This is a genomic window from Sphingobacterium chuzhouense, from assembly GCF_014692525.1.
Lineage (GTDB): Bacteria > Bacteroidota > Bacteroidia > Sphingobacteriales > Sphingobacteriaceae > Sphingobacterium > Sphingobacterium chuzhouense.
On sequence record NZ_JACNYL010000005.1, the window covers coordinates 1 to 57,671 of the forward strand.

General features: G+C 41.3%; 46 protein-coding genes and 1 tRNA gene (1 of these 47 running past the window's edge). 11 read left to right on the forward strand and 36 right to left on the reverse strand.

Features of this window, described 5'->3' with window-relative positions:
• Window positions 1–159 precede the first annotated feature (159 nt).
• Genes H8B21_RS17760 through spt form a run of 5 tightly spaced genes read right to left on the reverse strand, consistent with a single transcriptional unit; the run spans window position 160 to window position 4,589 of the window.
• Entirely contained in the window at window positions 160–570 is a 411-nt protein-coding gene (locus tag H8B21_RS17760; RefSeq protein WP_190315206.1) for a GtrA family protein, read from the reverse strand.
• Window positions 554–1,252 (reverse strand): CDP-alcohol phosphatidyltransferase family protein, encoded by a 699-nt coding sequence (locus tag H8B21_RS17765; RefSeq protein WP_190315207.1) that lies wholly within the window; start codon window positions 1,250–1,252, stop codon window positions 554–556. Before H8B21_RS17765 ends, H8B21_RS17760 begins: the two co-directional genes overlap by 17 nt.
• Before the next feature lie 10 nt (window positions 1,253–1,262).
• Entirely contained in the window at window positions 1,263–2,258 is a 996-nt protein-coding gene (locus tag H8B21_RS17770; protein ID WP_190315208.1) for an NAD-dependent epimerase/dehydratase family protein, read from the reverse strand.
• A complete protein-coding gene (locus tag H8B21_RS17775; RefSeq protein WP_190315209.1) occupies window positions 2,255–3,376 on the reverse strand; it encodes a hypothetical protein in 1,122 nt (373 codons plus the stop codon). The genes H8B21_RS17770 and H8B21_RS17775 overlap by 4 nt, the downstream gene beginning before the upstream one ends.
• 4 nt (window positions 3,377–3,380) lie before the next feature.
• Window positions 3,381–4,589, reverse strand: a complete 1,209-nt coding sequence (spt, locus tag H8B21_RS17780) for a serine palmitoyltransferase (protein WP_190315210.1) — start codon at window positions 4,587–4,589, stop codon at window positions 3,381–3,383.
• 356 nt (window positions 4,590–4,945) lie between these two features.
• Between spt and smpB the strand changes: the two genes are divergently transcribed.
• Window positions 4,946–5,401 carry an SsrA-binding protein SmpB gene (gene smpB, locus H8B21_RS17785; RefSeq protein ID WP_190315211.1) on the forward strand — a complete coding sequence of 152 codons (456 nt, stop codon included), beginning with the start codon at window positions 4,946–4,948 and terminating at the stop codon, window positions 5,399–5,401.
• A gap of 13 nt (window positions 5,402–5,414) precedes the next feature.
• On the opposite strand, the gene H8B21_RS17790 is transcribed toward smpB, so the two are convergent.
• Window positions 5,415–6,320, reverse strand: a complete 906-nt coding sequence (locus H8B21_RS17790; RefSeq protein ID WP_190315212.1) for an AraC family transcriptional regulator — start codon at window positions 6,318–6,320, stop codon at window positions 5,415–5,417.
• A gap of 373 nt (window positions 6,321–6,693) precedes the next feature.
• On the opposite strand from H8B21_RS17790, the gene H8B21_RS17795 reads away from it, so the two are divergent.
• The gene (locus tag H8B21_RS17795) at window positions 6,694–8,196 is read left to right on the forward strand and encodes an aldehyde dehydrogenase family protein (RefSeq protein ID WP_190315213.1); all 1,503 of its coding nucleotides are present in this window, start codon (window positions 6,694–6,696) and stop codon (window positions 8,194–8,196) included.
• A 126-nt stretch (window positions 8,197–8,322) separates the two neighbouring features.
• Window positions 8,323–8,697: a DUF779 domain-containing protein gene (locus H8B21_RS17800; protein ID WP_190315214.1), complete on the forward strand. Its 375-nt coding sequence runs from the start codon at window positions 8,323–8,325 to the stop codon at window positions 8,695–8,697.
• 29 nt (window positions 8,698–8,726) lie between these two features.
• On the opposite strand, the gene H8B21_RS17805 is transcribed toward H8B21_RS17800, so the two are convergent.
• From H8B21_RS17805 to H8B21_RS17815, 3 genes are read right to left on the reverse strand one after another with little or no spacing between them, the layout of a single operon-like run.
• Complete coding sequence (locus tag H8B21_RS17805; protein WP_190315417.1) at window positions 8,727–9,128, reverse strand: acyl-CoA thioesterase; 402 nt, start codon at window positions 9,126–9,128, stop codon at window positions 8,727–8,729.
• Window positions 9,129–9,147: 19 nt separating this feature from the next.
• Window positions 9,148–10,953 (reverse strand): MutS-related protein, encoded by a 1,806-nt coding sequence (locus H8B21_RS17810; RefSeq protein ID WP_190315215.1) that lies wholly within the window; start codon window positions 10,951–10,953, stop codon window positions 9,148–9,150.
• Window positions 10,954–10,976: 23 nt separating this feature from the next.
• Complete coding sequence (locus H8B21_RS17815) at window positions 10,977–11,633, reverse strand: protein-L-isoaspartate(D-aspartate) O-methyltransferase (RefSeq protein ID WP_190315216.1); 657 nt, start codon at window positions 11,631–11,633, stop codon at window positions 10,977–10,979.
• A 159-nt stretch (window positions 11,634–11,792) separates the two neighbouring features.
• Here H8B21_RS17815 and H8B21_RS17820 point away from each other — a divergent pair, with 159 nt between their 5' ends.
• Window positions 11,793–12,644 carry a DUF4886 domain-containing protein gene (locus H8B21_RS17820; protein ID WP_190315217.1) on the forward strand — a complete coding sequence of 284 codons (852 nt, stop codon included), beginning with the start codon at window positions 11,793–11,795 and terminating at the stop codon, window positions 12,642–12,644.
• A gap of 52 nt (window positions 12,645–12,696) precedes the next feature.
• Here H8B21_RS17820 and H8B21_RS17825 read toward each other — a convergent pair whose 3' ends face one another.
• The 8 genes from H8B21_RS17825 to H8B21_RS17855 all read right to left on the reverse strand — a co-directional run bounded on the left by H8B21_RS17825 (window position 12,697) and on the right by H8B21_RS17855 (window position 23,014).
• Window positions 12,697–14,886 carry a DUF4954 family protein gene (locus H8B21_RS17825; RefSeq protein WP_190315218.1) on the reverse strand — a complete coding sequence of 730 codons (2,190 nt, stop codon included), beginning with the start codon at window positions 14,884–14,886 and terminating at the stop codon, window positions 12,697–12,699.
• A gap of 5 nt (window positions 14,887–14,891) precedes the next feature.
• Window positions 14,892–16,733, reverse strand: coding sequence for a glutamine--fructose-6-phosphate transaminase (isomerizing) (gene glmS, locus H8B21_RS17830; RefSeq protein WP_190315219.1), 1,842 nt, complete (start codon window positions 16,731–16,733; stop codon window positions 14,892–14,894).
• 151 nt (window positions 16,734–16,884) lie between these two features.
• Window positions 16,885–17,322 carry a hypothetical protein gene (locus tag H8B21_RS17835; protein ID WP_190315220.1) on the reverse strand — a complete coding sequence of 146 codons (438 nt, stop codon included), beginning with the start codon at window positions 17,320–17,322 and terminating at the stop codon, window positions 16,885–16,887.
• A gap of 90 nt (window positions 17,323–17,412) precedes the next feature.
• The gene (locus tag H8B21_RS17840) at window positions 17,413–18,678 is read right to left on the reverse strand and encodes a DUF1501 domain-containing protein (RefSeq protein WP_190315221.1); all 1,266 of its coding nucleotides are present in this window, start codon (window positions 18,676–18,678) and stop codon (window positions 17,413–17,415) included.
• Window positions 18,679–18,680: 2 nt separating this feature from the next.
• Window positions 18,681–20,036 carry a DUF1800 domain-containing protein gene (locus H8B21_RS17845; RefSeq protein ID WP_223815124.1) on the reverse strand — a complete coding sequence of 452 codons (1,356 nt, stop codon included), beginning with the start codon at window positions 20,034–20,036 and terminating at the stop codon, window positions 18,681–18,683.
• Window positions 19,931–20,455, reverse strand: coding sequence for a hypothetical protein (locus H8B21_RS20685; protein ID WP_223815125.1), 525 nt, complete (start codon window positions 20,453–20,455; stop codon window positions 19,931–19,933). Before H8B21_RS20685 ends, H8B21_RS17845 begins: the two co-directional genes overlap by 106 nt.
• 114 nt (window positions 20,456–20,569) lie before the next feature.
• Window positions 20,570–22,267, reverse strand: a complete 1,698-nt coding sequence (locus tag H8B21_RS17850; RefSeq protein WP_190315222.1) for an amino acid permease — start codon at window positions 22,265–22,267, stop codon at window positions 20,570–20,572.
• A gap of 72 nt (window positions 22,268–22,339) precedes the next feature.
• Complete coding sequence (locus tag H8B21_RS17855; protein WP_190315223.1) at window positions 22,340–23,014, reverse strand: ACP phosphodiesterase; 675 nt, start codon at window positions 23,012–23,014, stop codon at window positions 22,340–22,342.
• Window positions 23,015–23,102: 88 nt separating this feature from the next.
• Between H8B21_RS17855 and tyrS the strand changes: the two genes are divergently transcribed.
• The 4 genes from tyrS to H8B21_RS17875 all read left to right on the forward strand — a co-directional run bounded on the left by tyrS (window position 23,103) and on the right by H8B21_RS17875 (window position 28,715).
• Window positions 23,103–24,386, forward strand: coding sequence for a tyrosine--tRNA ligase (gene tyrS / locus H8B21_RS17860; RefSeq protein WP_190315224.1), 1,284 nt, complete (start codon window positions 23,103–23,105; stop codon window positions 24,384–24,386).
• A gap of 62 nt (window positions 24,387–24,448) precedes the next feature.
• Window positions 24,449–27,037 (forward strand): FtsK/SpoIIIE family DNA translocase, encoded by a 2,589-nt coding sequence (locus tag H8B21_RS17865; RefSeq protein WP_190315225.1) that lies wholly within the window; start codon window positions 24,449–24,451, stop codon window positions 27,035–27,037.
• A 1-nt stretch (window position 27,038) separates the two neighbouring features.
• A complete protein-coding gene (locus H8B21_RS17870) occupies window positions 27,039–27,683 on the forward strand; it encodes a LolA family protein (RefSeq protein WP_190315226.1) in 645 nt (214 codons plus the stop codon).
• 6 nt (window positions 27,684–27,689) lie between these two features.
• Window positions 27,690–28,715 carry a LacI family DNA-binding transcriptional regulator gene (locus tag H8B21_RS17875; RefSeq protein WP_190315227.1) on the forward strand — a complete coding sequence of 342 codons (1,026 nt, stop codon included), beginning with the start codon at window positions 27,690–27,692 and terminating at the stop codon, window positions 28,713–28,715.
• 8 nt (window positions 28,716–28,723) lie between these two features.
• On the opposite strand, the gene uxuA is transcribed toward H8B21_RS17875, so the two are convergent.
• Both uxuA and H8B21_RS17885 read right to left on the reverse strand, forming a co-directional pair.
• Window positions 28,724–29,893: a mannonate dehydratase gene (uxuA, locus tag H8B21_RS17880; RefSeq protein WP_190315228.1), complete on the reverse strand. Its 1,170-nt coding sequence runs from the start codon at window positions 29,891–29,893 to the stop codon at window positions 28,724–28,726.
• Window positions 29,894–29,903: 10 nt separating this feature from the next.
• Complete coding sequence (locus tag H8B21_RS17885) at window positions 29,904–30,725, reverse strand: SDR family oxidoreductase (protein WP_190315229.1); 822 nt, start codon at window positions 30,723–30,725, stop codon at window positions 29,904–29,906.
• A 140-nt stretch (window positions 30,726–30,865) separates the two neighbouring features.
• On the opposite strand from H8B21_RS17885, the gene H8B21_RS17890 reads away from it, so the two are divergent.
• On the forward strand, window positions 30,866–31,210 hold the full coding sequence (locus H8B21_RS17890) for a cupin domain-containing protein (protein WP_190315230.1): 345 nt from the start codon (window positions 30,866–30,868) through the stop codon (window positions 31,208–31,210).
• 127 nt (window positions 31,211–31,337) lie between these two features.
• On the opposite strand, the gene H8B21_RS17895 is transcribed toward H8B21_RS17890, so the two are convergent.
• From H8B21_RS17895 to H8B21_RS17920, 6 genes are all read right to left on the reverse strand, one after another.
• Window positions 31,338–33,110 carry a BACON domain-containing protein gene (locus H8B21_RS17895; protein ID WP_190315231.1) on the reverse strand — a complete coding sequence of 591 codons (1,773 nt, stop codon included), beginning with the start codon at window positions 33,108–33,110 and terminating at the stop codon, window positions 31,338–31,340.
• 22 nt (window positions 33,111–33,132) lie between these two features.
• On the reverse strand, window positions 33,133–34,068 hold the full coding sequence (locus tag H8B21_RS17900) for a phosphodiester glycosidase family protein (RefSeq protein WP_190315232.1): 936 nt from the start codon (window positions 34,066–34,068) through the stop codon (window positions 33,133–33,135).
• 43 nt (window positions 34,069–34,111) lie between these two features.
• Window positions 34,112–35,377, reverse strand: coding sequence for a RagB/SusD family nutrient uptake outer membrane protein (locus tag H8B21_RS17905; protein ID WP_190315233.1), 1,266 nt, complete (start codon window positions 35,375–35,377; stop codon window positions 34,112–34,114).
• Between the two features lie 11 nt (window positions 35,378–35,388).
• Window positions 35,389–38,454 carry a SusC/RagA family TonB-linked outer membrane protein gene (locus H8B21_RS17910; protein ID WP_223815126.1) on the reverse strand — a complete coding sequence of 1,022 codons (3,066 nt, stop codon included), beginning with the start codon at window positions 38,452–38,454 and terminating at the stop codon, window positions 35,389–35,391.
• A gap of 123 nt (window positions 38,455–38,577) precedes the next feature.
• Window positions 38,578–39,657, reverse strand: a complete 1,080-nt coding sequence (locus H8B21_RS17915) for a FecR family protein (protein WP_190315235.1) — start codon at window positions 39,655–39,657, stop codon at window positions 38,578–38,580.
• A 132-nt stretch (window positions 39,658–39,789) separates the two neighbouring features.
• Window positions 39,790–40,395, reverse strand: a complete 606-nt coding sequence (locus H8B21_RS17920) for an RNA polymerase sigma factor (RefSeq protein ID WP_190315236.1) — start codon at window positions 40,393–40,395, stop codon at window positions 39,790–39,792.
• Between the two features lie 215 nt (window positions 40,396–40,610).
• Between H8B21_RS17920 and H8B21_RS17925 the strand changes: the two genes are divergently transcribed.
• Entirely contained in the window at window positions 40,611–41,603 is a 993-nt protein-coding gene (locus H8B21_RS17925) for a sugar kinase (RefSeq protein ID WP_190315237.1), read from the forward strand.
• A gap of 2 nt (window positions 41,604–41,605) precedes the next feature.
• Here H8B21_RS17925 and H8B21_RS17930 read toward each other — a convergent pair whose 3' ends face one another.
• From H8B21_RS17930 to rplK, 7 genes are all read right to left on the reverse strand, one after another.
• On the reverse strand, window positions 41,606–42,841 hold the full coding sequence (locus tag H8B21_RS17930) for a dicarboxylate/amino acid:cation symporter (RefSeq protein ID WP_190315238.1): 1,236 nt from the start codon (window positions 42,839–42,841) through the stop codon (window positions 41,606–41,608).
• Window positions 42,842–42,930: 89 nt separating this feature from the next.
• Window positions 42,931–47,208: a DNA-directed RNA polymerase subunit beta' gene (gene rpoC / locus H8B21_RS17935; RefSeq protein ID WP_190315239.1), complete on the reverse strand. Its 4,278-nt coding sequence runs from the start codon at window positions 47,206–47,208 to the stop codon at window positions 42,931–42,933.
• Window positions 47,209–47,239: 31 nt separating this feature from the next.
• A complete protein-coding gene (gene rpoB, locus H8B21_RS17940; RefSeq protein WP_190315240.1) occupies window positions 47,240–51,049 on the reverse strand; it encodes a DNA-directed RNA polymerase subunit beta in 3,810 nt (1,269 codons plus the stop codon).
• Window positions 51,050–51,212: 163 nt separating this feature from the next.
• Window positions 51,213–51,590 (reverse strand): 50S ribosomal protein L7/L12, encoded by a 378-nt coding sequence (rplL, locus tag H8B21_RS17945; RefSeq protein WP_148919277.1) that lies wholly within the window; start codon window positions 51,588–51,590, stop codon window positions 51,213–51,215.
• 76 nt (window positions 51,591–51,666) lie between these two features.
• A complete protein-coding gene (rplJ, locus tag H8B21_RS17950; protein WP_190315241.1) occupies window positions 51,667–52,185 on the reverse strand; it encodes a 50S ribosomal protein L10 in 519 nt (172 codons plus the stop codon).
• 2 nt (window positions 52,186–52,187) lie between these two features.
• Entirely contained in the window at window positions 52,188–52,886 is a 699-nt protein-coding gene (gene rplA / locus H8B21_RS17955; RefSeq protein ID WP_165295477.1) for a 50S ribosomal protein L1, read from the reverse strand.
• A 22-nt stretch (window positions 52,887–52,908) separates the two neighbouring features.
• On the reverse strand, window positions 52,909–53,352 hold the full coding sequence (gene rplK, locus H8B21_RS17960; RefSeq protein WP_130143185.1) for a 50S ribosomal protein L11: 444 nt from the start codon (window positions 53,350–53,352) through the stop codon (window positions 52,909–52,911).
• Window positions 53,353–53,625: 273 nt separating this feature from the next.
• Between rplK and katG the strand changes: the two genes are divergently transcribed.
• Window positions 53,626–55,923 (forward strand): catalase/peroxidase HPI, encoded by a 2,298-nt coding sequence (katG, locus tag H8B21_RS17965; protein ID WP_190315242.1) that lies wholly within the window; start codon window positions 53,626–53,628, stop codon window positions 55,921–55,923.
• A gap of 61 nt (window positions 55,924–55,984) precedes the next feature.
• Here the strand turns inward: katG and nusG are convergent, their stop codons facing one another.
• From nusG to tuf, 4 genes are all read right to left on the reverse strand, one after another.
• Complete coding sequence (nusG, locus tag H8B21_RS17970) at window positions 55,985–56,530, reverse strand: transcription termination/antitermination protein NusG (protein ID WP_190315243.1); 546 nt, start codon at window positions 56,528–56,530, stop codon at window positions 55,985–55,987.
• Window positions 56,531–56,549: 19 nt separating this feature from the next.
• Window positions 56,550–56,744: a preprotein translocase subunit SecE gene (gene secE / locus H8B21_RS17975; RefSeq protein ID WP_165295474.1), complete on the reverse strand. Its 195-nt coding sequence runs from the start codon at window positions 56,742–56,744 to the stop codon at window positions 56,550–56,552.
• A 26-nt stretch (window positions 56,745–56,770) separates the two neighbouring features.
• Window positions 56,771–56,842, reverse strand: a tRNA-Trp gene (locus tag H8B21_RS17980).
• A 162-nt stretch (window positions 56,843–57,004) separates the two neighbouring features.
• Window positions 57,005–57,671, reverse strand: the 3' portion of a protein-coding gene (gene tuf, locus H8B21_RS17985; protein WP_190315244.1) for an elongation factor Tu. The gene runs 521 nt beyond the window's last position; only the last 667 of its 1,188 coding nucleotides appear in the window; its start codon lies off the right edge, out of view; the stop codon is at window positions 57,005–57,007.

The window sequence follows — 57,671 nt, forward strand, 5'->3', positions numbered from 1 at the left end:
ACCGGGTTACCGTGCCCTCCCTCGCGGAGTGGTGCAAAGGTAGAAACTTTAACCTTACACTCCAACAGTTTTCTCCCTTTTTCCACCAAACAGAACGCAAAACACTGGAAACCTGAATGATATTTTTCACCTTCTTTAAACCTTTGGAAGATTGATAACCTATTTTTTAAACACCCAGTATTTCTGCATTAAAAAATTAAAACCAAGTGAAACAAGAATTTCGACTATAATTTTCGAATAATACGGATTCACTGAAAGATGATCGACCAAAAAGAATATACCTATTGATTTTAAAAATATGCTGCCTATAACAACCACAACAAATTTCCCCAATTGCTGACCAACAGGGGCGCTCGTGCTGTCAAAGGTCCAATACCGATTAATCGTAAAATTAACAACGGCTCCCAATGAGCCACTTATGATGTTTGATATATAGGCCGTAAAACCGAAGATCTGTATGCCAATGGTATAGATGGCGAAATCAAATAGTCCGCCTAGAAAAGCAGACACCTGCGCTTTCCCGAAGGAAAGAAAAAAGTCACGTATTTTTGCTTTACGCTTCTTTTTCATTTGTCACAATCTCTTTGTTTTTCTTTTCCTCCGAGTCTCTCTCATCTCCCATATCCAATAATTTCTTCGTATCCACGCAATTGATAACGAACAAAGAAATGCAAATAATAATTACAAGATAGTTAATGCTTCCGGCAAAAATGACTTCACATAGCAGTACTGCACATATAATCACCCGAATCTCCGTTGGACCCAATAGGCCTGCATCAATTGTATATTTATCCGTTATTCGGTAGCGTAATTGTGAAATAATCATCGCCCAACCGTACAACGCGACTAACGCAAAACCTGAATATTTAAAATCGCCCGTCGCATAAAACACATACCCCAACCCTATCATCACGGTACTGATCCAGTCCATGACAATATCCAATGCAAAGCCATACCATTTACGCGATTTATTACGATAATAAGCAATACGTCCATCTAATGAATCCCCAAACCATTGCACAAAAAAGCCCACAATCCCTAACAACAGCCAAGGCCGCGCTACATATTCGGCTAAGAGAAAACTTCCCAGTATCATAAATGACCCCAATAATCCGATAGCTGTCAAACCATCAGACGAAATCCAGTTAGGGATGCGTGGTACTAGATAAGAAATTAATTTTTGTTCTGAAGAACTTAACATATTTGTCCTCTTCCGGTCTTGGAAAAGCTTTTTATTTATTTTTTGACTCATAATACAGTCTTTAAAACCAATTGTTTTTTTTATACCAAAGTAGGCTATCCGCCAATCCACTATTTAAATCATATTGCGGATGGTATCCTAGCACTTGCTCAGCATATCTAATATCACAGCCCCAGTTCTCCGCAGTCAACTCCCCTAAACGCTCAGGATAAATCACAGGGGTTTTGGAAGAATTGCGATATAACCATTGCGAAATCTGCGCTACTGTTTTAACTATCGTATAGGGCACATGTACGCGAATAAGCTTTTTACGGAATGTTTTTTTAAAAATTTCTGCCATTTCGTATCGGGAATAAACACGACCGTCTGATATATTAAAAACAGCTAATCCCTTTTGTGGAGAAATACATGCCCGTAGTAAAACATCCACTAAATCCTTTACATATACAAAGGAAAGCTTTTGGGGAGCTTTTCCCACATACGCATCAAGTCCTTTATTCATCGTGTTAAATAGAATAAAAAGGTCTTTCTCGCGCGGACCGTACACCGCTGTGGGCCTGATAATGGTAATAGGCCTTTCAGCAAATTTAACACGGATCATCTTTTCGGCTTCCCGTTTACTACGTCCATACATAGTCACGGGTTTATAAGGTGTACGTTCCGTTATTGGCTCGTCGAGATAACCCACCGGCCCAACAGCAGCCAAGCTGCTTACAAATATAAAACGCACGGGCGGTTGCGACGCCTGAAAAGCAGCTTCCAACAATCGTTGTGTCATTCCCACATTCACCTCTATCATTTCCATTTCCGATTTTGCTTTTGTCATCGCTGCCGCATGTATAACATAATCGTAATTTTCGGAAGAGAATAATGCAGTTAATGAACTTGCCTGATTAAAGTCCGGATAAACAAATTTTTCGATAAACGGTTCGATATCGGCAACCTGACTGGATCGACGTATCGCGGCATGCACTTCGTAACCAGCTTCAAACGCCGCAGAAACTAAATGAAAGCCTACAAAACCACTCGCACCAGTTATTAAAATCTTTCTCTTCATATCGCTTTCTCGTACAGACGATAGCGCTTATAGAACTCGGCATTAATCTGTTCAATGGCGTGGTTCATCATATAGTTGTCGTCCAACATCCAGGAACATTCTGCGCCCTCAATCCCAGATGGAATTGCATTTTTTATAATACGGCCATAAAGGCAGGCCTCTATACCCAATTTTCGATATCCCTCTAATACTCCCAACATCAAAACCCGAATCATTTTGATCTTTTTCAAACCAAAAAGCAATTTGAATATACCAAACGGTAGTAATCTACCCTTTTTTATATGAATCAAAATTTCATTAATATTCGGAATCCCCAAAGCGAAACCGACGATCTCCTCTCCCCGCTCTGCTACAATACAGTATTTGGGATCTACAATCATCTTTAACTCTTTAGCGGTATAATCGAATTCTTCATCCGTCATCGGAACAAAGCCTAGATTTTTGTCCCAAGCTTTATTGTATACCGCTTTTATTTTCTTTGCTTCGCTCGCAAAATCTTTTAAATTAATCTGACGCAGGACGATGCCCGACCTCCGCAATCTTTCCTCTAATTTTTCTAATAAAAGTACTGAACGCTGATTAGCTGTTTCCGTGGTAACGAGATAGGCGCGTAAATCTACTTTTTTGCTATAGCCGGCGCACTCAATTAGGTCTATATAGTAGCGAGGGTTATAAGGCATCATCACCATGGGCGGTTTATCAAAGCCATCCACCAGAAGCCCACAGGTATCATTTGTGGTAAGATTAACAGGTCCTACGACGCGAGTCCCTCCTTTGGATTTCACCCATTCAGCAGCGGTATCAAGCAATTTATTCGCTACCGTCTGATCATTAATGGATTCAAAGAAACCGAACTGCCCTTCAGATACTTTATTAAAAGCATTGTGGTTTGTGTTCCATATCGCTAAAATACGCCCCACGATGTTCCCATCCTTATACGCAAGAAAAGGTTGTGCTGAGGAATGCTTGTAGAACGGATGTTTATGAGGAGAGAGTAAGTCCTGTTGTCCTAAAAACAATTCGGGCACATAATTTGGATCTTTGGCATACAAACCATGTGGCAAATCGATAAATTGAGCGATTTGCTTCTTTGTTTGAACAGGAATTATCTCTATCATTTCCTTAACTTATGAAAGATTCCACTTCCAATGTTTTGAACACTTTCGACATTTTGTCTACAGCTTCATCTATTTGTTCAAAGGTATGCGTTGCCATCAATGAAAAGCGTATAAGCGATTCTTCGGCAGGCACTGCCGGAGCAACAACAGGATTGACGAAAACACCGTTATCTTGAAGCATTTTCGTAACATAATATGTTTTGTCGTTGTTACGGATAAAAATTGGTAAGATTGGACTTTCGGTAAATCCTAAATCAAAACCTTGTTCAAGCAAGAGTCTTTTTGCATAATTCGTATTTGCCCACAATTTTTCGATATGTTCCGGCTCGGCCTGAATAATTTCCAATGCTTTTAATGTGGAAGCTACCGAGGCCGGTGTCATACTGGCACTGAACATTAATGAACGCGCGCGATGTTTTAGATACTCAATAGTATCTGCATCTGCAGCTACAAAGCCGCCTAAAGACGCCAAAGACTTACTGAATGTTCCCATGATTAAATCGACTTTGTCGGTCAATCCAAAATGAGAAGCTGTACCGGCTCCTCTCTCACCTATTACCCCTAAACTGTGTGCGTCATCACATAAAATCGCGGCATCATACTCATCGGCCACGGCAACTAATTCAGGAAGTTTGACAATATCACCTTCCATACTGAAAATGCCATCTGTCGCAATTAGCTTGAAGCTGTCTTCCGGAAGCCGAGCGATCTTAGAACGCAAATCATCCATGTCATTGTGCGCATATTTGATGACTTTAGAAAACGACAACCTACTTCCATCAATAATGGAGGCATGATTTCTTTCATCTAATAATATATAGTCATTACGCCCGGTCAGGCATGATAAAGGCCCCAAATTAGATTGAAACCCTGTACTGAATAATATTGCCGCTTCTTTACCTACATAGCTTGCTAATTTTTCTTCTAGTTCCACATGGATATCTAATGTTCCATTAAGAAAACGAGATCCCGCACAACCTGTACCATACTTTTCCAACGCATCCTGCGCGGCTTTTATGATTCTCTTATCTGTTGTCAAACCTAAATAAGAGTTTGATCCGAACATCAACACACGTTTGCCGTCAATCAGAACCTCCGTATCCTGTTTTGATTGAATAGGTCTAAAATAAGCGTAAAGATTATTAGACTTAATTGGCTCTAGTTCACTTTGTAGGAACTTAGATGTTCTTTCACTTAACTTTCCCTTACTCATGCTGTAGGTGTTTGTATTTTATGTGACATAATTTCTATAACGCAAGTTAATTTAACTTTTGACTTTTTTTAATCAATCGTCAAAAATAAATTAAAAAAACAAAAATACACAATTCCCCTTCCCAATCAAGCCGTTAACCATACTATGGTATTAATTCACAACCTTATAGGACTCATCTTGTATATTTACAGTCCAAAAAACCGGAGCAAACATACAAAATTCTCTCGATTCAATTCTATTTTAAAACCATATAAATATCATAAAATTAAATTATTGTTAAGATATTACCAACAGTTTATCACGAAAAGTTCGATAAACATACAAAATCATTATTTTTGCGTTTAAATCAAATTGAAATGGCAATATCGGCAAATATAAATATCAAGAATAAGCGTGCATCTTTTGAATATCATCTGTTGGATAAATATATAGCAGGGATCTGTCTGCTAGGAACCGAAATCAAGTCTATCCGACAAGGAAAAGCGAATATTAACGACAGCTTCTGCGCTTTTTTTGAGGATGGTTTATATCTCCGCAATATGCATATTGCCGAATATTCATTTGGCTCTTTCTACAACCACGAGGCGAAAAGGGACCGCCAGCTCTTGTTGACTAAAAAGGAACTGAAAAAGTTAAAGGAAAAGGGCGAGGAAAAGGGTTTCACCATCGTTCCGCTACGTATATTCATCAACGAAAGGGGCTATGCGAAAGTGGAAATAGCCTTAGCACAAGGTAAAAAAGATTTCGATAAACGGGAGACTATCAAAGAACGGGAAAGCAAAAGGGAACTCGACCGCGCGATGAAAAGGTAACGGTTCCCTTTTTTTACATGTTTGCATATTGTCCGGGGGTGATCCCCTCACGCTGCCTAAACAGACGGACAAAATAATTTACATCGGAAAAACCTGAAGAAAAACAAGCTTCTTTAACAGTACCGGATTGCTTCAATATCTTTTTAGCGTATGCCAGCCGCTCTCGTATAACAAACTCCATGGGGCTAATACCAAACTCTGCTTTAAAATTCCTCGAAAGCTTACTTTTGCTCATTCCAACATGTGCACAGAGCCTATCTACAGACAACCTCTCCGTCATGTTTTCTTTTATATATTGCTTCAGATAGGTAAAAATAGAATTATTTTTCGCTTTAGACTCTTCAAGCACCAAAAGTCCTTGCACTTGCATAATACGAATCAGCAGCTCTTTTAACGCCAGATCTGCCAAAGCTTCTTTGTGTATATCATTGCTTAACGTTATTTGAAAAAGCCGATTGGTTACACGTGCTAACTCATCATTGTTACTAAAATGAAATTTGTCTAATTGAAAAGACCAATTCGATTGGCATTCTTTTTTAGGATAAAATTCGTTCAGATAATCGACGACCTCCTTTATTTTATCTCCATCTACCGTAATGGCCGTACATTGCGTCGGCGCTTCTATATGGGCATCGGGAAAATCGATCAACATCTGTGTGTGTTCGGGTAACAAGAGCGTCTCTCCCGGATAATAATCGAACGAAACTTTGTCCTGAAGGTGCATCACCTTCTTCCCTTTTAGCATATTAATGATAACCACCTCACTAAATTGCAATGGGACCAACGCACTTGCTTCATACGTCTCAAAAATGTTGAGCTCGAAATTTGGTAACGTATAAGCTCTTCGGTTTTCCACTAAACTGTGACGTTCTTTCGCGCTGGAAAAAGGTAACATTTTCAGATGATGTCTTTGCTGCATCTAGCCTCCTATTGATTAATGGATTATACCAAACTTACATAAATCCACTTTTATATGCAATAGTTGCGGCATATATAAAATATTTCAAGTGAATTTCAGACACTTTTTGGCGAAAAAATGAACCTTTTTACGACCTATTTTAAACTGATTTCGAGCAAAAAACATCCTTTAAAATACCGCTAACACACTTTTTAAATGATATAATACCACAGAATCGAAAACCAAAACAGCTATCTCTTTTGCGAAAAGAGGTAGCTTGTCTGGTGGAGCAGGCAGCTCAATTATACTACTATTTGACAGAATAATGCTATCAAAAAAAGACCTTCATGAGTACATTTGTTTGGCTAACAAACCACGTTAAAAAGAAGATAACATGAGTACAATTAAACGACCCACGTTCAAAGAACGTTATGACAATTACATCGGCGGCAAGTTCGTCGCTCCCGTTTCAGGAAAATATTTTGACAACATTTCACCTGTGGACGGTAAAGTTTTCACACAAGTAGCACATTCCACTAAAGAAGATCTCGATTTGGCGGTGGATGCAGCAGCGAAGGCTTTCGTAAGCTGGAGTAAAACCTCCGCTACGGAGCGGAGTATTATTCTAAATAAGATTGCGGACCGTATGGAGGAAAATCTGGAATACCTCGCTGCCGTAGAAACGATTGACAATGGTAAGGCTGTCCGGGAAACTTTGAACGCCGATATACCGTTGGCTATTGATCATTTCCGTTATTTTGCAGGTGTCATCCGTGCAGAAGAGGGATCCGTAAACGAGCTTGACGCAAACACGGTATCACTTATTGTACACGAACCTATCGGTGTCGTAGCACAAATTATCCCCTGGAACTTTCCTATCTTAATGGCGGTTTGGAAACTCGCTCCGGCGTTAGCTGCTGGTTGTTCTGTTGTACTTAAACCTGCGGAAAGCACACCTACTTCCATTATGGTGCTTATGGAACTGATCGGCGATTTGATACCGGATGGTGTAGTGAATGTTGTCAATGGCTTTGGTTCGGAATTAGGACGTTCACTTGTTACCAATCCAAAAGTGGCAAAAGCTGCCTTTACCGGGTCTACGGCTACTGGACGTCTGGTAATGCAATATGCTACCGAAAACATTATTCCGGTTACGCTGGAATTAGGTGGTAAATCTCCCAATATCTTCTTCAGTTCGGTTATGGACGAAGACGATTCCTTTTTAGACAAAGCCGTCGAAGGTGCGGTACTGTTTGCCTTTAATCAAGGGGAGATTTGTACCTGTCCGTCCCGTTTATTAATTCAGGAGGATATTTATGATCGGTTTATTGCTAAAGTGATTGATCGCGTTAGCCAGATAAAAGTTGGTGATCCGTTAGACCCAACCACCATGATGGGGGCGCAGGCGTCTAAAATACAGCAAGACAAAATCTTGTCTTATCTTAAACTAGGAAAAGAAGAGGGTGCAGAAGTTTTGACGGGCGGTGATGCTAACAATGTTGGAAGCGGCTTTGAAGAGGGCTACTATATCCAACCTACTCTCTTTAAAGGACATAACAAGATGCGTATTTTCCAAGAAGAGATTTTTGGTCCCGTGCTTGCCGTAACGACATTCAAAGACGAGCAAGAAGCTATCGAAATTGCGAACGACACCTTATATGGCTTAGGTGCAGGCGTGTGGACAAGAGATGCTCACCAGCTTTATCAAATTCCACGTGCTATCAAAGCTGGACGTGTATGGGTGAACCAGTATCATGCTTATCCTGCAGGTGCACCATTTGGTGGTTACAAGCAATCCGGTATTGGTCGCGAGAACCACAAAATGATGCTGGCTCACTATCGCCAGGCAAAGAATATGCTGATTTCATACAGTAAGGAGAAGCTGGGTTTCTTTTAAGGTTAATCAAGTGAAAACGTTAGAAAGTTCACTTATCATAGCATTACTAAACAGCAGATGAAGATTGTTAGGGGATGCATTTGCTTCCCTAACATATCTTTTTATATCCACAAACCCCATATCGTCATGGTAAAACGATTAGATGTTACAGATAAAGCGAAAGAGCTGATTCACGAATTAGAAGAAAAACACGGCGAACTGATGTTCTATCAGGCCGGTGGTTGTTGCGAGGGTACACAACCACAATGTTTTGAAAAAGGTGGTTTTTTCCCCCGAATGAATGACGCCATGATTGGACTGGCAGAAGGGTTCGAGTTTTGGATAGACCGTGATTTATTTGAATACTGGAAGTATTCTCACTTCACATTGGACGTACTGGATGGGTTCGGTCCGGGTGGGTTCTCATTGGAAACACCGCTAGGGAAGACGTTTAAAGTCCACTATCGATTGTTCACCGAGGAAGAATTGAAAGATTTAGCGCCTGTTGTGCGTAGTGAATAGAGTTTGTTTAACGTCTCAGCAGCAGGACTCTACTCCAAATCCAATCCTTGCACAACCGGAATAGGCTGTTTGTTATCATCCAACGCCACAAAGGTAAACATCCCTTGGATAGCCAGTTCCCGACCCTCTTCATACATCTTTTCCAAAAAGACTTCTACTTTGACTTTGACACTTGTCCTTCCTACGCTATGTACACGTGCAATAGCCTCGATAATACTTCCATTTGGTATAGCTTTCTCAAAGTCAATCCGATCCGTTGAAACCGTTACCAGACGCTTGCGACAAAACCGCGTCGCCGCCATAAACGATACTTCGTCCATAATCGCCATGGCCTTCCCTCCAAATAACGTATCGTGATGATTTGTCAAAAAAGGGAACACGGTCGTACAGACCCGTGTTTCTGATTCTTCTATTCTTTCTTCTAATGTCATTGTATCAAGATAACTGATATCAAGTAGATTCCACATCAATTCCAATACCTTTCAACAATAACGATGCGTTGAAAATGGTACAGCGTCCATGTTTTAATTTATAATCAAAAAGCATCTCTCCTTCTTCTACACGAATATCGAAATGATAATTTTGCACCTTCCCTACATTTTCCTCTTCAAGTGACGCCAATTGCAAATCATGTGTAGCCACCATTCCTTTACCTTCCATTGCAATCAGTTTACGGATAATGGCTCGGGATCCCAGATATTTATCTACCGAGTTAGTTCCACGCAACATCTCATCAATAAGAAAAAAACTGTCTGTATTCTGTTTTACTGTGTCTAATATAAACTTCATCCTATCCAATTCTGCTTTAAAAGTAGATGTACTTTCATTTAAAGAATCTCTGATCCGCATATACGAGATAAGGTTATATATAGGCAATTTAAATGTAGCGGCACATGTTACAGCTCCTGCGTATGCCAAAACCGCATTAATACCAATGGTTCGAAGAAAGGTACTCTTGCCTGCCATATTCGATCCCGTAATCAGAGCAATATGATGATGCTCATTACGATAGTCATTCGCTACAGATTGCGCTACCGGAATTAACGGATGCGCAATTTCCACTGCCAAAATTTTGTCTTCCGCCGTACTGCTTAATAATTCGGGAGTCGTCCAAGAAGGATGGTTGCGCTTTAATATCGCCAATGAGTTTAGTGCTTCAAATTCCGCAATAACATCAAATGCTTCCAGAATATCTGCTTCGTACTTCGATTTCCACTGCACAATCTTCATCACGTATTTAAAATCCCACAGCAAAATAATATTGAGGATTGCGCCCATGAGCATATTATTTCGTGCATCTAGATTGTTGATAAGTTTTGACAGTTCCCGAAAGGCATCAGACAGTGGCATCCCTTCAACGCCTAATTGTTGTTGCAGCCGTTGATTTTCTGTCGCAACAAATACTTTCGTTTCTATCAAGGCCAATCCTTCCGCATAGGCTGCCAAAATTTGCCCTACTTTATCTATCCTACTGGAAAACAAACCTACTTTGCCCGCCAATCCTAATGTCCAAAACAAATGTATTAATCCCAATAACAACAATCCCGTCCATATAGGTGTCACAAACAGCGAAAATAACACACCCGCAAGTAAGATAAAAGGAGCGGCAGGTACGTACAAGCGCATAAATGCATTACCAAATGCTAAACTAGATCCCTCAAAATAACGCAACAAAAAGGTTTTCACTTCTATTTTCTGATAGACATTGAACAAGAGCCTAGACTGGAAGTTTTGACTCCAGTCTAAATCTTCGGCTATCTCCGCTATTGCTCTTTGCCTGTCTTCTATTTCCTGCTTCGTAGACGCATGTTTTAACCAATTGGCTAATTTAACTATGCCTAAAGCCGTCGCACACCGATTGACCAATGAAAACAAAGAAAATTGGCCGAAAACATCTAAATCTGATGTATAAGGATGGCGACCATCTTCAAAATTTGCACCGTCGCTATAAAGTGTCTGACGGGTATCCCGCAACGTTATTTCATTTTCATTAACCTTTAAAAAAGCCTCTGCCTCGGCATGTTGTTTTTCCAACTTACTCTGCCGTCGTATTAGAAACGCAAACAGGAATACTATGGCCAAAACAGCTAATAATAACAACGAAAGATTTTCCTGTTGAACCAGATAAAATAATAAACCTCCGCCTCCGATTATGACAAATAAACGGGCAAAACTATTTTGATTTATCGATTTATGCAGACGCTGAATTTCTTCCTTCGCCCTTTGAATACGCTCTTGATATTTATTATAGATCATTCTTATTAATACTTCTTACCATTCTACCAAGCTTGGTCTCCTACTAATGGAACAAAACGGAATGTATCCAGTTCTATACGTTCAAAGTCATTTTCCCCTACACGCAGAATAGTGACCATTTTCTGAGATTTCTCATCCCCTACCGGAATAACCAACAGCCCTCCGTATTTCAATTGTTTTAACATGACTTCGGGTACAAATGGGGCTCCTGCAGTAACAATAATTTTATCATACGGGGCATGTTCCGGGACACCTCGAGAACCGTCCCCTAAAAAAAAATGGGGGGTATATCCCATATAAGGTAGCACTTGAATGGTTCGACGGTATAAATTTTCCTGGCGCTCAATGGTGTATACATCCGCTCCTAATTCCATCAAAATACAAGTTTGATATCCCGATCCTGTCCCAATTTCCAATATTTTATCTCCTTTTTTGACATGGAGCAATTCGGATTGATAAGCAACTGTATACGGTTGCGAGATGGTTTGACCGTCACCTATGGGAAACGCAATATCTCGATAGGCCTGATTCCAGAAGGTTTCATCAAAGAAAAAATGACGAGGCACTTTTCCGATAGCCTGCAATACACGCTTATCCTCTATTCCTCGCTTTTCCAAATGTTTTACGAGTTGTTTTCTCGCGCCTCTTTCCCGGTAGTTGTCTACAAACTTATAAGCCATTATACCCCAAAAATACCATTGTTAATAGACATTTCGTGTATTAAAGTGCAAAATGTTTAAGTTCAATACGATAAAAAAACGTAGTTTCGTTATATTCGCAGCATAACCGTTTCTAAATATATTGGATAAATTGAGATAAAACATATTAAATTAAAAACCATGAGGAAATCCTTTCTTTTATTATTCACCGTATTCATACAGTTGGTCACTATTGCGCAAGTGTCACCTAAAGACGACGATGTCATCAAAATTTTAGCCATAGGCAATAGCTTCTCAGAAGATGGCATTGAGAATTACTTGCATGATTTAGGATCAAACACAGGAAAAAAGATGGTCATCGGTAATCTTTATATTGGTGGTGCACCCTTGTCCTTACACGTAACGAACGCTAATGAAAACGCGGAGAAATACCAGTACCGCAAAACTGGGCTTGACGGTAAAAAGATGACAACAAAGGATGTCAGTATCTCACAAGCACTAAGTGATGAAAACTGGGATTATATAAGTTTCCAACAGGCTAGTCCACTTTCTGGCAAGTACGATGTTGTTATGAAGAGCCTACCCGAGCTTGTCAGCTATGTAAGAGCAAAAGTAAGTCCCGAAACACAATTTGTTTATCATCAGACTTGGGCTTATCAACATGATTCGGACCATAAAGGTTTCGCAAACTATGATCGTGACCAGTTGACAATGTACAAGGCGATTGCTGATGTCTCCAAGAAAGTATCTAAACTAGGTGATTTTAAATATATTATTCCTGCCGGTACGGCGATTCAGAATGCACGAACGAGCTCTATGGGTGATACCTTCACCCGTGATGGTTATCATCTACAATTAGATTATGGTCGTTTTACTGCCGCATGTACATGGTATGAAAAAATCTTTGGTGAAGATGTCCGTAAAAACTCTTATAAGCCAGAGAAAGTAACGGAATTACAAGCAAAAATAGCGAAAGAAGCAGCTCATAAAGCGATCAAGAAACCGTATAAGGTTTCTAAAGTTAAATTGTGAGAATGTATCTAAAAGCTGGTAATTGCCAGCTTTTAGACACGTATCCTTAAGATCAATCAACCACGGACAAGGAATCCAGGATCTTTTTTACAGATTGTTCAAAATCAAGAAGTCCGTTACGTTCTTTATTGATAAAGTCGTTATCTTTCAAATGGCCAACGACTTCTTCCATTTCTTCATAGGAATCATAGACCATTTGCTTAAATGGGTTTTGATAATCTTTAGAACGCGAACCTTCGATCTCCGTAAAAATCCAGCGGCGGGTTTCCAGCGCTTCTTCCATCAGTTCCTTCATAAATTGATCATCCCAAAATGACAGATTTCTATCTGTAACCTCCGCCAACGAAGCAATGGCATGGTTAAACTTGTCTTCTATATATACATCACTCCAAGCATGATAACGAGCGTGTGCATCCTTCCACGACGAAATCTTGTTATTGCGAATATCCGTTAATAAGGTATCCAGTTTTGTTTTTGGCACCAACTGCCCGCCGATGTTTTCAAACAAACTGCGTGTCGTTGGAATGGAAGAGATAAGTGTCTGCAAATCGGCAAGTGAAGATTTTTCCAAAAAAGTGATTATCTCCGTCACAGCATAATAGCGAATCATTCGCTGATACGTCAGATAGGCTTCTTTGGGTTTGGCCAATACCACCTTTCTTCTGGAAAACTCCACGTTGTCCAACAAAATATCTTTTCCTGCGAGCTGCTCATCAGACAATAATATACGCTTGCCCAAGTCTTGTAGGTCTGACGCCGTGTTTTCATCACTATAAGCTTTGCCGACAGCCTTTTCAATTTCTGCGAGTGCATCAAACATTTCATTCACCGTGTCTGGTGCCAATACGTCATACTCGATATATTGATTTTTGAATTTTCTTTTGTCGCGGGATTGGAACTTCGATGTATTACGCATCATGGCGTACATATTATATAAAAACCAATACGCTGGCAATACAATCAAACGATTGGTGTCCACTTCATTACTTACCAAACAGAAAGGAAAACGGATATTCAATTCATGCAGAAAATCTCCTTTTACGATCAGTGTATACGATGCAAAACGAGAATTATGTTTTAGGCTGACGCATAGACCTGGCCAAAACCCACGTCCGGCAATGATTTCACCATCCGCTGCTCTGGAATTATGGTTAGATCCTACGGTAGCACCTGCCGCCATATTACTCTGCCCTTTCACTAGCGCTGCGCAAAGGAACGAATTGTTGTGATGTTGTTCGTGTGCCGGAAAAATCAATGAATTTAAAACCTCACAGCAGGAAATAGTGGAATTATCTCCTAAAAAGGAATTAATCAACCGGGCACCATATTTTAGTTGGGAATTGGAGGACAAGATAAAACGAACAGCCTTAACTCCGTAGAAGATACGACACCCATACCCGATAATACCATTTACCAGTTCACACCCCTCTCCTATTTGTGTATACGATTCTGCCGACGAATTAACAGTTAGGTTCTTCAGCTTATTTACTCCCTTTACATAAGCATGTGAACCCATTTTTATATCTTTAATAGTATGGGTATTCTTGACCACAGAATGATGACCAATCTCACTATAAAAACCATGATGTGGCGAAAACTGTGTTTCCATCATTTCTTGAAAACGGCCTTGCAATTCCTGATCATCTCTATAGCGGGACCACAAATAAACATCACCTGCCTGCATTCCATCAAAAGGTAATACGGAACGACCTCCATTTTCATTACAGAGCTCGAGGCGAATCCGACGTTCTTCGACATCATCCGTTTTTAGAATACCATTCCCAAATTTGGCGCTACTGCTGGTTTCCATTTCACTGATATTGGCTAACATCACTTCGTCACCAATAATAAAATGAGCCATATAACGCACATTATGAATAGCTACAACGCTTCCAAAATCACTACTGACAATGGTAGAATTATAAATGCCGCAAGGCAAACGGAGATCTCGAAAATTGAGATAGACATCGTCCATATCGCCTATACGGACAAGTCCGTAAAATTTGGAATGTTGAATTTGCTCGGGAATAAACTTATCGGTGACCAAAACATGACTCCAATTATTGGAATAGTTATCATTTCTGACCAGAATTTTAATTTCTTCCTGTGTCAGATTTCGGAACTTCCCATTATCAGGGAACTGTTGATTACGAAAATAATATTCGTCACCATGTTGCAGGTAGGCTTCAGGAATAAAATGGTATCCTAAATCAGCCAGTTTTTCTTTTATTATCTTTGACATACCTCCTATTCAACAGTTACCGATTTCGCCAGATTTCTTGGTTTATCTACATCTAGCCCTCTATTTATACCAATATAATAGGACAGAAGCTGTAATGGAACTACCGATAAAATAGGTGCGATTATTTCATGCACTTGTGGCACAAACATCACGTCGTCCGCTAACTCCGCAGCAACGTTATCACCTTGGGATACCACAGCAATTACTTTTCCTTTTCGCGCTTTAATTTCCTGGATATTGCTGATTATCTTTTCATGATAACTATCTTTTGTTGCAACAAAAACCACGGGCAGTTGTTCATCAACCAAAGCAATAGGTCCGTGTTTCATTTCCGCTGCAGGATATCCTTCTGCGTGGATGTAGGAAACCTCTTTCAACTTTAAAGCTCCTTCCAACGCAATCGGGAAGTTATATCCCCTTCCTAAATAAAGAAAGTCTTTTGCGTCACTATACTTCTCTGCAATCTCTTGTATGCCTTCAACTTGGTCGTCTAGTATTTCCTTTACGTATTCCGGAACTTTTGCCAGATCGGCTAATAATCTATTAAACAGTGTCGCGTCGATATTTCCTTTTAATTGGGCAACTTTCAGTGCAATTAAATAGAGTACAGCCAATTGTGCGGTAAATGCTTTGGTACTGGCAACACCTATTTCAGGTCCGGCGTGTGTATAAGCGCCAGCATCGGATATCCTCGCGATGGACGATCCTACCACATTAACCAATCCGAAAATAGTAGCCCCCTGCTTTTTCGCATTTTCCAATGCTACGAGTGTATCGGCCGTTTCTCCACTTTGGGAAATTGCAATGATGACATCCTGGTCCGTTATAATAGGGTTTCTGTACCTAAACTCAGATGCATACTCCACCTCTACATTGATGCGGCATAATTCTTCAATAACATATTCTGCCAGTAATCCCGCGTGCCAACTTGTTCCGCAAGCAACGATAATAATACGGTTGGCTTGCAATAACTTGTCAGTAATCTTGTCGACACCACTTAAAGTAATGGATGAGTGTTCAGCATCCATACGACCGCGCAATGAATCAAAAATAGTTTGGGGTTGTTCGAAAATTTCTTTTAGCATAAAATGGTCGAAACCACCTTTTTCGATTGCGGCCAACTCCATATCTAGTTTCTGCACGAAAGGCGTAATCCGTTCATTTCCCAGATTTTTTAAAATTAACTCATCTGGACGTACAATTGCCAATTCGTAATCATTAATATAGACCACTTCTTTTGTATAAGCTAGCATGGGTGAAGCATCAGATCCCAAATAGTGCGCATTCTCTCCTATTCCTATAACTAATGGGCTTCCTTTTCGAGCCGCAATAATAGTATCTGGTAAATCGTTGTCCAATAATAAAATCACATAGGCTCCTACAACTCTTTTCAACGCGATTCTCACCGCTTCTTCCAACGAACATTCATTGTTGATTTTAATATCTTCAATAAAATTTACTAGCACTTCCGAATCGGTATCACTTTTAAACGTATAGCCTTTCTGAAGAAGCTCGTTCTTTAGCTGTGCATAGTTTTCGATGATACCGTTATGTATCATGGCGATATTTCCCGAATTGGAAGAATGGGGATGGGCATTTCTGTCAGACGGCTCCCCGTGCGTTGCCCAACGTGTATGCCCAATCCCTATTGTTGCTTGGATATTTTTTCCGTAAACGGATTCTTCCAAAGCAGATACCTTTCCCTCTTTTTTATAAACTTTAATTGAATTTCCGGTATGTAAGGCGACACCTGCGCTATCGTAACCTCTATATTCTAATTTTTTTAATCCGTCAATAAGTACCGGATATGCTAGGTTGCTACCTACGTAACCAACGATTCCACACATAATTTTTCAATAGTTTTATTTTAAACAGGGCGTAAATATAAAAAAATTACTAATGCAATCGATTGATTAACGATTTTTTAACGAAAAAATATTCGGAACGTAGTATTTCCGCTTTTTATCAGAAACAAGATAGATTCTATTTTCTTTGAATTTACTCTTTAAATTTCTTCTTTAATGCCCGGACGAACTTTTTCACCACAGCATTCGCCGCATTGAAACCATTTGTCCCATTCGGACTTGCTTTATATTGAGAAGATTCCCACAGAACATCTCCACTTTTATCGGTAATTTGAGCGATCAAACTATAAGATGTACCTCCCCATGAGGTAAGCGTCACCCCCTTTGAAGTTTTAATATCGACTTTAAGCACAAAATCTGCCTCGTCTTTAGTCGACTTTACTTCCCAGTACGACCAATCTTTTAAATCATCAACCAGCTTATCTGCTGCATTGATAGCATCTTCGTTTTTTGATACGCCGACTACGTAAACTTTGCTATCTTTTTTTGTTACAGTTGCCAGTTCTTGTGAAATCCCTACATAAGGTAAAGAAAACAGAAAAACCATGAGAATAAATAGACTGTTTTTCATGACAATGATTATTAAATTTTTACACGTAAAATTAATAGATCAAAGAAATCGTATCAATCCACGAAAACCATGAATATGAGGAAAGTCTGCTCACCGCAAAACCCCTATTCGCTTCCCATCCCAATCGGGGAAAAGTTCATTTTTATCTTTTATTCGAAGATGTTTATCAGCAACTTCGGAAAATACTGTTCTAAAGTCTGTTGTTACAGGTAAGTCCCTTCCATCTTCCAAGTTTTCTTTTGCCAATACATCAACTACGCCATGCACCTTGCCGCCGTCTACATGATTTCCTAAGATAAAATTGCAGGAAGCTCTGCCATGATCGGTACCATTCGTGCCGTTCTGATGTACCGTACGACCAAATTCGGTCATTGTCATTACCAATACATCATCCTGATAGGCCTCTATATCATTCCAAAATGCCATTATCGCGTTAGATAAATCCCCTACGTTTCGGGCAAATATCCCCGTCTCTTTACCTTGGTTAAAATGTGTATCCCATCCGTTCGATTCTGTAAAAGCAACCTCCAATCCAACATCCATTTTAATAAGTTGGGCAACCTGTTTCAATGAATTACCTAAGCTACTACTCGGATAGACTACATTATTAGCGGGTTGGTAATTCTTCGTCATATCGCGTTGTAATAGCTTCATTGCCTCAAAACTTTCTTTTCCGGTATCACGCAATAAGTCATCTGTAGCTTTGTCGTATAGATCTTCAAAACTTTTGGCATTCTGATTTACTAAGGAAACATTCCCCTGGATTTTAAATGTCTTTAAGTCACTGATGGCTAAAGCTTCCTGTTCGCCATACAACGAGCGGGGAAGTGCGGGTGTCAAGCTTACCGCGGAAAACGGTGTCCTGATATTATCATGCCCCAACAACCCTACAGCTCTGTTTAGCCATCCGCTATTTGTATTTTTTTGAAAGGGTGTGCCTGATTCCATGTAGTCTTGCGCGTCAAAATGAGATCTGGTGGTATTGGGAGAACCTATACCATGTACAACAGCCAATCGCTTATCGCGAAAAACCGTTTCAAACGCTTTCATACTTGGATGTAACCCGAAACGTCCATCGAGGTCTATCAATGGATTTTCGGATGCTTTTTTTGTAATATCCATGAACAACGTAGGGCGTGCCTGCTTGAAATATAGATCGTCAAATGGACTAACAGCCATCAAACCGTCCATTGCTCCACGTTGGAAAATACAGACAATAACTCTCCTTTTATTATAAAGGGAATTGTTTTTTTCCCTTGCCACCGCCTCTGTTACAAAAGCAGGAACTCCGCCCATCAGGCCTATTCCTAACAAGCCCAATCCGGAAGATTTTAAAAATGCTCTTCGTGTATACATGGTTAACGTCTTTGAAATTCGGGCGAGCCTATAATAAGCCCAACCACCTGCGCCAACATGGCATTATTTGATTTCCTACTATTTATTTTTTTTCTATTAGCGACCTCCATTTCTTCATCCGGTATAGGAAAATTACTGTCGGCGGACTTCGCTACTTTTTTCTGTAAATCCTGTGTCGTCAATAAAGGCGAAAGACGGTTTTTCAATGTTATAAAGTCCGTAGAAGGCAGCAATAATTCTGTATAAATTTTTAAGGCTTGTTCCGGACTTTCTGGTTCGTGATCTTCCGTCAGTTTCAAAAGGTCTATAGTTACACCTGAATTTTTATTGGATGCAAAAGACAATCCAAAATTCATCCTATTCAATAGTGAACCCGTATTGATCCAATAACCGGATTTATCTGGAAAACCGGTTGGTGCAATATAATAGTATTTCTTTTCTCCCATTCTGGTAATCCAGTTAATCAAATGATTGGGGTTTTCGACTTGAGCATCCAAAGCCCTCACGCTGCTAATGGCGAGTTCGAAAGGTGTTTTCACTTTACTACATATATTCTCCCGACTCCAAAACTCTGGAGAATAAACCATGGCTGTCAAAACTTGCTTAATATCTCCATTCGATGCTAAAAAAGTATTCGCCATTTTATCGATCAACATTTCGGGAGGAGTATCATCAACAAAACGGACCGCTATCTTCTCTGAAATGAAACGAGCCGTCGCTGGTCTGGAAGATAAATAGGAAATTAGTTCAACTCCTTCATTGTATCCATTGTTTTCAAAGTCTTTTCCCAGCACTGTTTTCAGTTGCTTATCGTGTCTATTCGCAGCAAAAACAAAATCTCCCTCGATCCTGCTTTGACGTTGTACCTCATTTCCTTTCGTGATTTGTTTAATCAAGTTTTGATTTCCATATCCGTTCATAGGATAAATTGTCCAGCCAGTTAATATGCGTGCTACTTCGGAAACGTCTTTCTGTGTATATCCTCCGTCGACCCCCAATGTGTGCAACTCCATAAGTTCCCGGGCATAATTTTCATTTATACCCACTTTATTCTTTGAGTTGGATCGTACGCCAACACTGGATGCATTGTCTAGATAGAGCAACATCGCAGGAGATTTGGCGGTCGCTAACAACAAATTGTCGAATTTCCCCAATGCTTTCGGACGAATAGCGTGATTTTCATAAGACGGGATAAACGGCGCTGATTGTGGTTTTGTAAAGGAGACGTTAAAATGGTTGAACCAGAAATCCGTCATGACTTCCCGGAGTTGATTAGCGGAAAATGCTGCCCGAAGTATTTTTGCCGCAATAAACTTTTTATATAGTTCTTGTTGAGGTCGAAAGCCTTTTTCTTCCAAATAAGCCTTATACGCTTTTTTAAAAAAGTACTCCCATTTATGATCGAATCTTTCGGTATGTATCCTTCGTCAACCATCATTCTCCTTACGCGAGTGTTTCGGGGATATTTCTCGGCCAACGTTTTATTATCCAGTATAGCGTCGGCGTACGGTTCCAGCATTTCCGTCAGTTCCTTGTCCTCCATTTCTCCCTGTAGCTGTTTAAAAAACCATTTTTCTAAACCTTCTCTTTGGACTTCCTGTACATGATCTACATTATAACCGTATGTAAACCTGCTAAGCAAATGGATAACCGCCTCCTCTTCATTTAAACCAGCTTCTTCATACGGAAAAACCGCTAACTTTTTTTGAGCATAGGAAAAAATCAATCCAAAAAAAGCCAGAAAGAATATGCTGATTTTTTTCGTTTGATATCCCATAACATCATTTTTTTGTTTATAAAGCCAAGTATCAATACCCGAATAACCTAATATTCAACTTAATACTTCATATAAAGTTAGTACTTTTTATTTATAGCTTTTTAAAAAAGGATGTTAAATTTCGTGGATGTTATGTTCCCTATTTAACTTTGAATGTTTATAACCGTATACGAAATAAAGCACCAGCCCAATCGCCAGCCATATTAAAAATATAATCCAGTTACTTGCGCCCAGCTGGCTCATCAGATAAAGATTGATCAAAATCCCTGTAACGGGCAACAAGGAAAACCGATACTTAAATCCCATGACCGCCAATATCAACCAGACTAGCCAAAAGATCACTAGCAGCGATTTATGCTCTATTATTTCTAGCCACGGCATCTCTTCCCATTCTTGTAAAGCGCCTTGTCCATAACGATAAATGATGACCCAAGCAACAACAAAACCCAGTCCGATCAAATATTTCCCGTTGATATAAGGCACTCTGAATTTCGATTTCGCAGACAGTCCGGTATGATCCATATACAACACGCCACCACAGACAAGGATAAACGCGAAGAATGTTCCCACACTGGTCAAATCAACGAAAAAGTCCATTTTAAAAAATAATGACGGTATCGCCACCACAACACCCGTAACGATAGTTGCAAAAGAAGGAGTCCGATACTTCGGATGCACACGCGCAAACTTTTTCCATAGCAAACCATCCCGGCTCATCGTCATCCATATCCTCGGCTGCGCCAATTGATACACTACTAGTGCACTGGTAATGGCTACAACCGAAGTTACCGATACAATGCCCGCCATGTGGTCAAAACCGACATACTTAAATACAAATGCCAAAGGATCTTTTACATTTAGTTCCGTATAGTTTACCATCCCTGTCAAAACCAATGTAATAGCTACATACAATATCGTACATATGACCAAACATAGAATCATTGCCCGTGGCAAATCACGTTGCGGATTCTTACACTCTTCCGCTGTTGTAGATATCGAATCAAATCCGATAAACGCAAAGAACACTGCCGCTACCGATCCCATGACGCCCGGAACGCCATTAGGCATAAAAGGCGTCCAGTTCTCCGGTTTAATGAAGAAAATTCCTCCCGCGATCACCAACAAAATAATTCCTACTTTAACGGCAACCATCATATTACTTGCCCGCTGCGATTCTTTGATACCGATATATACCAGCCAAGTAACAAGTACCGTAATTAAGCCCGCAGGTAAATCGAAAATAATCGGCACTTCACCGATTCGGGGAGCCGATAGGTATGCATGCAGTCCGACCTTATCCGAAGCGCTAAGTGCGTCCATTCCTTCCGAGAGAAACTTTTCATGCGCATCAAGGGCATATCCGGGAGCCATAGCCAGCCACTTCGGAATGTGCACGCCGAATCCCTCTAACATTGATGCAAAATATTGAGACCAAGAGATGGCCACTACTGTATTGGATACAGCATATTCTAAAACGAGTGCCCAGCCAATAATCCAGGCAAAGAGTTCTCCAAAGGTGACATAAGCGTAAGTATACGCACTCCCCGATACGGGAACTGTACTGGCAAATTGTGCATAGGCCAGCGCCGTAAATACACATGCAAAAGCCACAAAAATAAAAAGCAAGGAAATCGCAGGCCCTCCTTCATAACTGGCTAGTCCAATGGTACTAAATATTCCGGCACCGACGATAGCCGCAATTCCAAGTGAAACCAAATCACGAACGCCCAACACTTTAGAAAGCCCCGTCCCTTTTTGAGCATCTGCAATTATCTGGTCAACACTCTTCTTGCGGAAAAGTTTATTCATCATATATTTTTGTCTAATTTGGATGGTGCGAATGTTAACTTCATTATCAGGCAAAAATGATAAAAATAACCCAAACTAGACTATTTTATCTTGTATCTCATGAAAGATATCCATATAGTTCGATAGATACCGTTCTTTATATACTTGCAGACACTCGGTCAACCGGTTATGGTCTTCGGTGTTATTTTCAAATGTCCACACCCGTTTGCATATATTGAAGAGTGCATGAGAAAGATTGTTAATATCAGCATAGTCCAATATATAACGGGAAGTCACAAAGCGTTGATAAAAAATAAAGAAACGTTCGACATCCACTTCTCCTATAGTCCGTAAATATTTTTCTATGGTCGTGCTCGCAACGTGTTCTAAATGCTCATATAGTCTATTGGCATTGACGAGGGTATGATCGATTAAGAGGTGGTCCAGCAAAAGTTCGAGTGTAATATGGGCTAAAAAAGATGCCCGAATCGGGAGGTGAGCTACAACAGAATCCAATTTTCTTCGCAGTGCGTGTGTGTGGTCGAGGAAGAAACCAGACGCATGAAAAAGGCGATCAACTTCTACATGCCTATACCAGCCTTCTGATATCCACATCGTTTTTGGATGAGCAAAAAGTGCCTCTTCAAACCGCTGAGGATGAAAATTGTACCGCTTATCCACATTCTTAAGTAAATCCGGAAGCAATGCACCTAATATCCTTTCAGAATGCGGGCTGTAGCGTTCAAAATAATAATGCGACAAAAAATTCACAAGCCCAAACTTCTTATTTATTTATCGTAAGATACGGGTTAATCTCGTATCTTTGCAATCTTAATTGAAAAAATTTAACCACAAAAAGATGAGCTTTGTAGAAGAACTACGTTGGAGAGGGATGTTACAAGATATCATGCCCGGAACAGAAGAATTACTGAATAAAGAAAAAGTTTCTGGCTATATCGGCTTCGATCCAACAGGAGATTCGCTGCATGTGGGACATTTAACACAGATTATGACCCTCATTCACTTTCAAAATGCGGGACATAAACCGGTTGCACTAGTGGGCGGGGCTACGGGGATGATCGGAGATCCTTCTTTTAAGTCTGCCGAGCGTAATCTATTAGATGAAGCCACATTACAACACAATGTCACTAGTTTAAAAACACAACTTTCCAAATTCCTGCATTTTGGGGATGGTGACAACGACGCTAAGATGGTTAATAACTATGATTGGTTCAAGGATTTTAAATTTCTGGACTTTATCCGCGACGTAGGTAAGCTGATCACAGTAAATTACATGATGGCGAAAGACTCTGTAAAAAAACGCCTAGAGGGCGACAGTGGCCTTTCCTTTACGGAATTTACCTATCAATTGATACAAGGTTACGATTTTTACTATTTGTGGAAACATCACAATTGTAAAGTACAGATGGGCGGATCAGACCAATGGGGGAATATCGTCACTGGTAGTGAAATTATTCGCCGCCAAGACCAAGGGACGGCCTATGCTATTACGACCCAATTGATCAAAAAAGCAGACGGACAGAAGTTTGGCAAAACGGAGTCAGGAGCGGTTTGGTTGGATCCAAAGAAAACATCACCATACAAATTTTATCAGTTTTGGTTGAACACAACAGATGATGACGCCAAAAACTGGATTAAAATCTTTACGCTAAAGACAAAAGAAGAAATTGACGACATCATTGCAGAACACGATGTAGCTCCGCATACCCGAGCTGTGCAAAAAGCATTGGCAAGAGATATTACTATACGCACGCACTCGGAGAAAGATTACGAAACAGCCGTTAAAACGTCAGAATTTTTATTCGGCAACGGTTCCTTGGAATTCTTGACAGAATTAAGCCACGATGACGTACTCGAAGTTTTCGACGGTGTCCCACAGTTTGAAATCAACAAAGATCAGCTTACACAAGGTATCAATGTATTGGATTTTCTCGCCGTCCATACACACGTTTTCCCCTCAAAGGGCGAAGCACGGAAAATGTTGCAGGGCGGCGGTGTAGCTATCAACAAAGAGAAAATCAACGACATTGAATTAACGATCGACCCCAAATACTTAATCAGCGACCGGTACGTCGTGGTGCAACGTGGAAAGAAAAATTACTTTTTGGTTATTGTGAAGTAAGAGGAAGATAGCATTTCCTTTATTTTTCCTAAGTTTGTAACTAGGAAAGTTATCTAATTTTCATGTCAAACAAAGGAAATACATTTAAAAATTCCGGTAACGGAAGCAGTCTTAAACGTGCTTCACGTATCACAGGGAATGTATCATACAGCAAGAAAAAACGATTTAACTCGTTTGAAAACATCAATTTTTCAGAAGGGCAGCGAAAAGCTCTGAAAATATTGGGCATCTTCCTACTGTTTGTTTCTTTCATTATGGCTGTTTCATTTGTTTCGTATCTCTTTACATGGAAACAAGATCAAAGTTATATCACGGAAACAAACGGCGGATGGTCTACCCTGTTTCGAAGCGCAGATGAACTAGCGGACGAAGCCGTCGAACTTCCAGTTGTCGAAAACAAGCTAGGGAAACTGGGAGCCTTACTTGCCAATCAATTCATTTACGAATGGTTTGGTGTAGCCTCCTTTCTATTCACGTTTATCCTCTTTATTGTTGGATATAAATTTCTATATCGTAAATCCCTTTTACCCGTATGGAAAACAATTATCTATTCATCGACAGCGATCATTTATCTCTCTGTAACGTTAGGGTTCTTTCAGGATTTCCTGACAGATTCTCCTCATATATTGGAAGGGAAGTTTGGTTATTGGACGAATCAACTGTTAAAAGTCCAAATAGGTAGTACCGGGATTGCTGCCCTCTTAGCTTTTGCTTATTTAGCCGCACTCATCCTTATTTACAATTTAGATTTAAAATGGACGTGGTCATCAAAAAAGATAGAAGAAGACATGGAGGAAGACGAAGAAGATAATTTTGAAGCGTTTGCCAACAAGTTAAATTCATCTTCAAATATTTCACGAAATACCCTTCATGAGGAGACATTGGAAGAGGAGGAAGAAAATACCGCACAAGAGGACCTTCTTCCTTATACACCTACAACCCTTCCTCCGGTAGAAGCGACAAACAAAAAGGTCAATGAACATGAAATTACCTTTACCGTAGATACGCCTGAACCTATTGAGAACTTGGTACGTAACGAATCAAAGCCTACTACTGATGGACCTGCACTTAGTGTAGAGAAAGTGGTGGAGGAAAAAGCAATTACAGCCAACGATCTTGTTGCTGAGTTCGGCGAATATGATCCCAAACTGGATCTTTCGGGTTACCAATATCCAGCGTTAGACTTACTAAAAGAATACGGAAGCGGCAAAATCACTATTAATCAGCAAGAGCTGGAAGCCAATAAAAACCGTATCGTCGAAACATTACGCAACTACAGTATCGAGATTGAACATATTAAAGCAACGATCGGCCCAACGGTAACATTATATGAAATCATTCCGAAACCGGGTGTGCGTATTTCCAGAATCAAAAATCTGGAAGACGACATCGCTTTGAGCCTTGCAGCACTGGGTATACGTATCATTGCACCGATGCCCGGTAAAGGAACTATTGGTATCGAAGTGCCTAATAGTTCGCCCGAAATGGTGTCCATGCGCTCAGTTCTGGCAACGGAAAAATTCCAGAAAACGGACATGGATTTGCCTATTGCGCTGGGTAAAACGATATCAAATGAGGTCTATATAGCGGATTTGGCAAAAATGCCTCACTTGCTGGTAGCCGGTGCCACAGGACAAGGTAAATCGGTTGGTATCAATGCAATTCTGACTTCTTTATTATATAAGAAACACCCTGCCGAGTTGAAATTTGTAATGGTTGACCCCAAGAAGGTCGAACTCTCTCTTTTTAAAACAATAGAGCGTCATTTCTTGGCAAAACTGCCGAATGAAGACGAGGCGATCATTACCGACACAAAAAAGGTCATCAACACGCTCAATTCCCTTTGCATTGAAATGGATCAACGTTACGACCTGCTAAAGAATGCAGCCGTACGTAACTTGAAAGAGTATAATGCAAAATTTGTGAACCGCCGATTAAACCCTGAAGAGGGTCATCGATTCTTACCTTATATCGTTCTGGTAGTTGATGAGTTTGCGGATTTAATGATGACTGCGGGCAAAGAAGTGGAAACACCTATTGCGAGACTTGCACAATTGGCACGTGCCGTGGGAATACATTTGGTCATCGCTACACAAAGGCCGTCGGTAAATATTATTACAGGTACTATTAAAGCGAACTTTCCCGCACGTCTTGCATTTAGGGTTTTGTCTAAAGTCGACTCCCGTACAATTTTGGACGCCGGAGGCGCCGACCAGCTTATCGGTCGTGGGGATATGCTTTTGGCAACAGGAAGTGATCTGACACGTATCCAATGCGCCTTCGTAGATACGCCGGAAGTCGAGCAAATATCGGAGTTTATCGGAAGTCAGCGCGGATATCCATCTGCTTTCATGCTACCGGAATATGTAGACGAAAACGGAGAAGGAAGTGGCAATACGGAGTTTGATTTGAGCGAACGCGACCAACTCTTCGAAGAAGCGGCACGATTGATTGTGATGCACCAGCAAGGCTCAACATCATTGATTCAACGTAAACTAAAACTAGGCTACAACAGAGCGGGACGAATAATCGACCAATTGGAGGCTGCAGGTATTGTAGGACCTTTTGAGGGGAGTAAAGCACGAGAAGTACTTTATCCCGACGAGTATTCGCTGGAACAGTATTTAGACACGTTAAGAAATAAAGAATAAGATGGAGAAGAAAATAATGGTACTGGTGGCATTCATTTGTATGTCTCTAATTGTATTTGCACAAACGGACGCAAAAGCAAAGAAACTACTGGATGACATATCTGCTAAATACGATGCGTACCAAACTATACAGTCTAACTTTAGTTTTTCGATGCAGCAAGCTCAAGGAGGAAGCCATATAGATAAGGGAACCTTGTTCTTGAACAAACCGAAGAACCAGTTCCGTATCGAGTTAAATGAGCAAGATATTATAAGTGATGGTGAAAGTACCTGGTCTGTTCTCAAGGAGGACAAAGAGGTACAAGTCAGTGAGTCAGACAATAATACCGAAAGCATTGGCCCCAATAATCTTTTTACATTCTATAAAAATGGATTTACGTATAAAAGTACGAAAGATGAAACGCTAGGCAAAGATGTATTGAATGTCATCGAATTAACGCCTACCGACACAAAGACAAATTATGCAAAAATCAAGCTGCGGATAAATAAAAATAAACATATCCATGATGTTGTGATAAACGATAAATCGGGAGCACGATATACCTACACAATTAATACGTTATATGTAAATCATCGAATTCCGGCGACAAAGTTTATATTCAATGCATCAAATTATCCCAATTATGAGATAGTTGACCTTAGATAAGATAAAATGGCGAAGACAACGCTCAAAAGTTTAGCCCAGGCATTAAATATGTCCGTTTCTACCGTATCAAAGGCATTAAATGATAGTCACGAAATTAGCGAGGTGACCAAGAGAACGGTACAGGAGTTTGCAAAAAAGCACAACTATCAACCTAATGTGCTCGCCAAGTTCCTTAAAACAGGAAAAACGAATACAATCGGTGTTGTTCTTCCCAAGATGACCGGACCTTTTGAAGCACAGATTATTGCTGGAATGCAAAAAGCCGCTGCTACTCATCATTACCGAATCATCATCATGAATACCATGGAAAATGAAGAGCTTGAAAAACAAGCTCTCCAATCCATGTTAGACAAATCGGTAGATGGGATTCTCTTGTGTCCCATTCACGAAGAATCGAATATAGATCTAGCCAAACAAATCCTCAAAACGACACCTGTTGTTATCTTTGACAGGACGCATTATCCTTTAGATACGCATAAAGTAGGCGTACTGAATTCCGAAGGAACATACAACGCCTGTAAACACCTTTTGGATATCGGGCGAAGGAAGATAGCCATATTCTGTGGTGCGCGTCAAGGTATTACGACAAAAAGATTATCGGGGTATATCGAAGCCCATAATGATTGCCAGATACCCGTCACACCGGAATATATCCTGTATTGTAATGTAAAAAGCTTATCGGATCTACAAGATGACATGGAAAAACATGTGAAAGCCTTGTTACAGTTATCAAACCCGCCCGATGCTATTATTGGTGTCGCCGATACTATCACTACTCATTTATTGGGCATTTTGGCCAAATTAGAAATAAAAGTACCCGAAACCCTTGCGGTTATTGGCTTTGCCAATACGGATTTGGTTCTCTCTCTAAACCCATCGTTAAGTACGATTCGGCAACCAACGACAGAGATCGGAGAAATTTCGGTAAACAAATTGGTCGAAACCATGCAAAAAAAGAATCGAAGCCAAATCGAATGGGAAGACATTAAACTACCCACGTCTATTCAGCTTCGACGCTCTACTATTGGATAATAGCCTAGCTACTTACTACCTATTATCCCTAATTCTAACCCACGCAGTTCTGCCAATCCCCGTAGACGTCCAATTGCCGAATATCCCGGATTAGTAACTTTATTCAAGTCGTCCAACATTTGATGTCCATGATCCGGTCGAAATGGAATAGGTTTTTCCCGTTTTTGGTTTTCAGCAACCAGCTCTTTCATAACGGCATACATATCAACATCACCATCCAAGTGATCTGCTTCATAAAAACTCCCTATAGCGTCTTTCTTTACGTTACGTAAATGCACAAAATTCACCCGATGTTGTACATGCTTAAATATTTGCACCAAATCGTTATCAGGTCCAGCACCTAATGAGCCTGTACAAAAACAAATACCATTAAACGGTTTGTCTACCGTTTTGATAATATATTCAAAATCTGCCAAATTACCGGCGATTCTCGGAAGTCCCAAGATAGGATATGGAGGATCATCTGGATGGATGGTCATTTTTATACCGTGCTTCTCACAAATATCTGCAATGGAGGAAAGAAAATAAGTCAGATTCTCCCGCAATCCATCGAAGCCAATCTCCGCATAAATATCAATGCTTCGTTGTAAATCTTCCAGTGATGGATCTTTCTCTCCTGGAATACCCATTAATACATTGGAAAGCAAAAATTTCTTCGCCTCTTCATCGAAAGTAGCGTAACGGCCTTCTGCTTGCTCCACAATTTCCGCTGAATACGATGCTTTAGCATTAGGACGATCCAAGATGAAGATATCGAAGATGGCTAGATCAATCCAATCGAAATAAAGTGCCTTGGATCCATCATGCATCACTTTGTCCAATTGTGTCCGTGTCCAGTCCAATACTGGCATAAAGTTATAACATATGGTTTTGATTCCACATTCCGCTAAGTTGGTTAGCGTTTGGCGATAATTTTCTAAATAGAAGTCAACTTGCTCCGAACGTGTCTTTATAGCTTCGTGTACGGTTACACTTTCCACCACTGACCACACCAATCCTGCTTCTTCTATTATTCTTTTCCGTTCCAATATCTCCTCTTTAGGCCATACATCACCATGAGGAATATGGTGTAATGCCGACACAATACCTGTAGCTCCAGCCTGTTTCACATCCTGTAAGGATACAGGATCATTTGGTCCATACCAACGCCACGTCTGCTCTAAAAATCTTTTATTCATATTATAAAACCTAAACTCCACACCAACTATTAAAACCACCATCTACAAAGATAGTTTCGCCAGAAACAAATGCTGAAGCATCGCTTAGCAAATACACCAATGTACCTTCCAATTCAGATGGATCTCCTAAACGGGAGAATGGTGTCCCCTGTACAAATTTACCTGCCCGTTCCGTATAGCTGCCATCGGGGTTAGTCAATAATGTACGATTTTGTTCCGTAAGAAATACACCTGGTGCAATAGCATTCACACGTACCTTATCACCATACCGTAATGCCAATTCTGTTGCCATCCACTTAGTAAAACCGTCTACGCCATGCTTCGCCACCGTATAGCCTAGAACACGCGTAATAGGTAAACTCGCGGCTAAGGACGATATATTGATAATAGAACCCTTTCCTTTTTTTGCGATAACCTCTCCAAAGATAAGCGTCGGAATAATAGTACCATAAAGGTTCAATTCGATTGCTTTAATAGTATCCCCTATTTTGTTTCCAAATAGGTCATCATCCGGCCCGATAGTAGCACCCGGGATATTTCCCCCCGCCGCATTCACTAATCCGTCTATGGTATTCCATTTACTCAAAATCTGCTCTTTGGCTTTGCGAACAGAATCTTCATCCATGACGTCGGCAACAACGGCTAGCGCCTCAGCACCCAATGTCTGTACCATTCTTACCCGCTCGTCCGCTTTCTCTTGGCTTCTGCCGATAATACAAACTTTAGCTCCCGCTTCCGCTAGGGCTTTGACAAAAGCTTTCCCTAGAATACCCGTACCGCCGGTTACCACGATAACTTTCCCTTTTAACGAGAATCTTTCTAAAATATTCATCTTATTATAGTCGTAAGTTTATAACATTCAATGTTAGCTATTTTTTAGTCATTCTCAACGATTTAGCGCAATTTTATTCACGATAACGATTTCGTACATTTACACGTCGAAATATATAATATACATTTAAGTAACTCCATATGATAAGAAGCAAAAATTTCCAATTTGATAACCAAGAACAGTGGGAAGATCTTGGAAATGGAATAAAACGTCAGGTATACGGATATGACGAAACTATTATGCTTGTAAAGGTACAGTTTGAAGCCGATGCGGTAGGTGAGCTACATTCCCATTTTCATGCACAGGTGACCTACGTGGAGAGTGGGATTTTCAAAATGACCATAGACAATGAAGAAAAAATAATACGCAAAGGAGACGGATATTATGTCCCACCAAATGTAGTACATGGATGTGTTTGCATCGAACCAGGTATGCTCATCGATGTCTTCGCACCACTGCGAGAAGATTTTCTAGCAAAGAAATAACGAGATGATAACTAGCGAAACCTTAATTACGTATAATAGAATTCTATATCTAAATTGGAGAAGGTGCCCAAATGGACACCTTCTTTACATCCAACTTCGTTATATCGTTTCGTAAAGATAACTTTTATTACGGGATAGCCGCTCCCATGGCTGCGCCACTGCTACGCGATCTGCCATTCTGATCGTACGTGATGACTTCAGCCGGTACATCCGGAGTATATGTATTGCCTAAATTTTCCAACTGACTTACGGACATTCCAAGTGTTGCGGAAGGTGAACCTGAAGATAGCAATACCGTCTCGGCATACCCTCCGTTGTTGGTAAAATTACCCAACATTGTTTCGGAATCAAATGTCTGACCAGCGATGACAGCACCGTTAGCGTCTAACAATTGGTTACCGCGAACACTTGAGGAAAATGATGGATTAGCACCAGAACCTACAAATATATCGCCTCCATTGCCAGCAGTATTACCCGATAAGATAGAGTTAAATATATGGAGCGTGGTATTGGATGTCAATTCAATGCCTCCTCCATTATTAAACCCTTTATTTTCAGTAATAGTCGTGCTGATAAGATCCAGACGTGACGGAGCTGCAGCTGTTCCATACAAACTAATGCCCGCTCCATGGCCACCTGTATTTCCATAAAAAGTAGAATTAACAACCACGGTTACCGAACGCTCCCGTCCATAGAAACCTCCTCCCCTACGTGTTTGGTTCAGACCAGCCGCATCGTTATTATTATGCGCAACAGTACTGTTGTAAATATACGTATAAGTTGGCTGTGCGCTACTAAAAGCATAAATTCCTGCACCTACACCACTAATGGTATTACTGGATATGTCGCAGTCATGAATGTATACCGTCGCCGCCTCATTAAATATGCCACCACCATTGCCGCCATTGTGCGTACCGTTATTCTTTTTAATAGTACTGCGTTCGAACCGCACGATGGCGTCCGAAAAGACAAATACACCAGCAGCATGAAAGCCCGTTGTATTTTCCGATATTTCACAATCAATAATGTCCACTACCGATCGAGCTACAATGAGTCCTCCTCCATAAAAACGGTAATATTGAGCACCGTTAAGAGTAATATGTCCAGTACCACTATTAGCTGCCTGTCCATACTTAATGGAAAGCCCCTGTAGGACGACCTTTTGTCCCGTTTGAACCGGGGCTGTAATCGCTACAGTATGATACACCTTTCCCGAAGACGTGTTACCGCTCAAGATACTTTCATGTAAGGTCGGATCCGACACAGCTCCCTCTGTCGCATCTGCCGGATATCCACCAATCAGGCTGATATTGCTATGTATCTCGAATGTTCTATCTCCTGCATTGCTTGCATTACCTCCTGTAATTGTCTTTGTAGGTGTATAGGTACCTGCTGCAATATGGATGACATCTCCGGGGATCACTTCATCCAACGCTTTGTCTAACGTAGTAGCTTCATCCCAGGAAAGGCCTGAACTTTCGTCTGTTCCAGTAGCCTTTACATAGAAGTGCGTGACCAAATCGCTAGGTTCGGCAGGCGCTTGGATAACCTGTATTTTTTTTTCGTAGTCTTTGGTAATCCATACAGTTATTTCAGCAGTCCGTTGATTAGTACTTCTATTTCGCGTGATGCTGAACGCAATCTCACCGGTAGCCAACGCATTTTCAGACGAAAAGCTGATCCAGTCTGCATTGCTTTTTGCACGCCATGGCAGGTTGGACTCCACATTGATCGTGAACTCTCCACCCTCCTTACTTACTTCGATAACGTCTGTTTCTAAAGAAAGGTTGGGATCCTCCGGATTAAAATTACCTAAATCATCGATTTTAGAACAGGAGAAGCAAATACCCACTAGCAAGACCAGAAGTACACCAATCCTATAATTCATATATCTGTTCATATTATTTTCTTTAAAATTGTCCTTATTCAGAAATAATCAATAACCCGTTCGCAACAGAACGTTCCTGCCCCCCATTGTCGGTAGGCCAGTTCCGCACTTCAAAACGACCTTCGGTAAAATCGGGTGTATTACGGATGAAAAATGTTGTAGAACCTCCACCGTCAAGGTTGATGCCGTTTTCGGCGCCCAGTGCTTTCAAACAATGTCCCAGCTCTTCGAACAACATTCCATTGGAGTACCAAAAGTTTCGGCCGTCCACCGCCATCATGAACACGCGTTTGCCATCGGCAGAAACACCGATACAAGTGCGGGGTTCTATCGTATTATCGGTATGGGTAAGCACATTTCCGTCGCGTACCAACGTCACGCTCCCCCCCACAGCCTCCTTGATTATCCCTGTCGCAGCAATATCTGGATACTCGTCTCTGGTCGCCACAAACGCACGACCATCATTGTCGATAGCAAAAAAACTTCTATCTCCGCTGTCAAATGTTGTCCGCAGAGGAACACCCTTTTTATAGAAAACACCACGGGGAGTCCCGTTATCCATATTATAAAAATCTGCATTGATGCCAGCCCACACCCGATTGGCTTCGCTGTCTGCGTGGGTTGCCTGTACCGTCATTCGCTGCATCGCAAAGGTATTTGCATTGTTCGGGGAAGAAGCCACAATATCGATATTCGGATGGCTAAGGTCAACATCAAAGATGAAAATCTTCATCGCCAGTCCTTTTTGCGATAGATATTCTATTTCACTGGCAACAACGCCATGCGTCACTGTATACATGGTATCAGTGAATATCTGGGCAAAAAGGTTAGTTCCGCCCACCAGCTTCCTACCGATTTCGGTTTTAGGCTCTGCCTTATATTCAAAATGATACTCGTTTTTATCACAACTGTATTGGAAGAAGATGAGCGATATCGCTATCATCATCCACCATATCTTTATTTTATTCATCTGTTTATTTTTTAATTCCATTTCCAGTCAAATTTATACACCATTAATAACCTGGATTCGGTACCAGATTCGGATTAAGCTGCAATTCCCTACCTGGAATAGGCAGTACGTGCTGGTGATTGAGCAAATGTAATTCCTCTTGTGCCCTGCCCGTCCTTACTAAGTCGTGATACATGAAGTTTTCACCTAGCAGTTCACGCTTTCTTTCGGTCAATATCGCTGTCAGATAATCTTCATCATTAGCAGGAAATATATCACCCAAGCCTCTAAATCGTCTTAATTCATTCAAGCGTCCAACACCTAATGATCGTCCTTGTGCTTCAGCGCTGATTAAGTACATCTCCGCAATTCTGGAAACAACGACCGGGTCACGTCCGGTCTGTCCGCTGGGATATTTGTTAATACATTCAGTACCCGCAATATTGACTAACGATATGGCTCTGCGATTGTCCCCATCTGCAAACAGTGCGATGGTCTCCGGCGTAGGTTTATATGCTCCCTGCCCTCTGTTAGGATGTCCATACGTGTAAAAAAGGTCACTGATATTAATACTCGATTCCTCCGTACGGTTTTCGAATGCAAAAATGATTTCCGTATTCCCTGTACTGCGGAAGATACGCTCAAAGGCATCTAACCGGTAAGCTCCACTTGTGATCAAGCTTTCGGCTAAGTCGGCCGCCTGCTGTTTTTTCCCTTGGCTGAGCAGCACCCTTGCTTTGAGGGCGATAGCGGCATCGCGAGACACGTAATAGTAGCTTGAAGCAGCTCCCAATAATGTAGCAGCAACATCCAGTTCTTCCTCAATAAATGCCCAGACAGCGTTTATCGGATCCCGGGACACACGCTCCAATGTATTGTTGCGCAATATGGGTACATCACCCCAGCGCGTCACCAAACAAAAATAAATGTATGCACGGAAGTAGTGCGCTTCTCCTTTAGACAATGAAGCTAGTTCCGCTTCGGGAAAGCGATTTGCTATGTCAAGCATATTATTTACTTGATAGAGTGCGCTAAAGTAACCATCCCAACTGGATCCTATAGTTGAGTTCAACGGACTCAATGTAGCATTGATTAAGTCCCTGGATGTACCGGTATTGGATTGTATTGTACCGCCAAGCATATCAAACAGAATAAACGATCGTACTGTAGGTTTATTTTGAACACTGTTGTACATACCATTTCTGACTGCTGGAACATCTCGTATGTCCACCGCATCTGGTGAAATCGCCAAAAATGAGAATTGCTCCAATTGGTTGGCACATGAGCTGCATAATGCCAAAACGAATACTGCTATTATGTATTTTTTCATTGCCTTCATATCTAAAAATTTGCATTAAGTCCTACCGTAAAAGTTCTTGGCTGTGGCACGTTAAAGGTATCCACACTGAAGAAGCGTGGATCCATATTGTTACTTACCTGAGGATCCCATCCTGGATAATTTGTAATCAAGAACAAATTGTCCCCTTGAAGGAAAGCCCGTAAACCTTTGATGCGATACTTACTCAACAATTGTGTAGGGAAATTATAACTTAACATCAGTGTTCTCATCCGTATAAAAGAGCCATCTTCCAGCCAGCGGTCTGAGTTTCGCGCATTATTGATGTCTCCATCCATAGGCCGTGGGTATTTATTGGTAGAACCCGGTCCGGTCCAACGATTTTCCGCGTATTCACTTAACACCGCATTGCGATGACCAACTCTTGCAACATCCACCTGCCACTGTGCATATACGTCATTTCCATACACATAGGAGAAAAATGCATCTAACGAAAAACCTTTATAACGGAATGTGTGATTCCACCCTCCGAAGAAATCTGGATTAGACGAACCCATAACCACGCGGTCATTATCGTTTATAATACCATTTCCATCCACATCGTTCCATTTCACATCTCCAGCCCGAATACCGATATCATATTGCTCCTTAGGCACTTCCCCATCATATTGGTAAATACCTTGCATATTGAACAGGTAGTATGCCCCAATCTCCTGTCCGGTCTGCAACGCTCTATTTCCGCCGATACTTATTGGTGTATCGTCGCCAATAAGGGAGGTAATCTTATTTTTGTTGGTCGCGATATTAAACTGAGATAACCACTGGAATTGGCCGAAATTGAAATGTGTGTTGAGCGTAAATTCTGCGCCGCGGTTTCGCATCGAGCCAATGTTCGTTGTGATCGAGGTAACACCGGTCGTCGCATGCACAGGCATAGAATAGATTAAAGAAGTTGTATTTTTCTGATACCAGTCTAGCAACACATTTACTTTTCCATTGAACAGCCCGATATCAAACCCTACATCATACTGCCCGGCTTTTTCCCAAGTTAGATCCCGGTTTCCAAAAGTCGTTACAGCGATACCGCTGTTGCCACCGTAATTAAAGCCCCCTTCCATTAATGCTTGGTAAACGTAGCTACCCAATCCATCTTGGTTACCAGTTCGTCCGTAACTCATTCTGAATTTCAGATCTGTCCCACTTCCCTGCATAAATTCCTCTTCCGAAATATTCCATCCCGCAGATATCGACGGGAACCAACCCCAACGGTTTTCTCTAGCGAATCTTGAAGATCCGTCCGTGCGAAGAGTACCGGTTAAGATATAGCGGTCTAGGTATGAAAGTGTCGCCCGGCTAAAATAAGACTCCAATGTATAAATGCCCAGTCCAGAAGATGACATGGTTTCTGCTGCTGCACTCGCGACAACAAAAGATGGAGAAGGAAACCCTCTGGCATCAATGTAAGTCGTACGGGTAGCTATTTTCTGAAATGAATGACCTGCGATAGCATTCAAAGAAAAGTCATTAAACTTATCGTTGTAGGTAACAACATTTTCGAACAAGTAGTTTCGAATCAACCTATTGCGATCCAGTAATCTTCCTATCCCTAAGCCATAAGGATGACGTTCATTATAATAGGTATGGTCGTACGTCTGCGTAACATCGGCGTTTAACGATGATTTCCAGGAAAGTTTATCCTTCCACTTCACCGTCGTATAGAAATTCCCTAAGTACCGTAAATCCTCCAGATAGACGTTCTGCTCATTGAGTATCTGCATAGGGTTATGAAATACCAATTCGTCTGTACCGCCGACATAGTAGTCGCCGTTAGGTTTGTAAGGTCTATCAAACGGACGTTGTTGAATAGCCCGACCAATAATGGTGGTTCCCAGTGTAGCACCAGGTATCTGATTATTCCTTACATAATTAGCAGAATTGTTCGTTCCAATTTCCAACCAAGGTGCTACCTCATAACTCATTTTTCCCCGCAGATTGATTTTATCCATAGAGTTGGTCTTTATAACACCTTCTTGAGTCGTATAGGCTGCTGCAAAATAGTTTTTCATTTTCTGCGTTCCACCCGAAACCGCGGCATCCACGGTAAAGAAAGAACCTGTCTGTGTAATAATATCCATCCATCTGGTATCGGGAAGGTTTCCAAACGGATTGGAAATTGGCCGTTTGTATCCCGAATTTCCTATCTGCAGCCCATATTGTTCATTATAATTGGCTATTCCTTCGTTAAAATCCCGTATATATAATTCAGAATCAGCCATTTTTATTTTATTTAAATAGGGAAATTGAGTCAGTCCACCATTCACATTAAGACGTATATCCGCACGCCCCTCCTTTCCCGACCGGGTAGTAATGACAACCACCCCATTTGTTGCTCTCGAACCGTAGATGGCGGCTGAGGCAGCATCTTTCAATATCTCAATGGACTCAATATCTGCTATATTCAACGTAGCCAATGAGCTCATCGATTCTCCAAAATCATACAAATTACTGTTGGAATTGGTAATTGGTACACCATCAATAACGTACAATGGCTCATTGCTTGCGCTAAGCGATGATATTCCCCGAATACTAACCCGTTCCCCACTTCCTAAATTTCCCGACCCTGTTGCGGTAGAGACACCAGCAATTCGGCCGTCTAGCAATTGAGCTGGACTGCTCACCGGACGTAAGGTCGATTCGTCAACATTCATTTTACTGATCGCACTCGTTACAAGTGCTCTTCGCTGTGTTCCATATCCTACAACAACAACTTCATCTACTTTCTCGATAGCTTCCGACATCCGAACAAGCAAGGAATTATTATCGCCCGCCCGAACCAAAAAACTACGTTCGATATACCGCTCGTATCCAAGTCTATTAAACGCCACGTCGTAGGATTTCCCAGCAGTCAGACCCGTCAAGGAAAAAATTCCCTTATCGTTGGTTGAAGCCTGAAAACGTTGGTTCTGGACGCCATCCGTTGCTTCTACTGTAACTCCCGCCAACGGTTGCCCACTACTGTCCATTACCGTACCACGGATGACAGTAGACTGTTGGGCGAAAGAGATTAAAGGCACCATTAGTAATAGTATGACCACGTATTGCTTCATCATACATAATAATTTGTTCTTTTGCTTCATAACATCTATTTCATTTTTAAACATTAAAAATTGGACAAAACGGTTCCTTCCGACCCTCTCGAGCCGATTCACATTTTTTATTCATATCATTATTTGTTAGTTATTTCTCTCTATTCGAATCTTACGTCCCTCTTCATGATAAATTAAATCATTCATATTGCATATAATACTTATCACAACATCCAGGGAATCTGTAGGTTGAAAATCGCCTGTAAATGACAACTGACGTACATCAACACCGGATAGGTCTATGTGCACATCATATTTTTGTGCAATACGACGAAATACTTCATCTAGAGAGGTCTTATCAAACACTAGCGCATCATTTTCAACATCTTCCTGTATCTTTTCTTTCTTTGCAATCCGTATATTCTTTTTAGCAACTGGCACAGACGGGAGCGTCTTGCTAGAAACTGCCCAAAGCCCATTAGACGGGTTGACACGAAGCTCCTCTCCAGGCACTAAATAGACATCCGACAAGGCCACGGAACTGCTGAGCGATGAACGTACGACGACTTTTCCCGAAAACAGATTTACTTTAAACACTTCTGTATGATGAGCACTGACAGAAAATGTAGTTCCCAATGCCGTCGTCGAGTATCCCTCTGCCCAAACAGTAAACGGTCTCAACGTATCTTTTGCCACTTCAAACATAGCTTCCCCCTCCAAAAAGATATCACGTTTATCTACATCAAAATGAGATATATAAGTAATAGAACTTCCCGATGTTAGTGATACTTTAGAACCATCTTCCAATCGAACAATAAGATCTTCTTGGTTTATGTTTCTATGTACAATCGTATCTTTTACTGGAACAGGCGTAGAGACTACAGTATGTGGAGTTTCTTTATCCTTTAGATAATTGAATACTCCCCAACTGAATATCAGCAATACTACTGCTGCCGCCAAAATCTGGATCAGAGGTCGGATACGCTGTATAACCGAAAGTGATGTCTTCTCATCTATACCCGCAACTGATTGTATTTGGGTGAAAATTTGCTCCGCACGTTCAGGCTCTAAATCATTCTCAGATGGCTCTTCTGTCATAAATGCTTGCTCCATATGGCTTCTCCATTCAGGATTATGCTGTTCCAGATACCGAAGGATCTCTAGCTTCTCCTTGGCGGTGGCTTTTCCCTGCCAAAATTTTTCGATCAAATATGTTATTCTATCCATGGATAACTATTTTTAAATACACATTTTCCCATTTACGGGATATATTTCGGCATTGAGAAGCAAGGTTTATCCGGCTCTCTATTAATAAATACTCCAATTCGAAAAAAAGGGGATGGTTTTTCAGGAAGAAAATTAAAATTTATCTGAAAAAGCGCCTGTAATGACAATCACAGTATAAAGGTGTGGGTATTTGAGTGTGATATAATCTTTAATGGCCCGGTTCGATTGTTTGAGATAATCTTTCACAGAGAGGGTAGATATTCCCATCATAGAAGCAACTTCCTCTTTTGCCTTTCCTTCAAAACGACAGAGTTTGAACACCTCCTTTTTTCGGGCGGGAAGCGCATTGACTGCCTCCTCAACAATCATCCACTGAGAAACATATTCATCTTCATTGATTGTTTCTTCAGGTAAGATATATTCATAATCAGTATACTCTTCTATATAATCAAGCGACTCTTTCAGCTTCTTTTTCAAGAAAGTCGTGGCTTTGTTAAAACTTACGACAAATAACCAGCCACCTACCGATTGGTTAGACTTAATTTTGAAACGATGTTCCCACAAAGCAACAAACACTTCCTGCAGAATATCTTCGGCGTACTCAGGTTGTCTTACTATCTTCAGAATATTGGCATATACCGACTTATTATATCGATCATATAACGAACGAAAAGCGTCAACAGATCCTTCGGTTAGGCCTCTAGCTAGCTTTTCATCAGACAGTTTTGAACACATCATAAAATTACTAGGTGTATTGAACAAATGTACAAAATCCAACAATAGTCACAAAAGTATTTAAAGCCTTTGAGTTTCAGTCATAAATCATGTTATGAAATCATGAATTTTGAATGGCATCTGGTGATTGGATACGAAATGGAATGGCAACGATTTCGTAGACAATACTATAAAGTTTAAAAAAATAACGCTAATTTAACCTCCAAAATAATTTATTCATGAACCTTATATTATCCTTAGGGGAGATATTGATCAGACAGCAAAGTCTTGGGAACACATTCTTTGATAAAAATAACAATCGTTTAGAGATTTTCCCCGGTGGCTCGGAAGCCAATGTGGCAGCTTCGTTAGCACAAATGGGCGATAACGCTGCGTACTGTAGCGCATTCCCACAAAATGCGCTATCAGATGAGATTTTGAACATTTTAGAAGACCTTCAAGTTGACACGACGAAAGTGCTCCGTACTGGCGACCGTTTAGGCTCATATATCCTGATGTCGGCCAATGGCCTTTCTAAAGGAGAAGTAATCTATGATCGGAAGTATTCCAGTTTCAGTCAATTGACTGTTGCAGATATTGATATCGACAAACTATTTGACGGAGTATCCTGGTTGCATTGGACAGCACTTACACCTGCCCTTAACCAAAACATGGCAGATCTTATGTTGGTGTTACTTCAAGAAGCTTCCAACCGAAATATCACCATCTCTGTCGACTTGAATTACAGGAACCGCTTATGGCAATATGGTAAAGAACCAGTAGATATTATGCCTCAACTCGCCGCTTACTGCGATGTTATTATGGGCAATATCTGGGCTGCAAATAAAATGTTAGGTACCACTGTTGACGAATCTTTTGAGAGAAATACACCGCAAGCAATATATCTTGCTGCTGCAGAAAAATCTGCTAAAGAAATTTTTCAGAGATATCCAAAATGTAAACACGTCGCTTATACCTTTCGCTTTATGGATAGCCCGAATCACAACCTGTTTTATGGAACATACCATACGCCTACGGAACATGTCAGCTCTGAGGTTATGGAAACTTTTGAGGTCATTGACCGTATCGGGAGCGGAGATGCGTTTATGGGGGGATATATTCATGCCTTGGTCAACAACATGACACCTCAGGAGGTTATCAATATTGCAACAGGAGCCGGCTACCAGAAGCTATTTGTAAAGGGTGATTTTGGGGATGGGAAAATAAAGTAAAATCAGTATTTAGAGGAAACTGCGGATCTATCTTCCGGAGAGAACCGTGCTACCAACATTGCGGCAACAGTATCGCCAGTAGCATTCAGTACCGTAGCCAGCGGGTCAACCAGCGCACCGATAATCATAACCGCCGGAACCGCTTCATTCGGAATACCATATACCGATATCATCAGCATCTCGCCGATAAATCCCCCATTAGGGATACCGCCGGCAACCATACTGACCAATATCGTGATACCGATAGCTGTCATTATAGTCATCGGTTCAAAAAAATTCCACCCCAAAATAGCAAAGGCAACATATATTTTGAGAATGGAAGATATGGCAGAACCATTTTTGTACAAAGTATTGCCTAACGTAACCACCACATTCGCAACAGCATCGGGGATACCCATGCTTTTGGCGGCAAGGAGGTTGGAAGGTAATGTCGCCAAGCTGCTACAGGTACTCAATGCCGTCAGGGATGGTGTAATGTTATATTTCCAGTAGACCTTTACCCCTCGCCGACCGTGCGCTGCAAACGCATAGCAGGAGAAAACGACAAAGAAGAAAACCATTCCGAAAATGTAGTAAAAACCAAGCGGTTTCGCATAAAAACCAAACAATTCCGGACCTAGTGTCTGTACTTGATAGGCAAAGTAAGCCCCTAAACCTACAGGTGCCGCTCTCATGAGTATATTCAACATATTTTTCATGACTTCATTTCCGGCGACTAGAAAATGTAGAAAAGGTTTTGCCACATCGCCGCTCTTACGCACAGCGATACCGATCAAAAAAGAGAACAGGATAAAAGCCAGGATATGCTGCCGGGAGAGCAGATGGGCGAATTCCTCTACGGTCAAAAACTGTACAAGTCTATCCCCCCAACTACCTGTCGGGTTATCGGGTAAAGTCATTGATAAAGTGGATGTATCTTGTGATGCCGTGACCGGAAACAACCATAAAGCCATGATCGTGAATATGGCAGCGATGATGATCGTCAGCACAAAAACAGCAATCATCACAGATAATGTGCGCCTTAATTGGCTATGCTGTCCAATATTTGCTATCGACGAAGTTATGGCAAAAAACAAAAGCGGAATAACAGACACAAACAGCAGATGGAGAAAAATATCGCCCAGCGGCTTGATGACCGACACGATATCCGGCAGAAATAAACCGATCAGGCTTCCGCAAGTAATACCAACGAGAAGAAGTATAATGTTGCTGTAGTTTGTCAGTATCGTATTCATCATAAGTTTTCGCTATACTAAAATAAAAAAAATCCCGGACCATTTACGTCCGGGATTTCTCTGAATTTATATCACGATATACTATCAAAAGACTAGTCCTCTTCTTTCGAAGCCAACAGTTGATCGTACTCTTCACGAGAACCGACAATGATATTGCTGTACTCACGTAAACCCGTACCTGATGGAATCAAGTGACCCACGATTACGTTTTCTTTCAAACCTAACAAGTCGTCACGTTTACCTGCAATAGCAGCTTCATTTAAGACTTTTGTCGTTTCTTGGAAAGACGCAGCCGAAATGAATGATTTCGTACCCAATGATGCACGGGTGATACCCTGCAATAATGGACTTGAAGTTGCTGGAATAGCATCGCGAACTTCCACTGTTTTCAAATCTTGGCGACGTAAACTTGAGTTTTCCTCACGAAGTTTGCGCATAGTTACAATCTGACCAGCTTTTAACTCCTTCGAATCTCCCGCATCAACGACAACTTTCTTATCAAACAACGAGTCGTTTTCTTCCATGAAGTCCCATTTATTAGCAGCCTCTTTTTCCAAGAAACGTGTATCGCCCGGATCCTCGATATTCACTTTCTGCATCATCTGGTGAACGATCGTCTCGAAGTGCTTATCGTTGATTTTCACCCCTTGCAGGCGGTAAACCTCTTGGATACCGTTTACGATATATTCTTGAACTGCCGCAGGGCCTTTGATGGAAAGAATATCCGCTGGAGAAATAGAACCATCTGACAATGGCATACCGGCTTTCACAAAGTCGTTATCCTGTACCAAGATGTGCTTAGAAAGCGGTACTAAGTATTTCTTGATTTGTCCATCTCTGGATTCAATCGAAATCTCACGGTTACCACGTTTCACACCTCCTAGCGTAACAACACCATCAATTTCTGTAACAACAGCTGGATTGGATGGGTTACGCGCCTCAAACAACTCGGTTACACGAGGAAGACCTCCTGTGATATCGCGTGTCTTACCTGTAGCACGAGGAATCTTCGCTAAGATAGTACCCTCTTTGATTTTTTGTCCATCTTGAACAGAGACGTGCGCTCCTACTGGAATGTTGTATGAGCGCAGGGTGTCACCTGCTAAGTCTGCGATTTTAATCGTAGGGTTTTTAGTCTTATCACGTGTTTCTATAATAACTTTCTCTTTGTGCCCGGTTTGTTCATCCGATTCATCACGGAAAGTAACCCCCTCAATAATAGCTTCGAACTCAATCTTACCAGGGAATTCAGAGATAATTACTGCATTATACGGATCCCAGTCTGCTAACACTTTACCTTTTTCTACCTTGTCGCCTTCGTTCACATATACATTAGCACCGTAAGGAATGATCTGAGTGTATAATACTTTTCTATCATCACTGACGATACGAAGTTCTCCAGAACGACCGATAGCTATTTGATAAGGTCCTTCTTCACCTTCTTTGGCTACGGAACGAACATTTTCAAACTCAATCTTACCATCGTATTTTGCAACGATACTAGATTCTGCTGCAATATTTGACGCTGTACCCCCCACGTGGAATGTACGTAGTGTCAACTGTGTACCAGGCTCACCTACTGACTGTGCAGCGATAACCCCAACAGCTTCACCCATTTGAACGCGCTTACCAGAGGCAAGATTTCGTCCATAACAAGCCGCGCAAACACCACGTTTTGCCTCACAAGTCAATACCGAACGGATTTCGACACCTTCGATACCAGCGTCTTCGATTGCCGTTGCAATCTCTTCGGTAATATCTTCATTTGCTGCAACGATCAATTCTCCCGTTTCCGGATGATACACATCATTCAACGGTGTACGGCCGAGGATACGATCGTACAATGGCTCTACGATATCATCGTTTTCTTTAAGCGCCGTTTTGTATAGACCACGTAATGTATTACAATCTTCTTCCACCACGATCATATCTTGCGCAACGTCGTGTAGACGACGGGTTAAGTACCCCGCATCGGCTGTTTTCAATGCTGTATCGGCAAGACCTTTACGCGCACCGTGCGTAGAGATAAAGTACTCCAATACCGATAAACCTTCTTTGAAGTTTGATAGAATCGGGTTTTCGATAATCTCTCCTCCCGATGTACCGGACTTCTGTGGTTTCGCCATCAGACCACGCATCCCGCACAACTGACGAATCTGTTCCTTCGAACCACGAGCACCTGAATCCAACATCATATAAACCGAGTTGAATCCTTGGTTGTCGTTCGAAAGTATATCCATTACGTATGCCGTCAATCTATTATTAATACGTGTCCAGATATCGATAATCTGATTGTAGCGCTCGTTGTTGGTAATGAAACCCATGTTATAGTTATTCATTACTTCTTCAACTTCATTAGTCGCTTGCTCAATCAAATCAGCTTTCGCAGCAGGGATATTCAAATCTTGCAAGTTGAATGATAATCCTCCTTTGAAGGCTGTTTGGAATCCTAACTCTTTCATATCATCCAAGAACTGTGCTGCACGAGCCATACCCGTACTCTTCACAATATCCCCAATGATATTACGCAACGATTTCTTGGTTAGGAGTTCGTTGACATAGCCCATCTCATCAGGCACGATCTGGTTAAAGATAACCCGACCAACAGTGGTTTCAATGACACCCTCCGAGATTTGACCTTCTTTATTTCTATTTTTTGTTTTTACCTTAATAAAAGCGTGCAAGTCGATCTTGTTCTCGTTCAAGGCAATAATAACCTCTTCAGGAGAATAAAACGTCATTCCTTCCCCTCTTACTATATGGTCTTCCGTAGACTTACGACCTTTCGTAATATAGTAAAGACCCAATACCATGTCTTGAGACGGTACCGTTACAGGAGAACCATTTGCTGGGTTGAGAATGTTATGCGAAGCCAACATCAATATTTGGGCTTCTAAAATAGCTGCGTTACCTAAAGGTAAGTGAACCGCCATCTGGTCACCGTCAAAATCGGCGTTAAACGCTGTACACACCAAGGGGTGTAACTGGATTGCTTTACCCTCTACCAACGTAGGTTGGAAAGCTTGGATACCCAAACGGTGAAGCGTAGGTGCACGGTTAAGCAATACAGGGTGTCCTTTCAATACATTTTCTAGAATATCCCACACTACCGGATCCTTACGATCAACGATTTTTTTAGCTGATTTAACCGTTTTTACAATACCTCTCTCAATCATCTTGCGAATGATGAACGGTTTGTAAAGCTCCGCAGCCATATCTTTTGGAAGACCACATTCGTGTAATTTCAAGTGCGGACCAACGACAATGACCGAACGAGCCGAGTAATCTACACGCTTACCCAATAAGTTTTGACGGAAACGTCCTTGTTTACCTTTCAAAATATCGGATAACGATTTCAATGCGCGATTACCTTCCGTTTTCACCGCATTCACTTTACGCGAGTTATCGAATAAAGAATCCACCGCTTCTTGAAGCATACGTTTTTCATTACGTAAGATTACTTCCGGCGCTTTGATTTCAATCAAACGCTTTAAACGGTTGTTACGGATAATTACCCGACGATATAGGTCGTTCAAATCAGACGTTGCAAAACGACCACCGTCCAACGGTACCAATGGGCGTAATTCCGGTGGAATAATCGGAACGATTTTCACAATCATCCACTCCGGACGGTTTTCAATCCGCGTGTTCGCACCACGGAAAGCTTCCACAACGTGAAGACGCTTCAACGCTTCATTTTTACGTTGCTGCGAAGTCTCATTAGCTGCTTGGTGGCGTAAATCGTATGATAATTGATCTAAATCGATACGCTTCAAAAGTTCCTCCATAGCCTCAGCTCCCATCTTAGCAATGAATTTCTGAGGATCGGTATCATCCAAATATTGGTTTTCTTTTGGTAAAGTATCTAATATATCCAGATATTCTTCCTCCGTTAGGAAATCCATATAGGAAATGCCATCTTCTTCTTTGATACCTGGTTGAATAACCACATATCTTTCGTAGTAGATAATCATGTCCAATTTCTTGGTCGGAAGTCCTAATAAATAACCAATCTTGTTAGGAAGAGAGCGGAAATACCAGATGTGTGCAACAGGGACAACCAAGTTGATGTGTCCCATACGCTCACGACGTACTTTCTTCTCGGTTACTTCCACACCACAACGGTCACATACGATACCCTTATAACGAATACGTTTGTATTTACCACAGTGACATTCGTAGTCCTTTACCGGACCAAAAATACGCTCACAGAATAAACCATCACGCTCAGGTTTGTAGGTACGATAGTTGATCGTCTCTGGCTTTGTAACCTCACCGCTAGACCGCTCCAAGATTGTTTCCGGAGAAGCCAAGCTAATCGTAATCGATGTGAAGTTACTTTTAATTTTATTATCTTTTTTGTAAGACATACTTTATAAAAAGTTAAAGCTGTATGCTTGATTAATCTAATGTGATATCTAATCCTAAACCGCGTAATTCATGTACCAATACGTTGAACGATTCCGGTACGGACGGTGTCGGAAGGTTATTACCCTTAACGATAGCCTCGTAAGTTTTTGCACGACCAACGACATCATCTGATTTCACGGTTAAGATCTCTTGTAGGATATTTGAAGCACCAAATGCTTCTAATGCCCATACCTCCATCTCACCAAAACGCTGACCACCAAATTGTGCTTTACCACCTAATGGTTGTTGTGTAATCAACGAGTACGGCCCGATAGAACGTGCGTGCATTTTATCATCTACCATGTGACCTAGTTTCAGCATGTAGATAACCCCAACGGTAGTTGGTTGGTCAAAACGCTCGCCTGTTAAACCGTTGTATAGGTATGTTCTACCAGACATTGGTAAACCGGCTTTCGCAATCCAGTCTTCCACCTCATCCATTTCCGCACCATCAAAGATCGGTGTCGCAAATTTGGTTCCGAGTTTCTGACCGGCCCATCCCAAAACAGTTTCGTATATCTGTCCCAAGTTCATCCGTGAAGGTACTCCTAGTGGATTCAATACGATATCTACAGGCGTTCCATCTTCCAAGAAAGGCATATCTTCATCACGAACGATGCGGGCTACGATACCTTTGTTACCGTGGCGTCCTGCCATCTTATCCCCTACTTTCAACTTACGTTTCTTAGCCACGTAAACTTTCGCCATTTGAACGATACCCGATGGAAGTTCATCTCCTACAGAAATAGCAAATTTGTCTCTTTTGAATGCCCCCAACTCTTCATTGATTTTGATATTATAAAAATGAAGAGCCAGCTTGATCAACTCGTTCTTATCGTCATCGGTAGTCCATCCAGTTGGGTTGATATGTGCATAATCCAAATCCATTAAGATTTTTTGAGTGAATTTAGCACCTTTCGGTACAAGCAACTCTTTATACACATTATATACACCTTGGCTAGTTTTGCCATTCACAACAGTGAATAACTTCTCTACCAAACGATCCTTCAACACCTTTACAGCTTTATCGTGTGCGACTTCTAGTTTGTCTAATGCTTTTCTTTCTGCTTCTTTAGACATTTTCTTCGCGCGGGAGAATAACTTCGTATCAATAACTACACCTTTTAACGAAGGAGATGCTTTCAATGACGCATCTTTTACATCGCCAGCTTTGTCACCAAAGATAGCACGTAATAACTTCTCTTCCGGTGATGGATCGGATTCGCCTTTAGGCGTGATTTTACCAATTAAGATATCACCACCATTAACCTCAGCACCAACACGGATAATACCGTTCTCATCTAAATCCTTAGTTGCTTCTTCCGAAACGTTAGGGATATCGGATGTCAATTCCTCTTCACCACGTTTAGTATCACGAACCTCCAATTCAAACTCCTCAATATGCAAGGAAGTAAATAAGTCTTGCGATACAACACGTTCAGAGATTACGATCGCATCCTCAAAGTTATATCCTTGCCAAGGCATGAACGCCACTTTTAAGTTACGACCAAGTGCCAACTCACCGTTTTCTGTCGCATAACCCTCACACAATACTTGACCTTTGGTTACTTTCTGACCTTTTATAACAATCGGCTTCAAGTTGATACAAGTATTTTGGTTGGTTTTCTTAAACTTCGTGAGCGTATATGTTTTTACATCGTTATCAAACGATACCAAACGGTCGTTATCTGTACGTTCGTAACGGATTTTAATCTCGTTTGCGTCCACATATTCAACTACACCTTCACCTTCTGCGTTGATCAATGTACGGGAATCGGAAGCTACACGAGCCTCCAAACCTGTACCTACGATAGGTGCTTGTGGCTTCAATAAAGGAACAGCTTGACGTTGCATGTTCGATCCCATCAACGCACGGTTAGCATCATCATGTTCCAGGAATGGAATCAATGAGGCTGCTATTGACGTAATCTGGTTTGGTGCAACGTCCATATAATCCAATTTCTCCGGCTCGATAATCGGGAAGTCACCTTCGTATCTCGCCTTTACCTTCGGATCTTCAAAGTTACCTTTATCATCGTATTGTGCATTTGCTTGCGCAATCGTTTTATCGTCTTCATCCTCCGCAGATAAATACACTACGGGCTCATCAACAACGACTTTACCATCTCTAACTTGACGGTAAGGAGTCTCAATGAAACCAAGGTTGTTGATTTTCGCGTGTACGGCTAAAGAAGAAATCAAACCGATGTTTGGACCTTCCGGTGTTTCAATTGTACACAAACGTCCATAATGTGTATAGTGCACGTCACGTACTTCGAAACCTGCGCGCTCGCGAGAAAGACCACCCGGACCTAAAGCTGATAAACGACGCTTGTGCGTAATCTCTGCCAATGGGTTTGTTTGATCCATGAATTGTGACAACTGGTTCGTTCCGAAGAACGAGTTGATAACGGACGACAATGTTCGAGCATTAATCAAATCCGTTGGCGTAAACACCTCGTTGTCACGAATATTCATCCGCTCGCGAATAGTACGCGCCATACGCGAAAGACCAACTCCAAACTGTGCGTATAACTGCTCACCTACCGTACGTACACGTCTATTGGATAAGTGGTCGATATCATCCACCTCTGCTTTGGAGTTTATCAAATTGATTAGATACTTCACGATAGCGATAATGTCCTCGCGTGTCAATACTTTCGTATCGTCTGCAGTATCCAATCCTAATTTACGGTTAATGCGGTAACGTCCCACATCACCTAAATCATAACGTTTATCCGAGAAGAACAAACGGTCAATGATACCACGTGCTGTTTCTTCATCTGGTGGTTCCGCGTTACGCAACTGACGATAGATGTGTTCTACAGCCTCTTTTTCAGAGTTTGAAGTATCTTTTTGTAAAGTATTATATATAATCGAGTAGTCCGCATTGTTAGCGCCATCTTCTTTAGCGAGGATAATAGATTTTACCCCTGCATCGATGATCATTTCAATGTGGTCTTCCTCTAAAACAGTTTCACGTTCTAAGATAATCTCATTACGGTCGATAGACACCACCTCACCTGTATCTTCGTCTACAAAGTCCTCGATCCATTTTTTCAATACCCTGGCCGCTAAACGACGACCAACATATTTTTTAAGACCAGATTTACTAACTTTAACCTCATCTGCAAGATCGAATAGCTCCAGGATGTCCTTATCGGAATCGTAGCCGATCGCGCGTAACAAAGTAGTAACTGGGAATTTCTTTTTACGGTCGATATAAGCGTACATCACGTTGTTTACGTCTGTCGCAAATTCGATCCAAGATCCTTTAAAAGGAATTACCCTTGCAGAATAAAGTTTCGTACCATTTGTGTGTCTACTCTGACCAAAGAACACACCAGGAGAACGGTGTAACTGGGAAACGATGACACGCTCTGCACCATTAATAACAAAGGTACCTTTTGGTGTCATGTAAGGAATCGTTCCCAAATATACATCCTGTACAATGGTTTCGAAATCCTCATGTTCTTCATCATTACAAGATAACTTCAACTTTGCCTTGAGTGGGACGCTATACGTCAATCCACGCTCAATACACTCTTGTATATCGTAGCGAGGCGGATCGATGAAATAATCCAAAAACTCGAGCACAAAGATGTTTCTTGAATCAGAAATAGGGAAGTTTTCCGAGAAAACCTTGAACAGCCCTTCCTGATGGCGGTTGTCAGAAGTAGTTTCTAGTTGAAAAAACTCCTTGAAAGATTGCAATTGCACATCCAAGAAATCCGGATAATCGATAACCTTCTTACTTGTAGCAAAATTTACTCTTTCGTTTTGAATATTATTGTTTGCCAAGGGAATAAGTATTTTAGTTTAAAAAAACTGAGCCAACTATGCTGTAATCATGTTTGTATCAGATGTCAGCATCCATCTAATACATGTAATAATATAAACAGGAATAGACTCTGGCAATATATTGACAGAGTCTAAACCTTTAAGGTGCTTTTCTATGATGAGATTACTTGATCTCAACAACAGCTCCAGCTTCTTCTAATTGTTTTTTCAAAGCTTCAGCTTCGTCTTTTGAAACACCAGTTTTCAATTCCTTAGGAGCACCGTCCACTAAATCTTTAGCTTCTTTCAATCCTAAACCAGCTAAGTCTTTAACCAATTTAACGACTGCTAATTTTTGGCCACCAGCTTCTTTCAAGATCACGTCAAATGAAGTTTTCTCTTCAGCAGCAGGAGCGTCGCCACCAGCAGCAGGACCAGCAACTGCAACAGCTGCAGCAGCAGGCTCGATACCATACTCGTCTTTTAGGATATCAGCTAATTCTTTAACTTCTTTTACTGTTAAGTTAACCAACTGTTCAGCAAGTTGTTTTAAATCTGCCATTTTATTTTGAATTTTTGAATGTACTTAATAAAAATTGTTAATTAAAAATACACGAACATTCTGTTGGAGGTGTTCGTTAACCTCTTTCTTCTAAAGCTTTTACCAAACCTGAAATTGTATTTCCACCTGATTGAAGTGCGGAAATAACATTCTTCGCAGGAGATTGAAGCAAAGCAATAACGTCTGCAATAAGTTCGTTTTTGGATTTAAGGTTAACTAGAGCATCTAGTTGATTATCTCCTACGAACGCAGTTTCCTCGATGTAAGCTGCTTTTAAAACTGGCTTATCACCTTCCTTACGTAACTGTTTGATCAATTTCGCTGGACCATTTCCCGTTTCAGAGAACATCATTGTAGAAGCGCCTTTAAGCACACCACGCAATTCCTCTGAATCGATTCCTGCTTCAATAAGGGCTTTCTCGATCAAGGAGTTTTTCGCTACTTGGATCGTAATACCTTGCTCAAAGCATTTACGGCGGATGTTATTTACTTTTTCAACAGATAAATCAGCAGTGTCAGTAATATAGAAATTACCGTAAGATTTAATCTGCTCGGCCAAAGCTTGAACAATTGCTTGTTTTTCTTCTTTTCTCATGATTAAATTCCTGCTACTGATTTAGTCTCCACATGAATACTAGGACTCATGGTTGAAGAGATGTGAATACTCCTAAAGTATGTTCCTTTAGCAGCGGAAGGTTTAAGACGCGCAATAGTCTGTAATACCTCTAATGCGTTGTCATAAATCTTATCTGCCTCGAACGACGCTTTACCCACTGAAGTATGGATGATACCTGTCTTGTCGACTTTGAAATCAATTTTACCACCTTTAACTTCCGTTACAGCTTTACCTACTTCCGTAGTCACTGTTCCAGTTTTAGGGTTAGGCATCAAGTTTCTAGGACCTAGAATACGCCCTAATTTACCCACTTTCGCCATAACGCTAGGCATAGTAATAATGATATCAACGTCAGTCCAACCACCTTCGATTTTGCTGATGTAATCATCAAGACCTACGTAATCCGCACCTGCTGCCTTAGCTTCTTCCTCCTTATCAGGAGTACACAATACTAAAACGCGTACGGTCTTACCAGTTCCGTGAGGTAATGTAGCGATACCACGAACCATTTGGTTTGCTTTACGGGGATCCACGCCTAAACGAACGTCGATATCCACAGAAGCATCAAATTTCGTCGCGGTGATCTCTTTAACCAAAGCTGCTGCTTCTTTTAAAGAGTACGCTTTACCAGCTTCAATTTTGGATAGTGCCGCTTTTTGATTTTTTGTTAATCTAGCCACTTTCTTAAACTGATTTCGTTAATTAATTGTTCCAAGGAGCGCTACCAGAAACGGTAATGCCCATACTACGTGCTGTTCCAGCTACCATTTTCATGGCAGACTCTACAGTAAATGCATTTAAATCAGGCATTTTATCTTTGGCGATAGCCTCAACCTGCTCCCAAGTAATGGAAGCTACTTTTTTACGGTTAGGCTCACCTGACCCACTTTTCAGTTTAGCTGCATCTTTTAACTGAACAGCTACTGGAGGAGTCTTGATGATAAAATCAAATGATTTGTCGCTGTAAACTGTAATGACAACAGGCAGTACTTGCCCCGGTTTGTCTTGCGTACGAGCGTTGAATTGCTTACAGAAGTCCATGATGTTCACCCCTTTAGCACCTAATGCAGGCCCTACAGGAGGAGATGGATTCGCAGCACCGCCCTTTACTTGTAATTTTACTAACGCACTGACTTCTTTTGCCATTTTGTTTTGAATTTAATTGTTAAATGTTTGTTAGTAAGTTGGAAGCATTATAACGTAACATTTATTCTTTTCGAAGGTTACATAGAAACTATATAACCAAACGAGGTGCAAAGATAATAAGAAGTTTTGAAATAAAAAAAGTAAAAACGAAAATATAAATAAAACCGATATAGTATCGAAATTATAAATAAACACCCGATTTCTTTTAAACGTATATTTGGGTATAACCAGTAGGTGTTATATACAACCCCGGAACAAACAAATAAAATAAATATGGATAACCACACAAATGACCTCAACAAATGTCCTTTTCATAGTGGAGGGCAATCTAAGGAAAAGAAAGCTGTTCCTGTAGGAGGCGACGGAACACGAAACAATGATTGGTGGCCAAACCGACTTAAACTCAATCTTTTGCGCCAGCATTCATCGTTAACAAATCCCATGGACAAAGACTTTGATTATGCGGAAGCATTTAAAAGTCTCGATTATGAAGGTCTGAAAAAAGACCTCCAAACTCTTATGACGGACTCTCAGGACTGGTGGCCTGCAGATTTTGGACATTACGGCCCACTTTTCATTCGTATGGCCTGGCATAGTGCCGGAACCTACCGTATACAAGACGGTCGCGGCGGCGGCGGTCGAGGGCAACAACGCTTTGCCCCGTTAAACAGCTGGCCAGATAATGTGAGCCTAGATAAAGCACGTAGACTACTTTGGCCTATTAAGAAAAAATATGGCAATAAGATTTCCTGGGCAGACCTGTTAATCCTAACCGGCAATGTCGCCTTAGAATCCATGGGCTTTAAAACATTTGGATTTGCAGGTGGACGTGAAGACGTTTGGGAAGTGGACGAGGACGTGTATTGGGGCAAGGAAACGACTTGGCTCGGTGGGGATGAACGTTATGCACGTGGTTCTGAGGGAGTAGAAGAAAACCATGGCGTACTGGTATCTGATGATGATGCCGACGGAAAAATCCATAGCCGTGATTTAGAAAACCCATTGGCAGCCGTGCAGATGGGGCTTATCTATGTAAATCCCGAAGGACCCGATGGTAACCCAGATCCAATAGCTGCAGCTTACGATATCCGGGATACTTTTGGACGGATGGCGATGAATGACGAAGAAACCGTGGCACTGATTGCTGGTGGACATACGTTTGGAAAAACACACGGCGCCGCTCCTGCTGACAATGTGGGGCCCGAACCGGAAGCGACCGATTTAGCATCGCAGGGACTCGGCTGGCACAACAGCTATGGAACAGGTAAAGGAGGTGACACCATCACCAGCGGCCTAGAAGTGACCTGGACTTCCGCGCCAACAAGGTGGACGAACAATTTCCTATGGAATCTTTTTGGATATGAATGGGAATTGACGAAAAGCCCTGCGGGCGCCCATCAATGGACACCCAAACATGGCATGGGTGCCAACACCGTACCGGATGCACATGATCCCGATAGAAAGCATGCCCCTGCTATGCTGACGACAGATCTCGCTTTACGTTTTGATCCCAAATACGAGAAAATTGCCAGACGGTTTTTAGAAAATCCAGATCAGTTTGCAGACGCCTTTGCACGTGCGTGGTTTAAATTGACGCACCGTGATCTAGGCCCAAGATCCCGTTATTTAGGCCCTGAAGTGCCGGAAGAAATCCTTATCTGGCAAGATCCTGTCCCGGAAACTGACCACGAACTCATTAATGAAGATGACATCACATCGCTTAAATCCAATATTCTAAGCTCCGGTCTCACCATTTCCGAACTGGTATCAACTGCTTGGGCTTCTGCTTCTACATTCCGTGGTGGCGACAAGCGTGGCGGTGCTAACGGCGCACGTATTCGACTGACCCCACAAAAAGATTGGGAAGTAAATAACCCCGCACAACTGGCCAAGGTATTGGATGTATTAGAGAATATCCAGACGGAATTCAACAATACACAAAGTAGCAACAAAAAAGTGTCGCTTGCCGACCTAATCGTCTTGGGCGGAAACGCTGCTATCGAAAGAGCAGCTGAGGCAGCTGATGTTCACATAACCGTCCCTTTTTCGCCGGGTAGAACCGATGCTACACAAGAACAAACAGACGTAGAATCCTTCATACATCTTGAGCCGAAAGCAGATGGCTTCCGTAATTACGTAAAAACCAAGTATGCGACTCCTACGGAAGCTTTTCTCATCGATAGAGCACAGTTGTTGACGTTGACTGCGCCAGAATTAACTGTCCTTGTAGGCGGACTACGTGTATTAGATACCAACTACGATGGCTCCAAACATGGCGTGTTTACTACACGACCAGAGGTATTAACCAACGATTTCTTCGTTAACCTACTGGATATGAGCACGAAATGGAAGGCACAATCCGAAGAAAGAGAGATATATGAGGGTTATGACCGGAGCAGCAACGACCTAAAATGGACAGCTACCCGTGCCGATTTAGTATTTGGTTCCAATGCCGAGCTACGGGCAGTTGCCGAAGTCTATGCAAGTGATGATGCACAGCATAAGTTTGTTCATGACTTTGCGGCAGCATGGAGTAAGATCATGCATTTAGATCGATTTGACTTGAGATAAAAAGAAAGGGGTTAATCGCTATTGATTAACCCCTTTCTAATATTATTAGATAAAATTTCGACTACTCTTTTTCAACCTGCATATAGTTCAATTCCAATGGTGTCTTCCTACCGAATACCTTCACCATGACAGTCAATTTCTTCTTGTCTTCGTGGACCTCTTCTATCTCGCCGGTAAAACCATTAAATGGTCCATCGTTTACTTTTACTGTTTCACCAACATAATATGGAACATTCATGCTTTCGCCTTGCTCCGCCATTTCGTCTACCTTACCTAAAATCCGGTTTACTTCAGTGGGGCGTAAAGGAATAGCATTTCCCGCTTTATCACCCAGGAATCCAATAACGCTATTTAAGTTTTTAATTGCGTGCTCAATCTCACCGTCCAACGCCGCTTCGATCAACACATATCCAGGATAGTAGTTACGCTCTTTTGCAACCTTCTTCCCGTCGCGCATTTGGTAATATTTCTCCATTGGAATCAATACTTGAGGCACCAAGTGTTGAATACCTAAACGGTTTACCTCAGCCTCGACATATTGCTTCACCTTCTTCTCTTTTCCACTAACGGCACGAACTACATACCATTTTAACGATTGATCTGCCATAAAATTTTTAATGATAAATTTAGGAAGTAATTCCGTACAACAACTCCAATAGATTACTTGAAGCTTTATCCATCACAAATATCAACAATGCAATAATGACAGACGCTACAAGTACCACTACCGCCGAGCTTTGTAATTGCGCCCAAGTAGGCCAAGTTACCTTCTCTGTAACCTCGACATAGGAGCTTTTTATAAAATCAAGTACTTTAGCCATTTTTTAGTTTACCTAAATTATTTTAGCAGGGGTACCAGGATTCGAACCCAGACCAACGGTTTTGGAGACCGCTATACTAACCATTATACTATACCCCTTGGTTTTTTTGATGACGCAAATATAGCGTTTCGACACTATTAGCGCAAATATTATTTACCTTTTTTTCTACTTTATTGACATTGGTATAAAGTAGAAAAAAACAAGCTAACCAGCCTCAGCCAATTAGCTTGTTTTTATTATGCTAGGATAATCTTAAAAGATTACGCTAAGATTTCAGTTACCTGACCAGCACCTACGGTACGACCACCTTCACGGATAGCGAAACGTAGACCTTTTTCCATAGCGATAGCGTTGATCAATTTAACAGTGATCGTTACGTTATCACCAGGCATAACCATTTCAGTACCTTCTGGCAACGCGATTTCTCCTGTTACGTCAGTTGTACGGAAATAGAATTGAGGACGGTATTTGTTGAAGAACGGCGTGTGACGACCACCTTCAGCTTTTGACAATACATAAACCTCAGCTTTGAATTCTGTGTGAGGAGTTACTGTACCTGGTTTACAGATTACCATACCACGACGGATATCAGTTTTCTCAATACCACGCAACAATAAACCTACGTTATCACCAGCTTCACCGTAATCCAAAATCTTACGGAACATCTCTACCCCTGTTACTGTAGATTTCAAGTTCTCAGCACCCATACCTAAGATATCAACTGGGTCACCAGAGTTGATTACACCTCTTTCGATACGACCGGTAGCAACTGTACCACGACCTGTGATAGAGAATACGTCCTCGATCGGCATCAAGAAAGGAAGGTCAGTCAAACGTGGAGGAATTGGAATGTAGTTATCTACAGCATCCATTAACTCCATGATTTTATCAACCCACTCAGGCTCACCGTTCAATGCACCTAAAGCA

Coding starts and splice junctions, on each gene's coding strand:
- H8B21_RS17825 (WP_190315218.1), bottom strand. CDS start 14,886: ATGTCAAAGATAATAAAAGAAAAACTGGCTGATTTAGGATACCATTTT.
- tyrS (WP_190315224.1), top strand. CDS start 23,103: ATGAGCTTTGTAGAAGAACTACGTTGGAGAGGGATGTTACAAGATATC.
- H8B21_RS17820 (WP_190315217.1), top strand. CDS start 11,793: ATGAGGAAATCCTTTCTTTTATTATTCACCGTATTCATACAGTTGGTC.
- H8B21_RS17920 (WP_190315236.1), bottom strand. CDS start 40,395: ATGATGTGTTCAAAACTGTCTGATGAAAAGCTAGCTAGAGGCCTAACC.
- H8B21_RS17835 (WP_190315220.1), bottom strand. CDS start 17,322: ATGAAAAACAGTCTATTTATTCTCATGGTTTTTCTGTTTTCTTTACCT.
- H8B21_RS17790 (WP_190315212.1), bottom strand. CDS start 6,320: ATGCAGCAAAGACATCATCTGAAAATGTTACCTTTTTCCAGCGCGAAA.
- H8B21_RS17840 (WP_190315221.1), bottom strand. CDS start 18,678: ATGTATACACGAAGAGCATTTTTAAAATCTTCCGGATTGGGCTTGTTA.
- H8B21_RS17910 (WP_223815126.1), bottom strand. CDS start 38,454: ATGATGAAGCAATACGTGGTCATACTATTACTAATGGTGCCTTTAATC.
- H8B21_RS17905 (WP_190315233.1), bottom strand. CDS start 35,377: ATGAAAAAATACATAATAGCAGTATTCGTTTTGGCATTATGCAGCTCA.
- smpB (WP_190315211.1), top strand. CDS start 4,946: ATGGCAATATCGGCAAATATAAATATCAAGAATAAGCGTGCATCTTTT.
- H8B21_RS17875 (WP_190315227.1), top strand. CDS start 27,690: ATGGCGAAGACAACGCTCAAAAGTTTAGCCCAGGCATTAAATATGTCC.
- uxuA (WP_190315228.1), bottom strand. CDS start 29,893: ATGAATAAAAGATTTTTAGAGCAGACGTGGCGTTGGTATGGACCAAAT.
- H8B21_RS17795 (WP_190315213.1), top strand. CDS start 6,694: ATGAGTACAATTAAACGACCCACGTTCAAAGAACGTTATGACAATTAC.
- H8B21_RS17915 (WP_190315235.1), bottom strand. CDS start 39,657: ATGGATAGAATAACATATTTGATCGAAAAATTTTGGCAGGGAAAAGCC.
- H8B21_RS17930 (WP_190315238.1), bottom strand. CDS start 42,841: ATGATGAATACGATACTGACAAACTACAGCAACATTATACTTCTTCTC.
- H8B21_RS17890 (WP_190315230.1), top strand. CDS start 30,866: ATGATAAGAAGCAAAAATTTCCAATTTGATAACCAAGAACAGTGGGAA.
- H8B21_RS17815 (WP_190315216.1), bottom strand. CDS start 11,633: ATGGCTTATAAGTTTGTAGACAACTACCGGGAAAGAGGCGCGAGAAAA.
- H8B21_RS17900 (WP_190315232.1), bottom strand. CDS start 34,068: ATGAATAAAATAAAGATATGGTGGATGATGATAGCGATATCGCTCATC.
- H8B21_RS17925 (WP_190315237.1), top strand. CDS start 40,611: ATGAACCTTATATTATCCTTAGGGGAGATATTGATCAGACAGCAAAGT.
- H8B21_RS17805 (WP_190315417.1), bottom strand. CDS start 9,128: ATGACATTAGAAGAAAGAATAGAAGAATCAGAAACACGGGTCTGTACG.
- H8B21_RS17800 (WP_190315214.1), top strand. CDS start 8,323: ATGGTAAAACGATTAGATGTTACAGATAAAGCGAAAGAGCTGATTCAC.
- H8B21_RS17760 (WP_190315206.1), bottom strand. CDS start 570: ATGAAAAAGAAGCGTAAAGCAAAAATACGTGACTTTTTTCTTTCCTTC.
- H8B21_RS17885 (WP_190315229.1), bottom strand. CDS start 30,725: ATGAATATTTTAGAAAGATTCTCGTTAAAAGGGAAAGTTATCGTGGTA.
- H8B21_RS17850 (WP_190315222.1), bottom strand. CDS start 22,267: ATGATGAATAAACTTTTCCGCAAGAAGAGTGTTGACCAGATAATTGCA.
- glmS (WP_190315219.1), bottom strand. CDS start 16,733: ATGTGTGGAATCGTTGGTTACGTAGGTAGCAACCTAGCATATCCGGTA.
- secE (WP_165295474.1), bottom strand. CDS start 56,744: ATGGCTAAAGTACTTGATTTTATAAAAAGCTCCTATGTCGAGGTTACA.
- H8B21_RS17775 (WP_190315209.1), bottom strand. CDS start 3,376: ATGATAGAGATAATTCCTGTTCAAACAAAGAAGCAAATCGCTCAATTT.
- rplL (WP_148919277.1), bottom strand. CDS start 51,590: ATGGCAGATTTAAAACAACTTGCTGAACAGTTGGTTAACTTAACAGTA.
- H8B21_RS17895 (WP_190315231.1), bottom strand. CDS start 33,110: ATGAACAGATATATGAATTATAGGATTGGTGTACTTCTGGTCTTGCTA.
- H8B21_RS17765 (WP_190315207.1), bottom strand. CDS start 1,252: ATGAGTCAAAAAATAAATAAAAAGCTTTTCCAAGACCGGAAGAGGACA.
- H8B21_RS20685 (WP_223815125.1), bottom strand. CDS start 20,455: ATGGGATATCAAACGAAAAAAATCAGCATATTCTTTCTGGCTTTTTTT.
- rplK (WP_130143185.1), bottom strand. CDS start 53,352: ATGGCAAAAGAAGTCAGTGCGTTAGTAAAATTACAAGTAAAGGGCGGT.
- H8B21_RS17870 (WP_190315226.1), top strand. CDS start 27,039: ATGGAGAAGAAAATAATGGTACTGGTGGCATTCATTTGTATGTCTCTA.
- nusG (WP_190315243.1), bottom strand. CDS start 56,530: ATGGCAGATCAATCGTTAAAATGGTATGTAGTTCGTGCCGTTAGTGGA.
- katG (WP_190315242.1), top strand. CDS start 53,626: ATGGATAACCACACAAATGACCTCAACAAATGTCCTTTTCATAGTGGA.
- H8B21_RS17865 (WP_190315225.1), top strand. CDS start 24,449: ATGTCAAACAAAGGAAATACATTTAAAAATTCCGGTAACGGAAGCAGT.
- H8B21_RS17810 (WP_190315215.1), bottom strand. CDS start 10,953: ATGATCTATAATAAATATCAAGAGCGTATTCAAAGGGCGAAGGAAGAA.
- rplJ (WP_190315241.1), bottom strand. CDS start 52,185: ATGAGAAAAGAAGAAAAACAAGCAATTGTTCAAGCTTTGGCCGAGCAG.
- rpoC (WP_190315239.1), bottom strand. CDS start 47,208: ATGTCTTACAAAAAAGATAATAAAATTAAAAGTAACTTCACATCGATT.
- spt (WP_190315210.1), bottom strand. CDS start 4,589: ATGAGTAAGGGAAAGTTAAGTGAAAGAACATCTAAGTTCCTACAAAGT.
- H8B21_RS17770 (WP_190315208.1), bottom strand. CDS start 2,258: ATGAAGAGAAAGATTTTAATAACTGGTGCGAGTGGTTTTGTAGGCTTT.